Source organism: Thalassospira sp. CH_XMU1458, from assembly GCF_037027205.1.
GTDB classification, from domain to species: Bacteria; Pseudomonadota; Alphaproteobacteria; order Rhodospirillales; family Thalassospiraceae; genus Thalassospira; species Thalassospira tepidiphila.
This window is the reverse complement of sequence record NZ_JAYMDW010000002.1, coordinates 857,105-914,775: the sequence shown is the minus strand read 5'-3', so window position 1 is coordinate 914,775 and position 57,671 is coordinate 857,105. Positions and strand designations below refer to the sequence as shown.

Below are 57,671 nucleotides of genomic sequence, written 5' to 3'. Positions count from 1 at the left end.
CAGGTCGGGCGTTTCTATCGTCTTTTAAACATTCAGATGCTGCATCCAACCCGAAGGCACCCCTATGAACTGGTTTTCCGGACTTCTTGTTTACATCGTTATCTGGTGGCTGGTTCTGTTCATGGTGCTGCCGGTCGGCGTGAAGCGGGTCGAAAATGTTGAACCGGGCCATGACAGCGGTGCACCGGAAAAGCCGCATATGTGGAAAAAGATCCTCGCCACCAGTCTGATTTCGGCAATCCTGTGGGTGGTCGCATGGTTTGTCATCACCAGCGGCATGATCGAAGTCCGGCCGCCGCAATAAGGCGTTTGCCCCACGCCGCAAAACATAAAACCCCGCAACATTTTGTGCGGGGTTTTGTCGTTTGGCGCGTCGCAAGCCCTGCAGAAAAATCATGGCTTGGCGCGTCGATTGGTGCAGGGGCAAAAAAAAAGCAAGATCACAAGGATCTTGCTAAGACGCTATTTTTATAGCTGTTTTCCCGTAATCTTTTTATACTTCCTCCTAAGACCTGGGCTTATGCACAGGTTTTATTTCGACGTCGCGCCTGCTTCTTGTATGCTTATTGGCAACAAAGCCTCCCGCAATATTATGAGCGGCTGCGATACGCCTTCCGCAACGATCTTGCGCCGTTAGCGGACGACTAAAAAGCCACATGTTTCGTTTTTATGCAAGATGTTTTGACCAAACTTCACAAATGAATCGTTGCTGCACTGCACACAGATAGGACGAAACTAAATCATGCCCCAGTTTTCATTGGTCCAATCTATCTCAAAAGCCGGATTAGGTCATAAAATCAGACTATTGGCTCCTGCGACTGCGGTGATGCTGATGGTGTCTCCACTCATCACGGCCTACGCGCAGGACGAATCCCCGTTCCCCTCCGCGACAGAACAAACGGATGGCGGTGCTGCGGATGATGCTGCAGCAACAAGTGAGGCATCGGCACCAACGATCATCGTTACGCGTGCTGCCTGCAAGGAACTGGTTACCCACGTGCCGGATGATGATGTGGCGTACAAGCCGGGTGTCGATGTGCGCGGGAATGCGGTTGCCCCGGCCGATTTGAATGGGGGCAGCAACATCTTGAATTCGCTGCCCAAGGAAATCGAATTTCCGGTCACCATCGACTTCTTCAAATATTCGGGAATTACCGTGCCGGACGGGGTCAGCGGCGAACAGAATGTCGGCAAGATCACCTATCGCAACGGGCGGGTTTATTTCAACGATCAGCCACTTGGCGATGATGCCAATAACGCTGAACTGATTGATGCTTGCCGCAAGGCTGGCTTTCGCTGATTGCCGTCGTCGTTTTGCCATCTTTGGCGCTTAACCAGCCATCGATGATATAAAGCAAGTTCCGGCTTGCGTTTCGGGCTGCTCTGTCGCATTTTCCGGGCAAGGTTATTACAGACCCAAATATTCAGATCTGATCATCACGAGGCATTGATGCGTCTTTCCCAGTTCTTTCTGCCGACCCTGAAGGAAACCCCTTCGGAAGCCCAGATTGCGTCCCATCGTCTGATGCTCCGCGCCGGTATGGTGCGTCAGCTGACCGCAGGGATCTATTCCTGGCTGCCACTCGGCCACCGTGTTCTTAAAAAGATCGAACAGATCGTTCGCGAAGAACAGGACAAGATCGGCTTTAACGAGCTTCTGATGCCCACCATTCAGCCGGCCGAGCTTTGGCAGGAAAGTGGTCGTTATGATGATTACGGTCTTGAGATGCTGCGCATCACCGACCGTCATGATCGCAAGATGCTGTTTGGTCCGACCAACGAAGAAGCGATCACCGACATCTTCCGCAAGGATGTGCGCTCTTATAAACAGCTTCCGCAGCTGCTCTATCATATCCAGTGGAAATTCCGCGACGAAATCCGCCCGCGCTTTGGCGTGATGCGGGGGCGCGAATTCTACATGAAAGACGCTTACTCGTTCGATATCGATTACGAAAGCGCGCGTCACACCTATAACAAGATCTTCCTGGCTTATTGCCGCACCTTCACCCGTTTGGGCGTCAAGGCGATCCCGATGGTGGCCGATACCGGCCCGATCGGTGGTGATCTTAGCCACGAATTCATCATTCTGGCCGATACCGGCGAAAGTGAAGTGTTCTGCGACAAGAAGTGGCTCGACAAGGACCTGACCGGCAAGGGCGTTGATCTGAATGATCGTACCGGCCTTGAAAACTGGGTACAGGGCACGCTTGAAGATTACGCCGCAACCGAAGAAATGCATGATGCCAGCAACGAGGCCGTAACCGCCCTTGGTGATGATCTTGTCACCACGCGTGGCATCGAAGTCGGTCACATCTTCCACTTCGGCACCAAATATTCCGAACCGATGGGCGCAACCGTCCTTGGCCCGGATGGCACCGAAGTTCCGGTTCAGATGGGCTCGTACGGCATTGGCGTGTCGCGCCTTGTCGGTGCATTGATCGAAGCATCCCACGACGAAAACGGCATCATCTGGCCGGAATCTGTCGCGCCGTACAAGGTTGGTCTGATCAATCTGCGTACCGGTGACGATGAATGCGATGCGGCCTGCGAAGATGCCTATGCCAAGCTGACCAATGCCGGGGTCGAGGTCCTTTATGATGACCGTGACATTCGTGCCGGTGGCAAGTTTGCCGATATGGATCTGATCGGTCTGCCCTGGCAGATCGTCATTGGCCCTAAAGGCCTTAAAAACGGTGTTGTTGAACTCAAGAACCGCAAATCGGGTGAGAAAACCGAAGTCACCTTTGAAGCGGCGCTTAATCAGCTCAGCGCCTGATAAAATATGCTTTCGGACGGGGCAGCTTGTGCTGCCCCGTTGCCATTTTCGGTTTGAACGCTAAGTTCTTTGTTCATACCTTTTTCCTGACCCGCTTCCACAAGGATCGATTGCCCATGTTCAGTCCGTTCGAACGTATGGTGGCCTTTCGCTACCTGCGTCCACGTCGGCAGGAAGGCTTTGTTTCCGTCATCGCCATCTTCTCTTTGCTCGGCATCATGTTGGGTGTTGCGACACTCATCATTGTCATGTCGGTGATGAATGGTTTCAGGGCAGAACTGCTTGGCCGAATTCTCGGGCTGAACGGCCATATCTCGGTCTATGCACAGGGTAATGGCGGCCTTGGTGACTACACCAAGATCGAAGACGAGATTGCCAAAAACGGCAATGTTGTTCTGACGGTGCCCGTGGTCGAAGGGCAGGTGATGGCATCGAAAAATGGCCGCGCGTCCGGTGCCATTGTGCGCGGCATGCGCCCCGAAGATGTCAAAAAACGCAAAACAATCGCCGATAATATCGTTTTCGGCTCTCTTGATGATTTCAAGGGTGAAGACACCGTTATCATGGGCGCGCGTCTGGCCATGAAGCTTGGCGTTGGCGTTGGCGATACGGTCAACCTGATTTCGCCGAAGGGCAATGTCACCGCATTCGGTTCCGTGCCGCGTGTGCGTGGTTATACCGTGGCGGGCTTGTTTGATATCGGCATGTATGAATATGACAGCGGCTTTATCTTCATGCCGCTGGAGGCCGCGCAGGTCTATTTCCGCCTGCCGGAAAAAATCACCCATTTTGAAGTGATGCTTGAAGATATCGGCGCACTTGATGACACGATGGAGGAATTGCTGACAAGCTTGTCCGGGCAATCCTTGCGTCTGGTCAATTGGCAACAATCCAATGCCGGGTTCTTTAATGCGCTTCAGGTTGAACGCAATGTGATGTTCCTGATCCTGACCCTGATCATCCTTGTTGCCGCCTTTAACATCATTTCCGGCATGGTCATGCTGGTAAAGGACAAGGGCCGCGATATCGCCATCCTGCGCACCATGGGCGCGACCCGCCAATCGATCATGAAGGTGTTCTTCCTGGCGGGTGCCTCCATCGGTGTGCTGGGCACGATTTCCGGTCTGGTTATTGGGGTTCTGTTCTGCCTGAACATCGAAAATATCCGTCAGTTTATCCAAAGCCTGACCGGGACTGACCTTTTCAATGCCGAGATTTACTTCCTGTCGCAGCTGCCAGCGGACATGGATGTCGGCGAGGTCGTTATGGTCTGTATCATGTCGCTGACATTGTCCTTCCTTGCCACGGTCTATCCGGCATGGCGGGCATCGCGCCTCGATCCGGTGGAGGCCCTGCGTTATGAGTGATCTGTTGAAAACAACCGCCGAACAGCGTGCGCGCAAAGTTGTGCTGCGCCTCGAAAAGATTGATCGCATTTTCAATCAGGGCCCCGATCAGCTCGAAATTCTGAAATCGGTTGATCTCGAAATCCATCAGGGCGAAATCGTTGCCCTTGTCGGGCCGTCAGGCGCGGGTAAATCAACCCTGCTTCAGATTGCCGGTCTCTTGGAAAAGCCCGATGGGGGGCTTGTGTCCATCGGTGGCAAGCGCAGCACGGATCTGTCTGATCTGGCGCGCACTGAAATGCGCCGCAGCCACATCGGCTTTGTCTATCAGTACCATCATTTGCTGCCGGAATTTTCAGCCCTTGAAAATGTCGTCATGCCGCAAATGATCAAAGGCCTGAAGCGGGCCGAGGCCGAAGAGCGCGGGCTGGAATTGCTGCGTTGTCTTGGCCTTGAAAAGCGTGCCGATCATCGTCCGGCGCGTTTGTCAGGCGGTGAGCAACAGCGTGTTGCAATTGCCCGTGCGCTGGCCAACGTGCCTGATGTGTTGTTTGCCGACGAACCCACCGGTAACCTTGATCCGCAAACGGCCGAAACGGTGTTTGGCATGTTGATGACACTGGTGCGTGAAACCGGTCTTGCGTCGCTGATTGCGACCCATAACCCGGAACTTGCACGCCAGATGGATCGGGTGGTGACGCTGCGCGACGGTCATTTGATCGAACTCGATCCCGCTGATCTTCCCTAAGCGATCAAAATTCTTTAAGCTGGTTTTGCCGCGCCTGTGATGGGCGCGGCACTCCTGCATTTTTCTTATATTTCAGAGGTCTGGCTCCGATGGAAAATGGTTTCGTCCATCTTCGTGTACACACCAACTATTCGCTGGCCGAAGGTGCGATCACGACCAAGGAGCTTGCCAAACTCTGTGCTGCTGACGGCCAACCCGCCGTTGCGATGACCGATACCGACAACATGTTCGGCGCACTTGATTTCGCTGGCGCGCTGAGCGGTGCCGGCATTCAGCCGATCCTTGGCGTGCAGATGGGTGTGGAACGCTATGGCGATAAACCCACTGTTGGCAAAATCGCCCGCGAACCGATGCCAGACCGCCTTGTTCTGATTGCCCAGAACAAGGAAGGCTATTTTAACCTGCTGAAAATCGTTTCGCGCGCCCACATGACGTCTGAGGCCGGCAGCGAGCCAAAGGCCCTTTACGAACATATCCGCAAATATGCCGACCACATCATCTGCCTGACCGGTGGTCCGACCGGCCCGCTGGCGCGGTTGCTGGGCGAGGAACAGGTTGAAAAGGCTGAAAGCTGCTTATCCGAGCTCAAGGATATCTTTGGTGACCGCCTTTACATCGAATTGCAGCGCCATGGCGAACCGCTTGAAGAACAGGTCGAACCCGGCCTGATCAAGCTGGCCTATGATCATGATGTGCCGCTTGTCGCGACCAATAACTGCTATTTCCCGACGGTCGATATGTACGAAGCCCATGACGTGTTTATCTGCGTCGGGCAGGGGGCTGTTGTTGGTCAGGAAGATCGCTGGAAACTGACCCCCGATCACCGCTTCAAGTCGGCAGCCGAAATGCGAGACCTGTTTGCCGATATTCCCGAGGCCTGCGACAACACGATTTTGATCGCCAAGCGTTGCTCTTGGCACGTTGAAAAAATCGATCCGATCTTGCCGCCCTTTGATTGCGGCGAAGGCCGCACAGAGGTCGACGAACTCCGCCACATGTCCGAAGAAGGCCTGAAAGGCCGTCTCGAAAAATACGTCTTCACCGATGAAATGTCGGATGCGGAAAAAGAAGAAATCGCCAAGCCTTACTGGGAACGCCTTGATTACGAACTTGGCATCATCAATCAGATGGGCTTCCCGGGTTACTTCCTGATCGTTGCCGACTTCATCCAGTGGGCAAAGGATCATGAAATCCCGGTCGGACCGGGCCGTGGTTCGGGTGCGGGGTCGCTTGTGGCTTATGCGCTTTTGATTACCGACCTTGATCCGCTGCGGTTTTCGCTTCTGTTCGAACGCTTCCTGAACCCGGAACGTGTGTCGATGCCTGACTTTGACGTCGACTTTTGTCAGGACCGGCGCGGCGAGGTGATCGAATACGTTCAGAAAAAATATGGCCACGACCGCGTTGCTCAGATCATTACCTTTGGTAAGTTGCAGGCAAAGGCCGCAGTGCGTGACGTCGGGCGCGTTCTGTCGATCCCGTATGGCTATGTCGACAAGATCTGTAAAATGATCCCGGGCGATCCGGCGAAGCCGATCCCGCTCAAAGAAGCCATTGATATGGAACCGGACCTTCGCCGCATCGCGCGTGAAGACCCGGATATTGATCGCCTGCTGTCGATCGCCATGCAGATCGAAGGTCTTTACCGTAACTCATCGACCCACGCCGCAGGCGTCGTGATCGGTGACCGTGACCTTGATGAACTGGTCCCGATCTATCGCGATCCGCGTTCGGACATGCCAGTCACCCAGTTCAACATGAAGTATGTTGAAAATGCCGGACTGGTGAAGTTTGACTTCCTGGGTCTTAAGACCCTGACGGTGATTATCGAGGCCGTCAATTTGATGCGTCTTCGAAAAGACGTTCCGCAAGACTTTGATATCAGTGCAATTCCCCTCGATGATCGCCCGGCCTTTAAGCTTCTGTCAGCAGCCGAAACCGTCGGCGTGTTCCAGCTTGAATCCCAGGGCATGCAGGATGTCTTGCGCGGTCTGAAACCCGATACGCTCGAAGATATTATCGCTGTCGTGGCGCTGTATCGTCCGGGTCCGATGGATAACATTCCGCATTACATCGCGCGTAAGCACGGTCAGGAAGAACCTGATTACATGCACCCGATGTTGCAGCCGATCCTCGAAGAAACCTATGGCATCATGATCTATCAGGAGCAAGTCATGGAACTTGCCCAGATCATGGCGGGCTACTCACTTGGCGGCGCTGACCTGTTGCGCCGTGCAATGGGTAAGAAAATCGCCGAGGAAATGGAAAAACAGCGCAGCCTGTTTGTTGATGGCGCGGAAAAGAATGGCGTTGATCGCGGGCAGGCGTCTGACATCTTTGATCAGGTCGCCAAATTCGCGTCCTATGGCTTTAACAAATCCCACGCGGCGGCCTATGCGCTGGTGGCCTATCAGACGGCATATCTTAAGGCGAACTACCCGGTCGAATTTATGGCCGCGTTGATGACGCTTGATATGCACAACACCGAAAAGCTGGCGATTTTCAAACAGGAAGTCGAACGGCTTGAAATCGAAATCCTGCCGCCTTGCGTGAACAACTCCCAAGTCGCGTTTTCGGTTGAAAACCACGATGGCGTGCGCAAGATCCGTTATGCACTGGCCGCGGTTCGAAATGTCGGCGATGCCGCAATGGAAAGCCTGGTCGCCGAACGCGAAGCCAATGGACCGTTCAAGGACATTACCGATTTCGCATCGCGCATCGACAGCCGCGCGGTCAATAAACGCTTGCTTGAAAACCTTGTACGGGCAGGGGCGTTGGATTGCCTGGCGTCCAATCGCAAGGTCATGTTTGAAAATGTCGATAAGGTCATCGCCGTTGCTCAGCGCGAGATGCATGCCCGCAACGACGATCAGATTTCGATGTTTGGTGACAGCAGTGGCTTTGGCAAGGATCAGATCCGTCTGCCTGATGAACGCGACTGGGTCCCGATGGAAAAACTGACCGAGGAATTCTCGGCCATTGGGTTCTATTTGTCAGCCCATCCGCTTGATACATTTGGCAAAAGCATCCAGCGCATCGGCATCGCCCCGATCAAGGAATTGCCGGCCCGCATGCGTGCATCAAACAAGGGCACCATCCGTCTGGCCGGAACCCTGATCAACGCACGCGAAATGATCTCGAAAAAGAACGGCTCGAAATTCGCCTTTGTCATGTTCTCTGACCCGACCGGCAGTTTCGAGGTCGCCTTCTGGGCCGAGGCATGGGCGGCATACAAGGAAATCATCAATGCCGGTCGCCCGGTATTGCTCAACGTTTCTGCTGAAATGCGCGAAGGACAGCTGCGCATTCAGGGCCAGCGCGTCGAAGACCTTGAACAGGCAGTCGCCGGTGCAGCCGAAGGCATTCGCATTCGCCTGAACCGTCCTGATCCCGTTGCGGAAATCCGTCAGCTGCTTGAACAGGCGGGCCGGGGGCGTGGTCTTGTCAGCCTGTCAACGGTCTGCGATGACGGTCGCATGGCCGAGATCGAGCTTGAAGAAAACTACAAGGTCGGGCCATCCTTGATCGGTGCAATTGGCGCGATTCCCGGTGTGGAATTTGCCGAGGAAATCTAGGGGCCAAGGCAAACAGTTCTTCAAAGCAAAACAGCCCGCCGCCGTGTATTTGGCGCCGGGCTGTTTTTGCTTGTTTGATGCTCAGGCGAGCACGACTTTCTGGCCGGTGCGGGCCAACCCGGCTGAAAGGCCAAGCACAGCAAAGGAAAGCACCGCATATGTCGGCCCAAACGTATCCATGATCAGCCCGAAAATCGGCGCACCGGCGGTCTGACCGACCGCAATCATCAGGAAGCCGATCATCAACCCTGTGGCAGGACGGTCGGGCAGGGCATTGACACCCCAAATCAGATACACCCCGGTCAAAAGAACGTAAGCCCCGCCAAACAGTGCACCACCGATAAATGTGATGGGGGCACTGGTTCCCTCAAATCCGACGGCAAACATACCGACCGACATCAGCCCCAAAAATAACCAGTGTGTGCGACCTAGGCCAAAGCGCGCAACAAGGTTGCCCGAAAACGCCCCGGCGATGCCCGCCGATCCGATGGCAATCCACAGAATGCCAACATCACTGTTCTGCCAGCCAAGCCTGAAGGTCGCAAGTTTTCCGCCAAAAGACCAAAGCGCCGTGCTTGCAGCCCCCATCAGAAAGGCTGCAATGATCAAACGCCAGATATTCCCATCAAGTTGCGGCCATCGATGATGCTGACGCGGTTTCGTTTGTGTGGCTGGAAGGCTAAAGCCGGCGATCATTGCCATCACAACGGCAACAAAGGCAAACCCGGCAAAGGCCAAACGCCATTCCCCTGTCATCAGAAGTGCAATAGGGCCAGATAGGGCAACACCCACGCTGGTTCCGGCATTGATTGTTGCGTTTGTTTTATTCTGTTGATTTTTCTGTACTGCGGCTGCAACAGCGGCGGCCATAGGGGGGGATGCCAGACCCGTACTTGATCCGGCAATCAATACCGCCGACGCCAGCCAGATGGCATTTGGGGCTGTGGCAATTCCAATCATGCCAATGGCGGCGACCAAAGATGCGCCAACGGCGACAAGGCGCGCTCCAATCCGCTCTGTCAGAACGGCTGACGCAATAATCGCAATGCAATAGCCCAGAAAAGATCCACCTGAAATCACCCCGGAAACAGTCGCGCCTAATGATAGCTGCTGGTCAATGTCGGGCAAAAACAACCCAAACGCAAACCGTGCAAAGCCATAACAAACCGCGATCAGGCCAAACCCGGTTGCACCAATGCTGGATGCTTTTGTCATTTTATGGCCTGCGCAATCAGTGCCGATGCAGCTTTATGTGCGGATTTGAAGGCTTCTGCGCCGCGATAAATGGCGGCCGCCGTGCTGCCCTCGATCAGGATAAGGATTTGCTCTGTCAGCAGCTCAAGGTTTGGATCATTGGCACCAAGCTCGGTTTTCAGGATCCCTGCTATTTGCGCATGGAAGGCCGCCTTATGTGCCATCACGGTTTTGGCAATTTCGGGCGTCTCACCGCCGGTTTCACCATATGCACGCAGGAACAGGCAGCCGCGCGTCCCCTCGGTCTCCGCCCAGCTTTGCAGTGCCTCAAACAGATCATCAATGCTTTTAACGTCAATGATTTGCAAGAAACGCCGGTCGCGCTCCATAAGAACCGCTTGGATCAGCCCGTTTTTGTCACCGGCATGCTTATAAAGAGTCCGGCTCGACATTTCGGCGGCCTTGGTCAGCTGATCCATGCTGGTGGCCATAAAGCCATGTTGATCAAACAGCTGTTCTGCGGATGTAAGAAGTTTGGTTTTCATGTTCATGCGCACAGATGTAAAACGATCGTTTTACATCTGTCAAAGGTTTTTGTCCTTTGGTCATGTTTTGTTATGTTATCGGCTGTTGGTCCGAAGGTGCAGAGAGCAGCGCTTTTTGGGCTTGCATTCTGTTTCCGGGGGGGCTAAAAGCCGCCTCGAACATCGCACGCGGAAGAGCGGCGACTGCCGTCATATGGCAACTCGTCCATCCGGTGTTTCATACATGGTGTATGGAATTCCCTTCCGCGGAGGTATTAACCGGAAAAAGGTAGGAATTATCATGGCTTTGCCAACCTTTACCATGCGCCAGCTCATGGAAGCTGGTGTCCACTTTGGTCACCACACCCGCCGTTGGAATCCGAAGATGAAACCGTACATCTTTGGTGCCCGCAACGACATCCACATCCTGAACCTGCAGGAAACCGTTCCGATGCTGCATCGCGCGATGCAGGCTGTTCGTGACGTAACCGCTTCGGGTGGTCGTGTTCTCTTCGTCGGTACCAAGCGTCAGGCTTCACCGATCATCGCAGACGCTGCAAAGCGTTGCGGCCAGTATTATGTGAACCATCGCTGGCTCGGCGGCATGCTGACCAACTGGAACACCGTTTCCAACTCGATCAAGCGCCTCAAAGAACAGGACGAAATCCTGAACGCTGGTGCAGAAGGTCTGACCAAAAAAGAAATCCTGAACCTGACCCGTTCGCGCGACAAGCTTGAGCGCGCTCTTGGCGGTATTAAGGACATGGGTGGTCTTCCCGACATTATCGTCGTGGTCGACACCAACAAAGAATCGCTTGCTATTCAGGATGCCAAAAACCTGAACATCCCGGTTGTTGCGATCCTCGACTCCAACTCTGATCCGGCAAACGTTCAGTTCCCGGTTCCGGGCAACGACGACGCGATCCGCGCAATCCAGCTGTATTGCGATCTGTTCGTTGGTTCCGTTCTGGACGGCATCCAGGAAGAAATGACTGCTTCTGGCGCAGACCTTGGCGAAGCGGAAGAAGTTCCGGCCGAGGCAGCTGCTGCTTCCGAAGCTGCAGAAGAAGCTTCCGCATAAGTTTCATTTTGTACCTGATGAAACGGCGGCTAGCATGCCGCCGTTTTGTTAGGTGTTAACCTGATCGCGTACTTAGGGGCTTTAAAAATGGCTATTACCGCTGCTCTCGTTAAAGAGCTTCGCGAAACCACCGGCGCTGGCATGATGGATTGCAAAAAAGCGCTGTCCGAAACCGATGGTAACCTTGAAGCAGCTGTTGACTGGCTGCGCACCAAAGGTCTTGCTGCTGCTGCCAAGAAAGCTGGCCGTGTTGCTGCCGAAGGTCTGGTTGCTGTTGCAGTTGACGGCACCAAAGGTGCAGTTGTTGAGCTGAACTCCGAGACCGACTTCGTTTCGCGTAACGAAGACTTCCAGAAATTTGTTGGCGAAATCGCAAATCAGGCGGTTGCTGCTAACGGCGATATCGATGCCCTCAAAGCTGCTGCTTACCCGGGTACCTCGCGTAACGTCGAAGAGCAGGTCACCCACATGATCGCCACCATCGGCGAAAACATGTCGCTGCGTCGCTCGGCTGGTCTGGCTGTCGACAAAGGTGTTGTTGCTTCCTACGTTCACTCCGCTGTTGCCACTGATCTGGGTAAGATCGGTGTTCTGGTTGCGCTTGAATCCGAAGCAGACGCTGGCGTTCTCGAAGGCCTTGGTAAACAGATCGCGATGCACATCGCTGCAACCAACCCGGCATCGGCAACCGTCGATGATCTTGATCCGGAACTGGTAGAGCGTGAAAAAGCTGTTCTGACCGAACAGGCCAAAGAATCCGGCCGTCCGGCAGAAATCATCGAAAAGATGATCGAAGGTCGTATCCGTAAATATTACGAGCAGGTTGTTCTGGTTGAGCAGACCTTCGTGATTGACGGTGAAAACAAAGTCAAAACCGTGATTGAGAACGCTGCCAAAGAAGCTGGCAAGCCGATCACCCTTAAGGGCTTTGTTCGCTTCGAACTCGGTGAAGGCATCGAGCGCGAAGAAAAAGACTTTGCTGCCGAAGTTGCTGAGCAGCTGAACAAATAAAACATCTGTTCGGAATGGTGCGTTTGCCACCATTTCGTGTATGATCCAGACCGGCGAGGTCGGCAGCGCATATCCGCCCTGTTACTCGCCGGTCTTTTTATATCTGAATTTTGCATTTCCCGCGTTTGGGCAATGCGTTACATCGGCATTTAAGAGGCAATCCGACATGGCAGAAAACGGCCCATTGAAGTTTCGTCGCGTCCTTTTGAAGCTCTCGGGCGAGGGGCTTTTGGGTAAACAGCAATACGGTATCGATCCAGAAACTGTTGACCGGATTGCCAGCGAAATCAAAGCCGTTCATGACATGGGTGCTGAAGTCTGCATGGTGATCGGCGGCGGGAACATCTTCCGCGGTGTCAAAGGTGCCTCCCAGGGCATGGAACGCGCAACCGCCGACTATATGGGCATGCTGGCCACCATCATGAACGCCCTTGCTGTTCAGAACGCGCTGGAACGTCATGGCGTTCAGACCCGCGTACAATCCGCCATCCCGATGTCATCTGTTTGTGAGCCCTATGTGCGCCGCCGCGCGGTCCGTCACATGGAAAAGGGCCGTGTCGTGATCTTTGCTGCGGGCACCGGTAACCCGTTCTTCACCACCGATACTGCTGCTGCCTTGCGCGCGGTTGAAATGGGCTGTGATGCGTTGCTCAAGGGCACCCAGGTTGACGGTGTCTACACTGCGGATCCAAAAACTGACCCGACGGCAGAACGCTATGACTCTCTGACCTATATGGAAGTTCTGTCCAAAGATTTGCGTGTTATGGACGCATCGGCTATTTCTTTGGCACGCGAAAATGATATTCCGGTTATTGTATTTTCTTTGCATAATCCGGGTGCCTTCGCAGACGTTGTTTCTGCGAAGGGGACGTTTACGATTATTTCGAATGGAGACTGAACGTGTCTGACGTTGCTGGCCTAAAAAAGGACCTGTCCCGCCGTATGGAAGGGGCTGTGGAAGTATTGCACAAGGAGTTCACCGGTCTGCGTACCGGGCGCGCCAGTGTGAGCCTTCTGGAACCGGTCATGGTTGAAGCCTATGGCGTTCCGACCCCGCTTAATCAGGTGGCATCGGTCAGTGTTCCAGAAGCCCGTATGCTTTCGGTTCAGGTTTGGGACAAGTCGATGGTCAAGGCCGTCGAAAAAGCCATCCGTGATTCGGGCCTTGGCCTGAACCCGGCTGCTGATGGCACGCTTGTTCGCGTTCCGATCCCGGCACTTAACGAAGAACGTCGTACCGAACTTTCCAAGGTTGCCGGCAAATATGCTGAGCAGGCCAAGATTTCGGTTCGTAACGTCCGTCGCGATGGCATGGATCAGCTGAAAAAATGGGAAAAGGACGGTGACATCTCCAAGGACGAGATGCACGACGAAGAAAAAGAAGTCCAGAAGCTGACCGACAAGGTCATTGGCGAGATCGACGAAGCACTCGCCCACAAAGAACAGGAAATCATGCAAGTCTGATTATGGCTGTGCTTTCTTCGCAAACTCAACCTTCAGATGCGCTTTGTGTGCCGCGTCATGTTGCCATCATCATGGATGGCAACGGGCGCTGGGCGCGCGGGCGCGGCCGACCGCGGACGATGGGGCATCGCGCCGGTGTTGATGCCGTCCGTCGCACCATCGAAGCCGCAGGCGAACTTGGGATCGAGTATCTGACGCTTTATGGCTTCTCGACCGAGAACTGGAAGCGTCCGGAAAGCGAAGTCAGCGATCTGATGGGTTTGCTGCGCCTGTTCGTGAAGCGCGAATTATCCACTTTGCACAAAAATGGTATCAAAATTCGCATTATTGGCGATCGTTCGCGTTTTGCTGATGATATCCGTGAACTTCTGGCCAAGGCCGAAGATCAAACACGCGACAATACGCGCCTGAACTTGACCATCGCGCTGAGCTATGGTGCGCGTGCTGAAATCACGCAGGCTGTACGCGATATTGCCGCCAAGGTTGCCGCAGGCGAACTGTCCGCCGACGAGATTACCGAAGACCTGATCGAACAAAACTTGTCGACAGCCGGTATTCCGGACCCGGATCTTCTGATCCGAACCAGTGGCGAACAGCGGATCAGCAACTTCTTGCTCTGGCAGTCGGCCTATACTGAATTCGTCTTTGAAGATGTGCTTTGGCCGGACTTTGATCGCAGCCACCTTGAAAAAGCTATCGATAATTTTGCCGGGCGGGAGCGGCGTTTTGGTGCCGTCATCTGAGACACAAGATCAAAAAGATACCAATTCCGGCCTGATACCACGCGTTCTTTCCGCGATGGTTATGGCGCCTGTGGCTGTTGCGGCGGTCTGGTTCGGATCTCCCTATTTTGACATATTACTGTTTGTGTTTTCAGCGGGGATGATGTGGGAATGGTCGCGCATGTGCGCCCCGAACCACCATAACGGCATATCGGTTGTTACCGCCGTTGCGCTTGCGGTTGCGATGATAATGTATGTTGCTGGCCAGGAAGAATATATCGTCATGCCGATTGCCATCGGGGTGATTATTGCTGCGGCCCGTTCGGGCACAAACTGGTTGCTTGCCGGGTTTGGCGTTTTGTACATCTCGGTTGCTGCACTGTCAGCGCTTTGGCTGCGCACTCAGGATGGCGACGGTCTTCTGATCATTATGTGGCTGTTCTTCCTTGTCTGGGCGACCGACACAGGCGGTTATGCATTTGGCAAGACCATCGGCGGACCAAAACTCGCACCACGCTTCAGCCCGAAGAAAACGTGGGCGGGGTTGATTGGTGGAATGGTCTGTGCCGGTTTGATCGGCGGATTGGTCACCTATTTCAGTTCCGATGCGATCAATTGGGCGATTGTCGCTGTCAGTATGGTTTTGGCGATCATTGCCCAAATCGGCGATCTTGGTGAATCCGCGCTCAAACGTCGTTTCAAGGTCAAGGACAGTAGTCACTTGATCCCGGGCCATGGCGGATTGCTTGATCGTGCTGACGGGATGTTGTCGGTATTTCCTGTGGCCTTTGCTATTATCTGTTTCGCAGGGCTTTCTCTGCGTTAAGGCGGCCAATCCTCGGGCTGCTGTCTTTACAGGTGTTTGATGACTTTGAAGAAATCCGTCAGTGTCTTTGGTGTTACCGGTTCCATCGGGGCCAGCACCGTTGATGTTTTGAAGTCCCACACTGACAAATATGTTGTCGAAGCTGTAACGGCGCATCGCAATGTCGATGCATTGGCCAAGGCCGCCATCGAACTTGGCGCCAAATGCGCTGTGATCGGCGATCCTTCCTGTTTTGCGGACCTTCGTGATGCTCTGGCCGGGAAGGGCATTGAAATTGCGTCCGGCGAAGACGCGCTGATCGAGGCTGCCGAACGTCCCTCTGACATCGTCATTGCCGCAATTGTTGGGGCAGCTGGCCTGAAACCGACGCTGGCGGCCATTCGCCGTGGTGCGCGCATCGGACTTGCCAATAAGGAAACACTGGTCTGTGCCGGCGCCCTGATGACGGCGGAAATTTCCAGGCATGGTGCGACCCTGATCCCGGTTGATTCCGAACATAGCGCGATTTTCCAGGTTCTCGAGGATCGCGAAGAAACACGCATCGACCGTATCCTTTTAACCGCATCGGGCGGTCCGTTCCGGGAATGGTCGTTAAAGGACATGCAATCTGTCACCCGGGTACAGGCCCTAGCACACCCGAATTGGGAAATGGGCGCAAAGATTTCGATCGATTCTGCGACCATGATGAACAAAGGGTTGGAGCTGATAGAGGCATGGCACCTGTTCCCGGTGGCCGAGGAACAGATTGAAATTGTTGTTCATCCGCAGTCAGTTGTTCACAGCATGGTGGAATATCCTGATGGTTCCGTGCTCGCACAGCTGGGGTCTCCGGATATGCGCACGCCAATTGCTTATGCGCTTTCATGGCCGGATCGGATCAAAGTGGACGCACCGCGTCTTGATTTTGCCACGATCGGGCGTTTGAACTTCGAGGCGCCGGATACAAATCGTTTCCCGGCTCTTCGTCTGGCACGACAGGCCTTGCAGGAAGGTGGCACGCTGCCTACTGTTCTGAACGCTGCCAACGAAGTCGCCGTCGAAGCGTTCCTCAATGACAGAATCGGCTTCCTTGATATCGCCGCGACTGTCGAAAACGTCATGACAAGGCTTGGAAGCGAACCGCTGACCAGCCTTGAACAGGTATTTGAAACAGATGCAATGGTGCGCCGGGAAACCTCGGCGTGTCTTGTGTCGGCTTCTTAGATTGAAACTGCCGGTTTTACCGGCTTAGGGAATTCTTGATGGAAACCTTACTTGCTTTTCTTTTTGTGCTCTCGGTACTCGTGTTCGTTCACGAATATGGTCACTACTGGGTGGCAATCAAAAATGGCGTGAAGGTCGAAGCCTTTTCAATCGGATTTGGCCCCGAACTTTTCGGTTGGCAGGATAAAAAAGGCACGCGCTGGAAAGTCAGCCTGATCCCGCTTGGTGGGTACGTCAAAATGTTTGGCGATATGAACCCTGCCAGTGCCGGTGGTCGCGATGACCTTGACGCCGAAGAAGCAAAACACGCCTTCCATCACAAAGGTGTTGCCGCACGCGCGGCCATCGTTTTTGCCGGACCTTTGGCCAACTTCATCTTTGCCATCATCGTCTTTACATTCCTGTTTGCTGCTGTCGGGCAACAGCGTGCCTTGCCGGTTGTTGGCGAAGTTCTTGAAAACAGCCCGGCATCTGTTGCTGGCCTGATGGCTGATGACCGCATCACCGCGATCAACGGTCAGCCGGTTGAATGGTTTTCTGAGCTTTCTGACATTGTGCGAGCAAATCCCGGGCAACCGATTTCCGTCACGGTCCAACGCGACAGCGAAATCGTTGATCTTGCCGTGACGCCCGAAGCCGTCGAAGTCGACGAGGGTGGTATGACTGCGACGGTCGGACGCCTTGGCATCACCGCTGGTGACTTTGAGACGAGCCGCACCGGGGTTGTGGAATCGGTCGGTCGCGCATTTGAGACGACCTATTCATTGACCACGCAGACCTTCTCGGCACTCGGTGAAATGATCAGTGGTGATCGCGACAGTTCTGAACTGGGCGGGCCGATCCGGATCGCGCAAATGTCAGGACAGGTGGCCGAAGGGGGCATCGCACCGCTTCTGTTCTTTATGGGCTATCTTTCCATCAGCCTTGGGTTGATCAACCTGATGCCTGTTCCGGTCCTGGATGGTGGTCATCTTGTGTTCTACGCGATTGAGGCAATTCGCGGTAAGCCATTGGGGGCAAAAGCACAAGAATATGGTTTCCGTATCGGCGCGGGTTTGGTATTCAGCTTAATAATTTTCGCAACGTGGAACGATTTGACGCAATTGGGTGTCTTTAGTTTCCTCAAAGGACTTGCTGGCTAATGCATGACAGCAACAGGGGGGTTAACTTGCTGCGTAAGGTAAAAGCGGCCGTTGTCATTACGGCCCTGCTTGGCGGAACGGCGCCATTGATTGTTCCTGTGGCTGCGCATGCCCAATCGGGTCTGATTCGCGACATTGAAGTCGAAGGCAATAATCGTATCGAAACGGCGACGGTGAATGCCTACCTCACCGTTGCACCTGGCGATTCCTACGACATCCAGAAAATCAACAGTTCACTCAAGGCGCTTTTCTCGACCGGCCTGTTTGCCGACGTGTCCTTCTCCTTTAATCAGGGAATTTTGCGTGTAAATGTCGTTGAAAACCCGATCATCAACCGCATTGCGTTTGAAGGAAACCAGCGTCTTGATGATGATACCCTGAGTGCTGAATTGCAGTTGCGCCCGCGCGTTGTTTACACCCGCACCAAGGTGCAGGCCGACGTTCAGCGTATCCTCGAACTCTATCGTCGTAGCGGACGTTTCGCCGCAACGGTTGAGCCCAAGGTCATCCAGCTTGACCAGAACCGTGTCGATCTGGCGTTCGAGATTGATGAGGGGGATGCCACGGGTATCCGCAAAATCAACTTTGTTGGCAACAAGGCCTTTGACGACGGAGAACTGTCTGATGTGATCCGCACCACCGAAAGTGCGTGGTGGAAAATCCTGACGGCCGACGATAACTACGATCCCGACCGTGTGACCTTTGACCGCGAACTCCTGCGTCGCTTCTACCTGTCTGCCGGCTATGCTGATTTTCAGGTTTTGTCGTCGGTTGCCGAACTGACACCTGATCGCTCGGATTTCTTTGTCACCTACACGGTGAGCGAGGGGCAGCGCTATCAGTTTGGCGAGATCAATGTCGTCTCACAGATCGACAAGATCGATCCGGAAACCCTGGTGCCGCTGATCGAGATTGAAAGCGGCGAATGGTATAACGCCAACCTTGTGGACGATGCGGTTGATGCTTTGACCGACAGTGTCGGGGATCAAGGCTATGCCTTCATTGACATCCGCCCGAATGTTCAGCGCAACCGTGAAACCGGCACCATTGACATCACCTTCAACATCTCCGAAGGGCCGAAGGTCTATGTCGAACGTATCAACGTTGTCGGCAACGTCCGAACCCTCGATGAGGTGATCCGTCGCGAATTCCGCTTGGTCGAAGGCGATGCGTTCAGCAGCTCCAAGATGCAGCGTTCCAAACAGCGCATCGAAAACCTTAACTTCTTCAAATCTGTGGATGTCAAAACCCTGCCGGGGGCGTCGCCGGATCAGACCGTGATCGAGGTCGATGTCGAAGAAAAATCGACCGGTGAGTTTTCCATTGGTGCGGGTTACGGAACGGATAATGGTGCGTTTGGTCAGCTTGGTATTCGTGAACGCAACTTGCTTGGCAAAGGCCAGGATTTGCGCCTGAACTTCACGCTTGGTTCAACCGACCAGCAGATCGACCTGTCCTTCACCGAGCCGTATTTCCTTGATCGCGAAATCGCTGCAGGTTTTGATGTCTATCGTCGTGAAGAAGATAATCAGGACGAAAGCTCGTATGATGAAGAGCAGACCGGGGGACGTCTCCGTGCGGGATTCCGCTACAGTGAGGAACTCTCGCATTCGTTCCGCTACTCGCTCGAAAGCAATAGCTATTCAAACATCAATCGTAGCAGCGCTTCACGACTTCTGTTGGCTGAAGAGACCGAGTTTGTTGAGTCCGCTATTGGTCATACTCTGACCTATGATGAACGTGACAGCTCGATTTCGCCGACGGAGGGATATTTCGCCCGCCTGTCAAATGATTTGGCCGGTGTTGGCGGCGATGAGCAATATTTGCGGTCGCGCGTTGAGGGCGGATATTACTATCCGATCGATCGCGAGCATGAGTGGGTTCTCTCGACCCGTGGTTCTACCGGCTACATTTTCGGGTTCGACGATGATACCCGCATTTCGCAACGTTTTTCTGTTGGTGGTTCAAACCTGCGTGGTTTCGAATCTGCCGGTGTCGGCCCGCGTGATATAGCGACCGGGGATGCTTTGGGTTCCAAACTGTACTACACTGGAACGGTTCAGTTAGACTTCCCGCTCGGGCTTCCATCTGAGTTTGCTTTAACAGGTCGCGTGTTTAGTGACTTCGGCTCCGGGCAGGACGTCGATGGTGCCCGTCCCGGCGAAATTTATGATACGGGCACTCTACGAAGCTCTGTCGGTTTTGGTGTAGGTTGGGAATCGCCGTTCGGCCCGATTGGTGTTGACATCTCTCAGGCAGTCACAAAAGAAGATCACGACAAAGAGGAAATGTTCCGACTTAACTTCGGAACGAGATTCTAATGAAAATGATCAAATCTCTCCGTAATCTGCTGGTTCTCTCCGCTCTTATCGGTTTCTCTGCACATGCCAATGTTGCGCAGGCGCAAGAACCGAACCCGGATAACTTTGCCTCCGTCATGATTGTCGATTTTGCCGGCATCATGCGTGAAGCATCTGCGATGCAGGATGCCCGCAAACAAATCCGCGATCGACAGGTTGCCTATCAAAAGGAAATCGAAACCCGCGAGCAGGGGCTGCGCGAGGAAGAAAAACAACTCGCTCAGCAACGCACGCTGCTGGCTGCAGACGTTTTTCAGGAAAAACAAAAGCAGTTTCAGCAAAAAGTCGCTGATTTCCAGAAATTTGCCCAGGCCCGCAGCCGTGTTCTCGATCAAGCCCTAGCCGAGGCTCAGTCCAAATTCTCGCAAGCCCTGAACGAAATCATAGGAAGCATTGCCGAAGAACGTGGCGCAAACCTTGTCCTGCATCGTGGGCAAGCTGTTCTGTTTGCAACCACCATGGATGCGACCAAGGAAGTTTTTGATCGCGCAAATGCCGAGGTTCCAACCATCACGGTTGAATTCAAGGAAGGCTCCTGATGGCGGATGCCCGTTTCTTTAGCCGCAAGGGACCCTTCAGTGTTGCTGAAATAGCCGCACTGACGGAAACAACACTGGTCAATGCACCCGATGAAACACGGGTCTTTCACGATGTCTCGCCCCTGCAAAACGCAGATGGCGATATCCTGAGCTTCTTTGACAATCGCAAATATCTTGATGCGTTTGTCAGCAGCAAGGCAGGGGCGTGCTTTGTGCGCCCTGAGTTTGTCGAGCGTGCACCCGAAGGCATGGTGTTGTTCGTAACCAAGGACCCGTATCGCGCCTATGCCAAGGCCGCGACTGCGTTCTATCCGTTCGAAACCGGCAATGGCGTGATTTCGGATCGCGCCGTCATTGATCCGTCTGCCAAGCTTGGCGAAGGCGTGCAGGTCGATGCCGGTGCAGTCATCGGTGCCAAGTGCGAAATTGGCGATGGCACCATCATCGCATCCAATGCTGTCATTGGTGACGGGGTTGTCATCGGTGCGGGCTGCAAGGTGGGTGCGAATGCCTCCATCAGCCACAGCCTGATTGGCAATCTGTGCCTGATCTATCCCGGTGCCCGCATCGGGCAGGACGGCTTTGGCTTTGCCATGGGCCCAGAAGGGCACGCCAAGGTTCCGCAATTGGGCCGGGTCGTCATTGGCAATGACGTCGAAGTCGGTTCAAACAGCACGATTGATCGCGGGGCAGGGCCAGATACCGTCATCGGGAACGGCTGTCGTATCGACAATCTGGTGCAAATCGGCCATAACGTTGAACTTGGCATGGGCTGTGTTGTCGTCTCGCAAGTCGGGATCTCGGGCTCGACCAAGATTGGCAATTTTGTCGTGCTTGCCGGTCAGGCAGGCATTACAGGACACCTCGAAATCGGCGATGGCGCGAAAGTCGCAGCCCAGTCGGGTGTCATGAAAAATGTGGGGCCGGGGGAAACTGTGGGCGGAAGCCCAGCCGTTCCGGTCATGGAATATCATAAACAGACGGTCGCCTTGTCGCGTCTGATACGAAAAAAGAAATAAGGGCTACACACATGACCGAACTGGTAAGTGTCGATATCCAGCGCATTCTGGAAATGATTCCGCATCGCTATCCGTTCCTTCTGATCGACAAGGTCATCGACATCGAAACCGATGTCCGTGCCACCGGCATCAAGAACGTGACGATGAACGAGCCGCAATTTACCGGCCATTTCCCGCAGCAGCCAATCATGCCGGGCGTCCTGATCATCGAAAGCATGGCGCAGACCGCAGCCATCCTGGTCGTTCAGACCCTTGGCGCGGATGCCGAAGGCAAGCTGGTTTATTTCATGAGCATCGATAACGCCCGTTTCCGTAAACCGGTAACCCCGGGTGACGTCATGCACATCCACGTGACCAAAAAACAAAGCCGCGGCCCGGTCTGGAAGTTCGAAAGCCAGGTCAAGGTCGACGGCCAAGTCGTTGCCGAGGCAACCATCGCCGCGATGATCCGGGATAACTGATAATGTCAAAAGTACATCCAACCGCCGTTGTCGAAGATGGCGCGCAGATTGGTCAGGATGTCGAAATCGGACCCTATAGCGTGGTCGGTCCGAATGTTGTCTTGGGTGATGGTGTCAAACTGCACAGCCACGTCGCGGTCGCAGGTCACACCACCCTTGGCGATCAGTGCGAAGTTTATCCCTTTGCCTCTGTGGGGCATGCCCCGCAGGACTTGAAATTCAAGGGCGAAAACAGCCGTTTGATCGTTGGCAAACGCACCAAAATCCGCGAGGGCGCAACCCTTAATCCGGGCACCGAAGGTGGCGGTATGGAAACCACCATCGGTGATGACTGCCTTCTGATGACCGGGGCCCATGTCGGGCATGATTGTCATGTCGGCAACCACTGCATTCTGGTCAATAACGGCACGCTTGCGGGCCACGTGGTGGTCGAAGACTTCGCAATCGTTGGCGGTCTTTCGGCGGTTCACCAATTTGTTCGTATCGGCAAGCACGCCATGATCGGCGGCATGACCGGGGTCGAAAGCGACGTCATCCCTTATGGGTCTGTCATCGGCAACCGTGCGTATCTTTCGGGCCTGAATATCATCGGCCTGAAACGCCGCGGTTTTGACCGTGAAACCATCCATTCGCTGCGCAAGGCCTATCGCCTTCTGTTCGCACAGGAAGGCACTCTGGCCGAACGTGTCGAAGAAGTCGCCAAGGATTTTGAGGGCGTCGGCCCGGTGATGGAAATCATCAATTTCCTCAAAGCGGAAAGCATGCGTTCCGTATGCACGCCAAAATATGACAGCTCCGCAGGATAATCCGCAGCCGAAATTGGGGATTATCGCCGGGGGCGGGGCGCTTCCCGCCCGTCTGGCGTCCGCGGCTGTTTCAATGGGCCGCGATGTCTGCATCGTCAAACTTGATGGCTATGCCGATGATGCCGACCTTGATCAATATCCGAATGTAACGGCCCGCCTTGGCGCAGCATCGAAAATCCTTTATGCCATGCGCAAGGAAAACTGCCAGGACGTGGTTCTGGCAGGTAAGGTCGCACGCCCCAGCTTTTCTTCGATCCGCCCGGATTGGCGGGCAGCAAAGCTTTTGATGAAAGTTGGCACCAAGGCACTTGGCGATGACGGATTGCTCCGCCTTGTCGGCAAGGAGCTCGAACGCGAAGGCTTCCGACTTTTGGGCGCCCATGAAATTCTTGGCGATCTCGCGGTCGAGGAAGGCGTTCTTGGTGCGGTAACCCCCGATGAACAGGCAATGACCGATGCCCGCCATGGCCTGTCAGTCGCCCGAATACTGGGGCAGGCTGATGTCGGGCAGGGATGTGTCGTGCAACAGGGGCTGGTTCTGGCCCTTGAGGCGATCGAAGGCACCGATGAAATGGTGCGTCGCTCGGCCAAATACTGCCGTGATGGTGTTGGCGGGGTGCTGGTAAAGTCCGCCAAGCCGCAACAGGACAAACGCCTTGATCTGCCGGCCATCGGCATGAAAACCGTCGAAGAGGCCCATAAGGCTGGCCTGCGTGGCATCGCATTGCTTGCCGGTGGGACCATGATCATTGACCGTGCTGCTGTGATTGCCCGTGCTGATGCGCTGGGCCTGTTTGTCGTCGGTCTGGCCTTCCCCGACGAGGAACGCCAAAATGGCGGATGAAATCACGCCGCTTGGCCCGAAAATCATGCTTGTGGCTGGCGAAGCATCCGGGGATCAACTGGGGGGGCGCCTGATGGCGGCCCTTAAGGCCAAGCAGGATCATATTCGCTTTATCGGTGTCGGCGGTCCGCGCATGGAACGTGAAGGCCTCAAAAGCCTGTTTCCGATGAATGAAATGTCGGTCATGGGCCTGACAGAGGTCGTGCCGCATATTCCACACTTGCTCAAACGCATTTCCCAAACCGCGGATTTTGCCAAGTCCGAGAAACCCGATGTCGTGATTACCATCGATGCCCCGGATTTCAGCTTTCGGGTCGGCAAGAAGCTGAAAGGCAAGGGCATCCCGCTGGTGCACTATGTCGCCCCCTCGGTCTGGGCCTGGCGCGAAGGCCGGGCAAAGAAGATTGCTGGTTTCCTCGATCATCTTCTGGCACTTTTGCCGTTTGAGCCGCCTTACTTTGAAAAAGAAGGCCTGCCAACCACCTTTATCGGCCACTCAGCAGTCGAAGAACGCCATGACGGGGATGGTGAGCGGTTCCGTACCCAACATGGCCTGACTCCGGACCAAAAGCTTCTGGCCGTTTTGCCCGGAAGCCGTAATTCCGAAGTCAAACGCCTCCTGCCGGTGTTTCGCAAGGTAATAGATGATGTTGCCGCGAAATACCCCGACGCGCGCATCGTCGTGCCAACGGTCAGCAAGGTTGTCGACACCGTCACCGAAGAAATGAAATCCTGGCCGCTCGATCCGATTATTGTCGCATCCGACCGGGAGCGCCATGATGCGTTTTCGGCGGCCGACTGTGCGCTGGCGGCATCAGGAACCGTCTCGCTGGAGCTCGCAATTGCCGGTGTGCCGCATGTCATTGCCTATCAGGTCAATGCAGTGACGGGCTGGATTGCAAAACGCCTGATCAAGATCGATACCGTCACCATTGTTAATCTGGTCCTTGGCAAAAAACTAATCCCCGAATTCTTGCAGGACAAATGCAAGGCCAAAAAGATCATTCCGGTTCTTGAAACCCTGATGGCCGATAGCCCCGAACGCGCCGCACAGATCGACGGTTTTGAGGAAGCCTGCACCTTGCTGGGATTTGGTGACAGACCGCCCAGCGAAAAGGCTGCCGAGCAGATTTTGAAAATCATCGCCAAAAAATAATCTGTTACAGGTGGCATCAAATCCGCATTGCAATTAGGTTCTTCGCATTGATCAATTCATAACGGAGAGTGTTATGCGCTACCTGCACACGATGGTACGTGTCGAGAATGTCGATGAGTCGATGAAATTCTATTGCGACCTTCTTGGCATGAAAGAGACCCGCCGGATCGAGAGCGAGCAGGGCCGTTTCACCCTGATCTATCTTGCACCGCCGGCGGATGTCGAAAGTGCCAAATCCGTCAAGGCCCCGGAACTTGAACTGACCTATAACTGGGACCCGGAAAGCTATTCCGGCGGACGCAACTTCGGGCATCTGGCCTATGAAGTCGACGATATTTATGCGCTTTGCCAGAAACTGATGGATGAGGGTGTCACCATCAACCGTCCGCCGCGTGACGGGCGCATGGCGTTTGTTCGTTCCCCGGACGGCATTTCCATCGAGTTCCTGCAAAAAGGCGAAAGCCTCGCCCCGGCTGAACCGTGGGCCAGCATGGAAAACACCGGAAGCTGGTAAGCCCGGAAAATATCGTGGGGCAGGTTAAAGCTGCCTCACAAATACAAAAAGGCCCGGAAAATTCCGGGCCTTTTCTTTGATCTGTCGATGTCGACGCGGCTTAGCGCTTGTCGACCGGAACGAACGGACGTTCTGCAACACCGGTAAACAGCTGACGCGGACGACCGATTTTCTGAGACGGATCTTCGATCATCTCTTTCCACTGGGAAATCCAGCCAACGGTACGTGCAACAGCGAACAGCACGGTGAACATGCTAACCGGGATGCCCATCGCCTTGAAGATGATGCCCGAATAGAAGTCGACGTTCGGATAGAGTTTCTTCTCGATGAAGTACTCGTCTTCACGTGCGATACGTTCCAGTTCCTGGGCAACGTCAAGCAGCGGGTCGCTGATGTTGAGTTCTTTGAGAACTTCGTGGCAGGTTTCCTGCATGACTTTGGCGCGCGGATCGTAGTTTTTGTAAACGCGGTGACCAAAGCCCATCAGACGGAACGGATCGTTCTTGTCTTTTGCTTTTGCAACGTATTCCGGGATGTTTTTCACATCGCCGATTTCGTTGAGCATGACCAGAACGGCTTCGTTTGCGCCACCATGTGCCGGACCCCAAAGCGAGGCGATACCAGCAGCAATACATGCAAACGGGTTGGCACCCGAAGAACCTGCCAGACGAACGGTCGAGGTCGACGCATTCTGTTCGTGGTCGGCATGCAAGATCAGGATGCGATCCATTGCCTTGGCCAGAACCGGATTGACTTCATAGTCTTCACACGGGTTGCCAAACATCATCTGCAGGAAGTTTTCTGCATAACCGAGCTTGTTGTTCGGATAGCGGAACGGCTGACCGATGGAATATTTATACGCCATCGCCGCAATGGTCGGCATTTTCGCAATCAGGCGATAGGCCGAAATCATCCGCTGCTTCGGATCGTTGATGTCGGTGCTGTCATGATAGAACGCGGACAGTGCGCCAACAACGCCACACATGATCGCCATCGGATGCGCATCACGGCGGAAACCGTTATAGAAATTGCGCATCTGTTCGTGGACCATGGTGTGCATGGTAATATCATTCTCGAACTTGGCTTTGTCGGTGGCATTCGGCAGCTCACCATAAAGCAGCAGATGGCAGACTTCGAGGAAGTCGGCATTTTCTGCAAGTTCATCAATTGCATAACCGCGGTGACGCAGAATACCAACGTCGCCATCAATATAGGTCAGTTCCGACTGGCAAGAGCCGGTCGAAGTGAAGCCCGGATCATAGGTGAAATATCCGGTTTCAGCATACAGCTTGCGGATGTCAATCACAGACGGGCCTACACTGCCCTCAATCACCGGCATATCGAACGACTTGCCAGTGGCATTGTCGGTCATTGTCACGGTGTGGGAAGTCTTGGGATTAGATGCCATGACTATTTTTCCTTCCCTGTTTGAACGAACACGGTTTCAAGTTGTGTGCAGCATAATGCTGCGGCGCACAAAGCGCAAACGGGTTATTAGTTTTTCTTAATTCGCTGTTGTTAAGCATCAAAATGGCGAATGCGTTTCAGCGTTTGGGTTTTACCAAGCACAATCATTACTTCGAAAATGCCTGGTGAAGAGTTGGAGCCTGTAAGCACCGCCCGCAAGGGCTGCGCAACTTTGCCAAGCTTTAACTCAAACTTATCGGCAATGGCACGAACACTTGCGTCAACGTCCTCTTCGGTCCAGCTATCAAGCGCTTCAAGACTGTTGGCCAGTTCCTTGAGCAGACCTTCAGGTGCACCATCAATCAGGGACTGGGCTTTCTCGTTAACGGATGTAATGCCATCGGTAACGTAGAAAGCCGAAGAGTCGGCGAGCTCGATAAGAGTCTTGGCCCTTTCTTTAAGGCCTGCCATGCCGTTGATCAAGATTTCTTTTTGCGACGCATCAAGCGCATCCACGCCAATTTGCTTGGCAATCAGCGGCGAAATCTCGTCTGCAAGGCGTTTGTCATCGGCCTGACGCAGGTAGATGCCATTAAGGTTGGTCAGCTTTGCAAAATCAAAGCGCGCAGCCCCTTTGCCGACATCGGTGATGTCAAACCACTCAATTGCCTGCTCGGTCGAAATGACTTCATCATCGCCATGGCCCCAGCCAAGACGCAGAAGATAGTTGTTCAATGCCTCGGGCAAGAAGCCCATTTCATCGCGATAGGCATCAACACCCAGCGCACCATGGCGTTTCGACAGCTTGGCTCCATCCGGGCCATGGATCAACGGGATGTGCGCAAAGGTCGGGACATCCCAACCCATGGCATCATAAATGACTTTCTGACGGAATGCGTTGGTCAGGTGGTCGTCACCACGAATAACGTTGGTAACACCCATGTCATGGTCATCAACCACGACCGAAAGCATGTAAGTCGGCGTTCCGTCGCCGCGCAGGATGACATAATCGTCAAGCTGCTCGTTTCCGACGCGAACTTCGCCCTGCACCTGATCATTGATCACGGCATCGCCTTCCTGCGGCGCCTTGACGCGGACCACCGGTTTGACACCTTCCGGTGCCTCGGACGGATCGCGATCACGCCAGGTACCGTCATATTTCATCGGACGGCCTTCTGCGCGGCCTTTCTCGCGCATGGCGGTCAGCTCCTCGGGGGAGCAATAGCAATAATACGCTTTCCCGGCATCAAGAAGCTGTTGGGCGACTTCTGCATGGCGGTCGCGACGGGCAAACTGGAAAGTCGGCTCTTCGTCTGCGGTCAGGCCAAGCCAGTTCAAGCCGTCAAAAATGGCGTCTACGGCCTCGGGCGTTGAACGTTCACGGTCGGTATCCTCGATCCGGAGCAAGAACTTGCCACCGGTATGTTTGGCATACAGCCAGTTATAAAGTGCGGTGCGTGCGCCGCCGATATGCAGAAACCCGGTCGGAGACGGGGCAAAACGGGTAACAACCGTCATTCAATCTATCCGTTATTTGGATGTTGTCGCTTGTCCTGAGGACTTTTGGCGTGCAGGCTATAGCACAAATGACACGCTGTTGCACCACAGCGGATGTTAGATAGAAACTATGCGGCAGGCGGGCTATTGGACATTCGTCGTACGGCGACAGGTAAAGTTAAATTAAAACAATTGTTTGTGGGTGTTTTCTCACAAATTAATTTTGTTGTAACAAGCCAAAGAAATAAATGGTTTCTGTCCTCGGTTATCTTCTTTGGGTTGGGCTGTGCCGGGTATTTCTTGCTCCCTGCGCGTATCGGGCTTGGTCAAATTGCTCTGGCGGTGATTCTGCTGTGCTGCGGTTTCTGGATGTCGCGGCGACTTGCCACTCTGGCCTTCGCGTTTCAACTGCTTGCCAGTCTGGCTTTCGGGGCTTTGACAAGTGCCATCCATACCGAACTTGGCCCGGATAATATCACGACAAAAACGTTCTATACGACCGAGGTTACCGGCACCATCATCGCGCTGGAGCCAAGGAACGGACGTATCCGCGCCACCGTGCAGCCGTCCGAGATTGTCGGCATTGCCCAAGACCAACTGGACTGGAATGTAAGGCTCAGTTTCTTGGGCGATAGTGCGCTTTCAATTGGCGATCAGATCCGCGCGAACGCACGTCTCTTTCCCTTGCGCGCACCTGCGGTTCCCGGCGACCCGGATTTTTCACGTAATCTCTATTTCAGCAATATTGCCGCATCCGGCTTTGTCTTTGGACGACAGTTCGAAGTTCTGGAAAATCAAAAAGACATAAACAACAATATTTTACTGGTCGGTATTGAAAGGGCGCGTCAATATATCTCAGCCGTCATCAGCGATGAAATGACTGGCCCTGAAACCGGCATTGCCAAGGCGCTGATCATTGGCGAACGCGGTGAAGTCTCCCCGGATATTGCCGATAACCTTCGCAAATCCGGGCTTGCGCATTTGTTGGCGATTTCCGGTCTGCATATGGGATTGCTGTGCGGGACGGTGTTTTTCCTGATCCGGTTCGGGTTGGCCGCCATTCCATCAATTGCCTTGCGCTATCCGATCAAGAAATGGGCAGCGATGGCGGCCATGCTGGCGGGGCTTGTCTATCTTGGATTATCCGGGGCGACCATCCCGACCCAGCGCGCCTTTGTCATGTTGCTTGTGGTTTGGCTGGCACTCCTGCTGGATCGCCGTGCCATATCGCTGCGCCTTGTGGGCGTGGCCGCGATCATTGTTTTGATCCTTCGGCCTGATGCGGCGCTTGGCGCCAGTTTCCAGCTCTCCTTTGCCGCCGTTGGCGCACTTGTTGCGTTTTATGACGGGCCGGGGCGGCGCTGGCTGGATCGGCAGGGGATGCTGTCCTGGTATGAGCGTGCCGGTCTTTATCTTGCCGGTTTGCTGCTGACCAGTTTGATCGTGACGGCGGTGACTGCGCCCATTATCGGCTATCATTTCGGCCGTATTTCAATGCTCGGCGTACTCGCCAATCTGGTCGCCATTCCGGTCATGGCATTCTGGGTCATGCCCTGGATTGTCGTGACGCTGGCGCTGATCCCGATTGGGTTATCAGGGTTTTCTTTGGCCGCGATGAAGCCCGGATTGACGGTATTGTTGGAAACCGCCGAACTGGTTGCCGCACAGGACTGGGGGCTTTGGTATGTCTCGGGCCTTGATATGCTGGCGGTTGCCTTGGGGCTGTTTGCCTTGGCCTGGATCGTTATCTGGCGCGACAAGGTGATGATCGTGCCGGTCCTTCCGGTGATTTTTGCCGCCATTATCTTTCAGGCACTGCACAAAGAACCCGAAATCCTGATTTCGGGCGACCGCGAAAGCTGGGCTGTTTATGATCCCGATGCCGCTATCCTGCATACCTCATCGCGGCTGAATGACTTTCAAAAAGGCATCTGGATGAGCCGCTTTGGTATTCGCCCCGAACAGGAACCAAGCCGCGTACAGGCCTGCCAGAACGACCCGTGCTCCCTTGGTGTTAGCGCTAACATCGTTCCGTCACGGATCATCGTCGCAAGCCGTATTGCCAATCCGTTTTATGCCTGCCGTAATGCAGATATCATTGTCAGCCTGAAAACCGATCTACCAACCACCTGTCAGGCCTCTGGCGCGCGCGTGATCATCGATGATGACGTTCTGTGGTGGCAGGGCGGTGTTGCGATCAAACTGCCGTCTGAGCCTGGCGAAAAGCCAGAAATCAACACCGTCCGTGCGGAAACTGGCAATTGGCCCTGGATCATCATCGGCGGCAGAGCAGGGCGCTAACAACCTGATCGTACTCAAAACAAAAACGCCCGGGCACAAGCATCGGGCGTTTTTGTTTGTAACTTCGCGCAAGCAATCAGTACTGACGCAGCAGCCCGACCAGACGGCCCTGAATGCGCACGCGATCTGGCGACAGGGCGCGGGTTTCATAGCGTGCGTTGGCCGGTTCCAGCAGAACTTCACCACGTCCGCGTTTCAGGCGCTTAAGCGTGGCTTCGCTGTCATCGACGAGTGCCACCACAATCGTTCCGTCATGGGCCTGTTCACAGCGCTGGATCAGGACGGTATCGCCATCAAGAATGCCGGCATCAATCATCGAATCCCCCGATACTTCAAGGGCATAGTGATCACCGGCACCAAGCAGGGCGGCCGGGACCTGCACCATGGTCGTTTGATCGCGAAGGGCCTCGATCGGTGTACCGGCAGCAATCCGGCCATAGAGCGGCAAACCAACGGATTCCCCGGCTTCCGAGAAGGCGGTTGGCACCGTGGTTGGTCGATGCGCGGCCTTTCGCACACTGGCAAGCGAGGTCACATTGTTTGGCGTTTCCGGGGCGTCATCATCGCTGTTTTCCGGAAGTCTGACGACCTCAAGCGCGCGTGCACGGTGCGCAAGGCGGCGGATAAAGCCGCGTTCCTCGAGGCCTGTGATCAGGCGGTGAATGCCGGATTTGGATTTAAGGTTCAGGGCCTCTTTCATTTCATCGAAAGAGGGCGAAATCCCGTGATCGCGAAGGTAATTGTCTATATAGACCAGCAACTCATATTGCTTGCGCGTCAGCATGTTATTTCCCGAACCTGTAAAAAGAACAAAAAGGATACACAGATGTTCTACTTTAGTTCTTTTCGCGGGTCAAGCGGCTCTGTGCGATTTGACGGAAAAACCGAATAATCGCCGTGATCCTTCAAAAAATATGAATAGTAGGCGGTCCGCAGTGACAGGAAGCTAGTCCGCGACGAAGGTACCCGATTTGCCACCTTCTTTTCGGGTGACCCGCAAATCGGTAATCCTCATACTTTTATCAACCGCCTTGCACATGTCAAAAACCGTGAGTGCTGCGACCGAGGCAGCGGTGAGGGCTTCCATCTCGACACCGGTCTTGCCGGTTGTCTTGCAGGTGGCGGTGATATCGACGGCATCGGCATCGTTGGCCAGTTCGAGATCCACGGTGACAGAAGTCAGGGGCAGGGGATGACAAAGCGGGATCAGGTCAGGGGTCTTTTTCGCCCCCATGATCCCGGCAAGCTGGGCGATGCCAAGAACATCCCCCTTTTTATGGCCGCGCGCCGCAATCAGCTTTGCCGTTTCGGAAGACATCAGAACCCGGGCCTTGGCAATCGCAATGCGTGCGGTTTCTGCCTTGGCCGAAATATCGACCATCACCGCGTTGCCACCGGCATCAATATGGGAAAGCTTGTCTGCCATTGGTTCTGTCCAGTATTGATCAGGCCGCAAGGCCAAGCAGTTTGCGGGTGGCGGTTGCGACGTCGTCCTGGCGCATCAGGCTTTCGCCGATCAGGAAACACTCAGCGCCGACCTTTGCCATGCGTGCAAGGTCATCAGGGGTAAACAGGCCGCTTTCAGCCACCAGCAACCGGTCATCGCCGACCATGCTTGCCAGTTCCTCGGTCGTGGTGAGCGAGATTTCCATGGTTTTGAGGTTGCGGTTATTAATGCCCACAAGGCGCGATTTGAGTTTCAGCGCGCGTTCGAGTTCCGGGGCGTTGTGCACCTCGATCAAAACATCCATGCCAAGGCTGTGCGCGGCATCTTCAAGCTCAGAAGCCAAGCTATCTTCAAGGGCTGCCATGATCAGAAGGATGCAATCGGCACCAAGCGCACGTGCCTCGGTTATCTGGTAGGGATCAACCATGAAATCCTTGCGAAGGGCCGGAAGATCGACCGCCGCACGGGCCGCGACCAGATAGCTGTCATCGCCCTGGAAATAGGGGATGTCGGTCAGAACCGACAGGCAGCTTGCCCCGCCAGCCTTATAGGCCTTGGCGAGTTCCGGCGGATTGAAGTCCGGGCGGATCAGCCCCTTGGACGGGGATGCCTTTTTGATTTCGGCAATCAGGCCATAACGGCCATCGGCAACACTGGTTTCAAGGGCCTTGATAAAACCACGCGGGGCTGATTGTGCCTTTGCCTCGGCCTCGAGGGTGGCAAGCGTCTTGCGCGCCTTGCAGGCCGCAACGTGATCGCGTTTGTCGTTGCAGATTTTGGCTAGTACGTCGCTCACGCCGGGGTTCCTTCATTGGTAATCTTCACAAGCCCTTGCAGGGTTTCAGCAGCCTTGCCGCTATCAATGGCGTCTGCGGCCTTTTTGATGCCATCAGACAGATCGCTGGCAATGCCGGTGACCACAAGTGCCGCGCCAGCATTCATCAGAACGATGTCGCGGTACGGGCTTTTCTTGGCGGCCAGAAGGTCGGTAATCGCCCTGGCATTGACATCGGCATCACCACCCTTGAGGTCGTCAAGCGTTACGGTTTCAAGGCCGAAATCACTTGGGCTGATTTCAAATGTGGTGACCTTGCCGTTCTTGACCTCGGCAACGTAAGTCGGGCCGGTGGTCGAGATTTCATCAAGGCCGCTGTGACCATGAACAACCCATGCATGCACCGATCCCAGACGGTTCAATACATTGGCAATCGGTTCGACCCACTGTTTGGCAAAGACACCCAGAACCTGACGTTTGGTCTTGGCCGGGTTGGCCAGCGGTCCCAGCAGGTTGAAGATGGTGCGCGTGCCCATTTCAACGCGGGTCGGCATGACATGGCGCATCGCCGAATGGTGGCGCGTTGCCATCATGAAGCAAAGATTGATTTCGCGAAGCGCCTTTTCCAGAAGCTTCATGTCGGCATCAAGATTGACACCAAGCGCCATCAAAACATCGGCCGAACCGGATTTGGATGATGCGGCGCGGTTGCCGTGCTTGGCAACGGTGGCACCCGCGGCGGCCGCCACAATCGCAGCCCCGGTCGAGATATTATAGGTGCCACTGCCATCACCACCGGTGCCGCAGGTATCGACCGCATTTTCCGGGGCAATGATGCCGGTTGCCTTTTCACGCATGACACGGGCGGCACCGGTGATTTCATCAACGGTTTCGCCACGAATGCGCAAGCCCATCAGGAAAGCCCCCATCTGCGATGGTGTCGCCTGACCGGACATCAGCACATTAAAGGCCGCCTCGGCCGCGCTTTCGGTCAGTTTTTCGCCATCTGCGACTTTGGCCAGAATTGGCTTCAGATCATGATCAGTCGACATCGGGTCTTCCTTGGTTTGCGGTCCGGTGCGGGTTCGGCATGGGCCTAAGCACCGGTATAGTCGATAAAATTCTTAAGCAAGGCGTGGCCATGTTCCGAAGCGATGCTTTCGGGGTGGAACTGGACACCATGAATTTGATGGGTTTTGTGACGCACGCCCATAATAAGACCATCTCCGCTTTCGGCCGTTATTTCAAGGCTGTCGGGCAAAGTTTCGCGTTCAATCACCAGCGAGTGATAGCGTGTGGCCTCAAACGGGCTGGGCAGGCCTTTAAAAACGCTGGTGCCGGAATGCTTCATTGCGTCAGTCTTGCCATGCATGCATTCGGGCGCACGGATCACCTTGCCGCCAAAGGCCTGACCGATCGATTGATGACCCAGACAGACGCCAAGCAATTTGACCTTGCCCGCGGCAGCCTTGATCAGATCAAGGCAGATACCGGCACGTTCCGGATCGCAAGGACCGGGCGAAATCACAATGCCTTCGGGATTGAGCGCCATGGCCGCATCCACAGTAATCTCATCATTGCGGCGCACTTCGACCTCGGGGCCGAGTTCGCGCAGATAGTGCCACAGATTGAATGTGAAACTGTCGTAATTGTCGATGAGGAGATACATCGTCGGATGGGCCTGTGTACATTAAGGTCGGCAGAGAATAAACGCCCTTGTCGCTACGTCAAGCAGAAGCAGAGCAAGGGTTTTTCGCGATCTAAATGCACGTTGGTGCTCGGTCGTTAATGTTCTTTAACCGGGTGCTAACCAGAACTGTTTTAAAAACGTGAAAACACAAACCGACTTGTTCGGTATATAATCACCATATGGGAAGGGGCCGAACCGTGTGTTTGGCCGCTACGAGCATCCCAGCCAACGAATACTGGAGACCACAGCGTGGCACGCCGGGCAACCCGGGCACCGACCGCCAAACGTAAGAAGGCGGCACCCAAGAAATCCACTCGTAAAATGACCGCCCCGAAAAAGAAATCGGGTGGCATTGGTCGCCTGATGCTGGGCGGGGCCTTTGTCGCGGGTACGCTGTCGGCCATTATTGCCGTTGGCAGCATGCTTGAACTTGATCGCGCGTCCGATGAATTTGGCCGCGCAGCGGATCAAAGCGCACCGAATTATGCCCTGGCCGAGCCGGAGCCGACCCCGAAGCTTCGCAAGGATTACAAGCTCTCGGAAAATGCCAATGTTTCCGAGCGTGGACGCACCGGATATCTTGTCGGAGAAAATAGTGAAACCACCCGATCCACCGGACAAGGCGGGCAGGGACTGACGGACTTTGTGCCAGCACCGGCCGCACGCAAACCGGCCCAGGGTGGGGAGATCCTTCCTGGCGATAGTGGCAATGATGTGCCGGTTGCAACCGTTGGCCCGACAAATCAGCCGTGGCAGAAATATGCCGCGCTGACACAGGACACCGGCGACAAGCCGGTGATTGCGATTGTGATTGATGATGCCGGCCTTGATCAGCCGCGTACCGCCAAGACGGTCGATCTTCCGGGGCCGATCACGATTTCATATCTGCCCTATGCCCGTGATTTGCAGGCGCAGGTCAATGCCGCGCGCAAGGCTGGCCATGAAGTGATGCTGCATATGCCGATGGAACCGTCATCCGCATCGGTTGATCCGGGGCCGCATGCGTTGCTGTCAAGCTATGACCGCCAGACCATCCTGAACGAGATGTCCTGGATGCTGGATCGTTTTGATGGCTATGTCGGTGTGAACAATCACATGGGCAGCAAATTTACCGCCGATCCCGAACGCATGCGTGTTGTCATGGAAGTCATGAAGTCACGCGGCCTGATGTTCCTTGATAGCCGGACCAGCGCAGACTCGGTCGGCTATTCCACGGCAAGCAGCTTTGGCGTCCCGGCAATCACACGTGATATTTTTATTGATGATGCCGATGATGCGGCCAAGATTGCCGATATGTTGGCCCGCACCGAAAATGTCGCCCGCAAGCAGGGCTTTGCCATCGCAATCGGTCATCCACGTGACCTGACGCTTGGTGCGCTTAACAAATGGATCCCTGAAATACAGGCCAAGGGTTTTGTGCTTGTGCCGATTACCGATGTGCTGCGCCGGTCGATGCGAAGTGTGACGGGCTAACTCAATAAGATCGTCATTCCCACGAAGGTGGGAATCCAAGACTATTGCAACGTTGTATGGATTCCGGGTCTACGCTTTGCTTCGCCCGGAATGACGATTTTCACATTTGGTATGGTTTGTTGCCGTCAGGCGAAGCGATGCGCTTCGCGGGCGGCGGCCATAAGGGCGCCGGCCTTGTTCTGGCATTCTTTGTGTTCAAGTTCCGGTTTGCTGTCGACGACGACACCGGCACCGGCCTGAATGTGGATTTTTTCGTCCTTGATGATGGCGGTGCGGAGCGCAATGCAGGTATCCATCGAACCATCGGCCGAGATGTAGCCGATGCACCCGGCATAGATGCCACGCCGAACCGATTCCAGTTCATCAATGATTTCCATGGCGCGAACTTTTGGGGCACCTGATACGGTTCCGGCCGGGAAGCCGGCCTTGAGCGCGTCCATGGCGTCGTATTTGGTTTCGTCAATCTGACCGACCACGTTCGAGACGATATGCATGACGTGGGAATAGTATTCGATCTGTTCGCGGTCGGTGACGCGCACTGTGCCCGGTTTGGAGACACGCCCGACATCATTGCGGCCGAGATCGAGCAACATCAGATGTTCGGAGCGTTCCTTGGGATCATCGAGCAGGTCTTGCGCCATGACTTTGTCGTCATCAGGCGTTTTGCCGCGACGACGGGTTCCGGCAATCGGGCGAATGGTGACTTCGCCGTCGCGGAGCCGCACCAGAATTTCCGGGCTGGCACCGACGACCTGAAAACCGCCGATATCGAGATAGAACATGAAGGGTGACGGGTTAATGCGACGCAAAGCCCGGTAAAAGGCAAAGGGCGGGAGCTGATAGGGCAGCGTATAGCGTTGCGACAGCACGACCTGAAAGATGTCGCCGGCGCGGATATAGTCCTTGGCCTTTTCGACCATCTCGTGGAAACCGGCCTCGGTAACGCTGACCGCAGGCTCAGGCAGGGTATCGGGTACGGATTTGGAGCGGCGGTCGATAAACAGATTGCGCTGGAACTGCTGGACCACGTCATTAAGCCGCGCGCAGGCCAGATCATAGGCCGCATCAGCCGAAATGCCTTTTTCCGGGCGCACGGGCGTCACCACGGTTACCGTGTCTTCGATGGTATCAAAACTTGCCGTCACGGTCGGGCGGATGAAGATGCCATCGGGTACATCAAGTTCGTCCTTGTTGCTGTCGGGCAGCTTTTCCATCAGACGCACAGTGTCATAGCCCATATAGCCGACCAGACCGGCACTCATGGGTGGCAGGTTGTCAGGCAGTTCGATATGGCTTTCGGCGATCAGTTTCTTGAGACTGTCAAGCGGGGCGTCAGGCTCGGCCACAAAGGCATCGGCATCGGCCATCACACGGCGATTGAGTTCGGCCTTGTTGCCGAAACAGCGCCAGATCAGGTCGGGTTTGAGCCCGAGGAAGGAATAACGCCCGCGGACCGATCCGCCTTCAACAGATTCAAGCAAATAGGTGTTTGGCATGCCTTCGGCGATCTTGAGAAAGGCCGAGACCGGCGTATCAAGATCGGCGGTCAGCGAGGTCCAGAGAACCTGCGAAATGCCGTTGTCGTAGTTTTGCTTGAAACTGGTGAAATCCGGTTTGATTTCCATGATCTGTCCGATGGTTGGGCTTGGTCGGTTTGGCGATGGCGTCTTTGAGATAGAAAAAGGGCGACCGGATTTTCCGGTCGCCCCTGGATGCGTATCAGTTTGCAGCGGTCGGCTGATAAAGCTCGTTGATAACGCTGTTATTGACGCTGACCGAGATTTCCTCGTTCAGGTAGTTGAGATACTGCGCAAGGATATCCTCGTTAAGGGCTTCCTTGAGCTCGTCATTTACCGGTGCGGCATCGGCGGTGTTGATGTCGGCGGCCTGAATTTCGTCAAGCTTGACGATCATGACGTCTTCGCCGGTCTGGACGGCTTTGGCCTTGCCGTCTTCAAGGGTGAAGAGGGCCGCGGCAACCGCCGGGTTGACGTCATCTGCAAGACCACGGCCGGTACGGCGGGTCAGGCCGGTTTCACGAACATCTGCCCCGTCTTCGGAGGCGAGAGTTGCAAGATCAGCACCGGACGTATTGATGTTGCCAGCCAGTTCTTCGGCCTTTTCCATCATCAGGCGTTGGCGTTCTTCGGCGGTCCATGCGGCAACAACTTCGTCGCGGACTTCGTCAAACGGACGCAGGGCCGACGGGGTTACGTTTTCAACACGGACGACATAACGCGTGCCCGAAGCGGTTTCTTCAAGGAAGCTTTCCTCGCCGTTTTCGAGCTCGAAGATTTTGGCGTTGATTTCGTCTGCGCCGTCAACGTTCTGACCTGCAAGGCCTTCGCCGCGGACGATGCCGTCAAGCTTGTAGGTCTTTGCACCAACATCGCGTGCGGCGTCTTCGATCGGGGTGCCGGCACCGAGTTCTTCGTCAAAGGTGGCCGCCAGATCATAGATGGCGTCTTCGGCTTTGAACTGTTTGAGGCCGTCAACAATGATGTCGCGGACTTCATCAAGGCTCTGCGTGCTGCCCGGGGTGATCGACGGAACACGGATGATGTGCCAGCCAAGGGCGGTTTCAATCGGCTCGGAGATGCCGCCTTCGTCAAGCGAGAAGGTCGCATCGCGGAGATCGGGCAGGATGTCATTTGCGGTGAACTGGCCAAGTTTGACCATGGCTTCGTCCATGTTCGCGTCTTCTTTGGCAACCGTCATGAAGTCGGCACCTTCCGTCAGGCGTTTATAGGCTTCACGGGCGGTCTGTTCTTCGTTCGGCGAAAACAGGATTTGTTCGACGGTGCGTTTTTCCGGGGTCTGGAATTCCGGTTCACGCTGTGCATAGGACTCAGCGATTTCTTCGTCGGTTACGGTGACGGTCGAAATCAGGTCAGCGGCACTCAGCGTTGCAAGGGTGACTTTGCGGCTTTCCGGTGCGGTGAACTGGGCCGCGTTTTCTTCGTGATAGGCACGAAGGGTCGCGTCATCAGCCGGTTCGATGTCGGAAAACGCATCCTTGTTAAGTGTAAAGAACGAACCGCTGCGCTGTTCGTTGCGGTAAGCGACGATCTGGCGCGCCATGATGTCTGGCACCGTTGCCGGGGTGGTCAGGCTGCTGACGACCTGCTGGCTCATCATGTCGCCACGGACACCGTTGATGAATTCGTTTTCGGTGTAGCCAGCCTGATACAGGGCTTGCAGGAAGCGATCACGGCTGAACTGGCCGGTGGTCGGGTCCTTGAAGCTGTCAGACGAGAAGATCTGATCACGGACGGCTTCGTCGCTGATGCCGATACCGATGTTTTTGGCATCTTCACGCAGGATCTTCTGGGATACGAGCGACTGCACCGTATTGTTCAGAAGGCCCATCTGAATGGCCTGCTGCTGGTTGAAGTTCGGTCCGAACATGTTTTGCATATTCTGCACGCTACGCTGGAAGGCGCGATCCAGTTCGACCGGGGTGATCCGTTGGCTGCCGATTTCGGCAACTTCACGCGAGGTGCCCAGATTGAGCATCGATGCGTTCAGGCCCCAGATCACGAAGCTCAGTGCAATCACGCCAAAGATAATCTTGGCGAAGATTGATTTCGAAAATGTGCGAATGCCAGCAAGCATATGATAAGCCTAACAATCCGTGGTTTGACGCCAAAATCAGACTTTGACGTCGTTTCATTATGGTCGCCCGGACGACGCGATAGACGAAAAGGCCCGAGCAAATTTGCCGCGCATCTTAATGGCGAGTGTTATCAGCGGCAACAGGCGATTGTATAGAAGATGACTGCAATCACATCCTAAATACGTGATCGGGCGTTTTCGGGTACTTGGCCCCGCTGGCATGGCATGCTAAAACCCGCGTCGAAACAGGTCCTGTAACAAATCGTATCAACCGCAAACCGGTTGTTATGGTCTTGAAACTAAGGACACTACAAAGACGAAATGTGAACCTGATCAGCACGAGGTAGCTCCCATGACCCAACGCCGTCCCCTGATTGCCGGAAACTGGAAAATGAACTGTTTGCGTGCAGACGGTCTTGCGCTGGCATCAAGCCTGGCGGCAAAGGCGTCTGAAAAAGGGGCGCTTGGTTGCGATATTCTTGTCTGTCCGCCGGCAACGCTTTTGTCCGAGGCGGTTGGTGTGACCAAGGGAAGTGCGGTTGCCGTCGGTGGGCAGGATTGCCATGCGGCGATTTCAGGCGCGCATACCGGTGATCTGGCGGCCCCGATGCTGGCCGATATTGGCGCACAATATGTTCTGGTCGGTCATTCCGAACGCCGTGCTGATCACGGGGAAAGTTCGACCGACATTCGCAAAAAGGCGATTGCGGCCCATGATGCCGGTCTGATCGCGGTGGTATGCGTTGGCGAGACCGAGGAAGAGCGCGATCTTGGTGCGACGTTGCCAGTGGTGAACGGGCAGGTGGCGGTATCGCTTCCCGATGGGGCGACGGCGAAAAACACGGTTGTTGCCTATGAGCCGGTCTGGGCGATTGGCACGGGCCGGACTGCCAGTGTCGAAGAAGTGGCCGAAGTGCATGCTGCGATCCGTGCAGGTCTGATGGCACGGTTTGAGGATGGTGATCAGTTCCGAATTCTGTATGGTGGTTCGGTCAAGCCGTCGAATGCCAAGGAATTGATGGCTGTCGAAGATGTCGATGGTGCACTTGTCGGCGGGGCCAGCCTTAAGGTTGAAGATTTCTGGCAGATTATTGAATCTTGTGCCTGACCGACTGCGGAGCAGATTTTGTTTAATATGGTCTAGCCAACAGCCATAAAACGCGTTAAATACGCATCAAATTTATGCCCGATCCGGGCCGAATTGCGTTTGGATCGGTTGATTAGGACAAGAGTTTCGACACCATGCAAACAGTCATTCTGGTAATCCACCTTCTTCTTGCGCTCGGCTTGATCGCTGTGATTCTCGTGCAGCGCAGCGAGGGCGGTGGGCTTGGTATCGGCGGTAACAGCGGCGGCGGAGGCGGCGGCGGTGGTTTCGGCGTGATGAGCTCACGCGGCGCTGCGAACCTGCTGACCCGTACTACTGCTATTCTGGCAGGCGCATTCATGATCACCAGCATCATTCTTGCCCTTCAGTCGAATACCCACACCCAGCCGGCTTCGATCCTTGATCAGGCGCCGGAACCGGCCCCCGCGGTCACCGAGCCCGCCGAGGACACCGGTCCCGCGGCCCCGACCCGATAAACAAATTAACCGACGACCTGAGGCGGCAAACTTGCCGCCTCAATTTTTGATTGTTGAATTCCCCGGTTCGTGATGCACTGAATGGCATCGAACCGAGGCTTTGTGCTTTGAGATGAGGCCAAGATAATGACTCGTTTTATCTTTATTACCGGTGGCGTGGTTTCCTCGCTGGGCAAAGGTCTGGCTTCCGCTGCTTTGGGGGCATCCCTGCAGGCACGCGGCTTTACAGTTCGTCTGCGTAAACTTGATCCGTATATCAACGTCGATCCGGGCACCATGAGCCCGTACCAGCATGGCGAATGCTATGTGACCGAAGACGGTGCGGAGACCGACCTTGATCTTGGCCACTATGAACGTTTCACCGGCGTATCATCGCGCCGGTCTGACAACGTTACCACCGGTCGTATCTATTCCAACGTGATCGCGCGTGAACGTCGCGGCGATTACCTTGGCGGGACTGTGCAGGTCATTCCGCACATCACCGATGCGATCAAGGAATTCGTCATGTCGGATGCGACCGAGGATTTTGTCCTGGTCGAAATCGGTGGCACGGTGGGCGATATCGAAAGTCTTCCGTTCCTTGAAGCCATCCGTCAGATGGGCAACGACCTTGGCGATGGTCGGGCGCTGTTCATGCACCTGACGCTTGTTCCTTATATTTCGTCTGCCGGGGAGCTTAAAACCAAGCCGACCCAGCACTCGGTCAAGGAACTGCAGAGTGTTGGTATTCAGCCAGATATTCTTCTGTGCCGTTGCGATCGTGAAATTCCGATCAATGAACGCCGCAAGATTGCGCGTTTCTGTAACGTCCGTGAAGCGGCGGTTATTCCGGCCTATGACGTTGACAACATCTATCAGGTGCCGATCAGCTATCACCAGTATGGTCTGGATAACGAAGTGCTGTATCACTTCGGCCTGCAGGCGCAGGAACCGGATCTGCAGCCATGGGAAGATATTTGTAACACCATCCGCAATCCGGAAGGTGAGGTCACCATCGGCATCGTTGGCAAATACATCCAGCTTCCCGATGCCTATAAGTCGCTGACCGAAGCCCTGACCCATGGCGGCATCGCCAACAAGGTGCGCGTCAAACTGGAATGGATTGCGTCTGACGAGCTGGAAAAAGAAGGCAACGTCAACGAAATCCTGTCCAAGCTTGATGCGATCATGGTGCCGGGCGGCTTTGGCGAACGTGGCACCGAAGGCAAGATTGCTGCGGCCCGCTATGCACGTGAAAACAAGGTTCCGTATTTCGGGATTTGCTTTGGCATGCAGATGGCGGTTCTGGAAGCGGCGCGTAACCTTGCCGGGCTCAAGGATGCGTCCTCGTCCGAATTTGGCCCAACCAAGACGCCGCTTGTCGGTCTGATGACCGAATGGGCGAAAGATGGGGGCTCGGTCGAGCGTCGTTCTGATGACGATGACCTTGGCGGCACCATGCGTCTGGGCAACTACGAGTGCAAGCTTGTTGATGGCACCCGTGCGCGCGAGATTTATGGCAGCGAAACCGTTCTTGAACGTCACCGCCATCGTTATGAGGTGAACGTCAACTTCATGGGCCAGCTTGAAGAGAAGGGGCTTAAGTTCTCGGGGCTGTCGCCGGATGGTCGTTTGCCGGAAATCGTCGAATATCCGGATCATCCGTGGTTCATCGGCGTTCAGTTCCACCCGGAACTGCGGTCGCGTCCGCTGGATCCGCATCCGCTGTTTGTTTCCTTTATCAAGGCCGCCAAAGAGCGCAGCCGTCTGGTGTAATCGCGCCTGTCGGACTATTTGACAGCAACAGACACGTGATCGACAGAAAGTCAGTGCAATGACCGAAATTAAAACCGTCAAAGTCGGCAATATCGAAATCGCCAACGACAAGCCGTTTGCCGTTCTGGCAGGCCCGTGCGCGATCGAAAGCCGTCAGCACGCGCTCGAGATGGCCACAGCCCTTAAGGAACTGTCCGAACGGCTTGGCATCGGGCTTGTTTATAAAAGCTCGTTTGACAAGGCCAACCGGACCAGCACCACGTCCAAACGCGGTGTCGGCCTTAAGGAAGGTCTCGATATCCTGGCCGAGGTCAAGGAAGTCACCGGGCTTCCGATTGTGACCGACGTGCATTTGCCTGATCAGTGTGCGGCGGTGGCCGAGGTTGCCGATATCCTGCAGATCCCGGCATTCCTGTGCCGTCAGGCCGATCTGTTGCAGGCGGCTGGCAAAACGGGCCGTGCGGTCAATGTCAAAAAGGGTCAGTTCCTGGCCCCTTGGGACATGGTCAATGTGGCCAATAACCTGGCTGCGACCGGCAATGAAAACATCATGCTCTGTGACCGTGGGACCAGCTTTGGCTATAACACGCTTGTCACGGACTTCCGCGGACTTCCCACCATGGCCCGTCAGGGCTATCCGGTTGTCTTCGATGCCACCCATTCGGTTCAGCAGCCGGGCGGACAGGGCACCTCGTCAGGTGGCCAGCGCGAATTCGCGCCAGTTCTGGCCCGTGCGGCCGTTTCGGTTGGTATCGCAGCACTGTTTATCGAAACCCACGATAACCCGGCGACGGCCATTTCCGATGGCCCGAACCAAATCCCGTTGAACAAGCTTCCCGAAGTTCTTTCGGTTCTGATGGAACTGGACAAGGTGGCAAAAGCCAATCCGGTTCGTCTGGATATGTTTGACGCGTAAATAACAAATGCCGCCAGCACGTGATTGGCGGCATTCTTTTTTGCTGTAACCTGCATGCCTGATGGTCAGGTATGGTTCCTACCAGTGAGGAGAACGTTTCTGTCATGACCGCTATTATCGATATTCGCGGCCGCGAAATCCTTGACAGCCGTGGTAACCCGACGGTCGAAGTTGATGTCACCCTGGAAAATGGCGCCTTTGGTCGTGCTGCCGTTCCTTCGGGCGCATCCACCGGTGCACACGAAGCCGTCGAACTGCGCGACAAGGAAGACCGTTACCTTGGCAAAGGTGTTACCAAGGCGGTTGCATCCGTAAATGGTGAAATCTTTGAAGCGCTGGCTGGCATGGATGCCGAAGACCAGCTTGCCGTCGACAATGTCATGATCGACCTTGATGGCACCGAAAACAAAGGCCGTCTGGGCGCAAACGCCATTCTGGGCGTGTCGCTGGCAACGGCCAAGGCCGCTGCCGAAGATGCCGGTCTTCCGCTTTATCGTTATGTCGGTGGGTCGTTTGCCCGCACTTTGCCGGTGCCGATGATGAACATCATCAATGGCGGCGAGCATGCCGACAACCCGATTGACGTTCAGGAATTCATGATCATGCCGGTTTCGGCCGAGACCTGCTCGGACGCGATCCGCATGGGTGCGGAAATCTTCCACAACCTGAAAAAGGCATTGTCGGCAGATGGTCTGAACACCAACGTTGGTGACGAGGGCGGCTTTGCGCCGAACATCGCATCGACCGAGGCTGCCATCAGCTATGTCATGAAGTCGATCGAGGCTGCTGGCTATCGTCCGGAAGAAGACGTTGTGCTGGCGCTTGATGCGGCATCGACCGAGTTCTTCAAGGACGGCAAATACGTTCTGGCCGGCGAGGGCAAGTCGCTTGATCCGAGCCAGATGGTCAAATACTGGGCCGACCTTGTGGGCAAATACCCGATCTTCTCCATCGAAGACGGCATGGCCGAAGACGATTGGGATGGTTGGGCAGAACTGACGGCCGCCATCGGTGCCAAGACCCAGCTTGTTGGTGATGACCTGTTTGTCACCAACCCGAAACGTCTGGCAGATGGCATCAAAAAGGGCGTTGCCAACTCGATCCTGGTCAAGGTCAACCAGATCGGCACACTTTCGGAAACCCTGGAAGCCGTCGAGATGGCACACCGTGCCGGTTACACCGCTGTGATGTCGCACCGTTCGGGCGAGACCGAAGATGCAACCATTGCCGATCTTGCGGTTGCCACCAACTGTGGTCAGATCAAAACCGGTTCGCTGTCGCGTTCTGACCGTATGGCAAAATACAATCAGCTGATCCGCATCGAGGAACTTCTTGATGCCGGTGCACACTTCCCGGGTCGTTCGATCCTGAAGTAAGGGCTGCTGATATTTCGACTGCGTAACAGGCCGCTTCCCGATCCGGAGGCGGCCTGTTTTGTATGGGCGCCAAGTGATAAATTCGAATATCAGGATTAGTGAATTGAGCGTAATCGCGCAGCTTTGCGCAGATTGCTTAACTCTATTTTTACCCAGATATGCGTATGGTAATGGGTAATCTTGCCGGTTTTCCCGACTTGTCCGATGGTAAATCATTGTCAGACAAGCGAAATAACGTATGTGGTTTTTACGTTATGCGGCCGGAACGAGATATTTGGTCATCACGTCGCACAGATGTGCAAGGGGCATAAGGTAAATGTCGTCCAGTTCACCGGTCATTCTTCGCCTGAAACAGGCTGTCGCACCGGTAATCGCATTTACCGTGATGGCGTATTTCATCTTTCATAGTGTCGAAGGCGAACGCGGGCTTTTGAATTACTGGTCGATGCAAGACCGCGTCAGCCAGATCACCCAGGTTCTTGAAGAAACGACCGAGCGTCGCAAGTTGCTTGAACAGCATGTGCTTTCGCTGCGTGCCAGCCACCTTGATCCGGATCTGCTTGATGAGCGGGCGCGTGCGATGCTGAATGCTGCCCATCCCGACGATGTGATCATCTTCCACCATGATGGCTATAGCGATGTCATCACGGCTGCGGCTGCCGACGCCAACTGAGCCTGTGCCTGATGCCTGCTTTGAGTGGGCGAGGTATCTGGTGCGAGAGAATCCGCTGGCGGCACAATCGTATTTCCCTGCGTAAAATGGCTCTGTACTGTTGACCAGATCACAGTTTGACAGAAATTTTGGGTTGTGAATTGTGTTCAGCAATAATCGCAAACGGGTAAGTCGTTGTTTAAACTGACTTCTGGTTTAGGGCGCTATTTTGCCAAACCAAGTAGAGGTCATTGATATACAATGCATTCTTCCGGTTGTTTTCCGTTTTGCGCTGCTATGCGGTATTATCCCCGCGAAAGCATAGCATTTGTGACGCAGGGGAATTAACGAGTTTTAAAGCAGGCGTCCAAGGTGCTGAAAATCCTGCAACTCTGTAAAAACGCGTAAACTCAAAGATTAACTGAAATCAGGTTTATTTGTGATTGTGCGTTGCAAAACAACAGTTTAATCGAGGTTAGATTGCTTGCCCTTGTGGTCTGTTTTCGGTAGTCATTTCGGTGGTCCAGTACCGAATTAAGCACTCATACATGATGCTTAAGCGATAGCCATCCACCGGGAGGAAACATGGCGACCACACCAAAACGCAAACGCGGCACGACGCGCGCCGACAATCAGGCGAGCAGTGACGATCTCCTCAAATATTACCGTGAAATGCTTCTGATCCGTCGCTTTGAAGAAAAAGCCGGTCAGCTGTATGGCATGGGTCTCATTGGCGGTTTCTGCCACCTTTATATCGGGCAAGAAGCCGTTGTTGTCGGCATGCAGGCCGCCGCATCGAACGAAGATGGTGTTATCACCAGTTATCGCGATCACGGACATATGCTTGCAACCGGCATGGATGCCGCCGGTGTGATGGCCGAACTGACGGGCCGCGAAGGCGGGTATTCCCGCGGTAAAGGCGGCTCGATGCACATGTTCTCCAAGGAAAAGAATTTCTATGGTGGTCATGGTATCGTGGGTGCGCAGGTTCCGCTCGGAACCGGTATTGCCTTTAGCTACAAATACCGTGGCGAAAACAAGGTTTGCATGACCTATCTCGGTGACGGTGCCGTCAACCAGGGCCAGGTCTATGAAGCATTCAACATGGCAGCCCTTTGGCAGCTTCCGGTGATTTACTGCATCGAGAACAACCAGTATGCGATGGGCACCTCGACCCAGCGTCACTCGTCGAGCCCTGACCTGTATGAACGCGGCAAGGCCTATGGCATTCCCGGTGAACAGGTTGATGGCATGGACGTTCTGGCGGTCAAGGCTGCTGGTGAGCGTGCTGTGGAACATTGCCGTTCAGGCAAGGGGCCTTATATCCTTGAGCTGAAAACCTATCGCTATCGCGGGCATTCCATGTCCGACCCGGCGAAATACCGTACCAAGGACGAGCTCGACAAAATGCGTAAAGAGCACGATCCGATTGATATGGTCAAAAAACTCCTGATCGACGGCGACATCATTGATGAATCCGGTCTGAAAGACATCGACAAGGAAGTTAAAGCCGAAGTCGCAAAAGCGGCCGAGTTCGCGCAGAACAGCCCGGAACCGGATGTTTCCGAACTGTTTACCGACATTCTGATCGACGCGTGATCGCAAGCTCTGCGAACCGCTTTTGAACGATATTTCCCGGGAGAGAGGGAACAATGCCGATTGAAGTTTTGATGCCGGCCCTGTCGCCGACCATGACCGAAGGCACACTTGCCAAATGGAACGTCAAGGAAGGCGACACTGTCGCATCCGGTGACGTGATCGCAGAAATCGAAACCGACAAAGCCACGATGGAAGTCGAGGCCGTAGACGAGGGAACCATTGGTAAGCTCGTTATCGAAGCCGGTACCGAGAATGTCGCGGTCAATCAGGTGATTGCCTATATCCTTGAAGAAGACGAAGACGCGTCCGCACTTGATAACGTGTCTGCGTCCTCTGAACCCAAGAAAGACGCTGCACCGGCAAAAGAAGAAGAATCTTCCAAGGAAGAATCATCTGACAAAGCCCCGGCATCGGCATCTTCGAATGCTGCACCGGTTTCTGCCAGTGGTGCGATTGAACGTTCTGATGCTGAGCCGCGCGCAATGAGCGTGATGAACGCGACCCAGGACGAAAAGACCTATACCAGCTTTAAAACCCAGACCGTTCGTGAAGCCTTGCGCGATGCAATGGCCGAAGAAATGCGTTCTGACGAAAACGTCTTCGTCATGGGTGAAGAAGTTGCGCAGTATCAGGGTGCCTACAAGGTTACCCAGGGTCTTTTGGATGAATTCGGTGACAAGCGCGTGATCGATACCCCGATCACCGAGCATGGTTTCACCGGCCTTGCAACCGGTTCGGCCTTTATGGGTCTTAAGCCGGTTCTGGAATTCATGACCTTTAACTTCGCAATGCAGGCGATTGACCAGATCATCAACTCTGCTGCGAAGACGCTGTACATGTCTGGTGGCCAGCTTGGTTGCCCGATCGTATTCCGTGGCCCGAACGGTGCCGCATCGCGCGTCGGTGCCCAGCACTCGCAGTGCTATGCATCCTGGTATGCACATTGCCCGGGTCTCAAGGTTGTTGCACCGTGGTCGGCCGCAGATGCCAAAGGCCTTCTGAAGGCGGCTATTCGTGACCCGAACCCGATTGTCTTCCTTGAAAACGAAATCATGTACGGTCAGAGCTTTGAAGTGCCTGACGACGAAGATTTCGTCCTGCCGATTGGTCAGGCCAAGATCGAACGCGAAGGAACCGATGTCACCATCGTTGCCTTCTCGATCATGGTGGGCAAGGCGCTTAAGGCGGCCGAGCAACTGGCAGAGCAGGGCATCTCGGCAGAGGTCATCAACCTGCGCACCATCCGTCCGCTGGATGTGAACACCATCGTGCGTTCGGTCATGAAGACCAACCGTCTGGTGACTGTTGAGGAAGGCTGGCACTTCTCGGGTATTGGTGCGGAAATCGCGTCTGTTGCGATGGAACATGCATTTGATTACCTCGATGCACCGGTTGCCCGTGTAACCGGCGAAGACGTTCCGATGCCGTATGCTGCCAACCTGGAGGCGCTTGCGCTTCCGCAGGACAGCCACATCGTCGCCGCGGCCAAGGCCGTTTGCTATCGCTAAGTAAGACGGACAGGGGCTGGTCGCGGGTTACACCGCGCCGCCCCGTTACCGGGAGAATGCGTTCATGCCTGTAAAAGTATTGATGCCGGCCTTGTCGCCGACCATGACCGAAGGCACCTTGGCGAAATGGCACGTCAAGGAAGGCGACACCGTTGAATCGGGTGACGTCATCGCCGAAATCGAAACCGACAAAGCCACGATGGAAGTCGAAGCCGTCGACGAAGGCAAGATCGGTAAAATCCTTGTTTCTGAAGGCAGCGAAAACGTTGCGGTAAACGAAGTTATCGCGTTGCTGCTTGAGGAAGACGAAGACGAAAGCGCGCTTGAAGGTGCGGACACGTCTGCTGCCAGCACGTCTGGCGGCGGTGAAAGTGCGCCGGCCAAGGACGACGCCAAAGAGGAAAAAGCACCTGCAGCAGCCGAAAAATCGGCTTCTGGTGATGACAAACCGGCACCGGCTGCCCCGGTTTCCGGTGGCAAGCGCATCAAGGCAAGCCCGCTTGCGCGTCGTATTGCCGCCAACGAAGGTGTCGAGCTTTCCGATGTTTCCGGTTCGGGCCCGCGTGGCCGTATCGTGAAACGCGACATCGAAGCGGCTCTGTCGTCGAAACCGGCCGAAAAATCCGCCGCATCCGAAGACAAGAAATCGGCAGATGCACCGGCAGCAGCAAGTGCACCGGCCGCATCTGGCTGGAACCCGGATCTTACCGGTCTTCCGGAATACGAAGAAATTCCGAACAGCGGCATGCGCAAAACCATCGCGCGTCGCCTGACCGAATCCAAGCAGCAGGTTCCGCACTTCTACCTGACGGTGGATTGCGAACTCGACAATCTGTTGGCCACCCGCAAGCAGCTGAATGAAAAGGCGGGAGAGGGTGTCAAGATTTCGGTCAATGATTTCGTCATCCGTGCGGTTTCGCTGGCGCTGAAAAAGGTTCCGGCTGCGAACTCCATCTGGACCGACAAGGCGACCCTGCAGTGCAAGAAACAGGATATCTCGGTGGCGGTTGCCATTGAAGGTGGCCTGATCACGCCGGTTGTTCGTGATGCCGGTTCGAAAGGCCTTGCTGAAATCTCAGGCGAGATGAAGGCACTGGCTGGGAAGGCACGTGACGGCAAACTGAAGCCGGAAGATTATCAGGGCGGGACTTTCTCGGTCTCCAACCTGGGCATGTTCGGCATCAAGGACTTCTCGGCGATTATCAATCCGCCGCAGGGCTGCATCCTTGCAGTTGGTGCGGGTGAACAGCGCCCGGTCGTCAAGGACGGTGCACTGGCAATCGCCACTGTCATGACCTGCACCCTTTCTGTTGACCATCGCGCGGTCGATGGCGCAGTCGGTGCGGAATTCATGGCCGAATTCAAAAAGCTTATTGAAGATCCGCTGAGCATGTTGCTCTAGGGTCCAAAGTTGAGCGGGGGCTTTAGCGAGTCCCCGCAAGCATTTGAATTTAAAAGACCTGTAACTATTAGTGGGCAGGCGAAGGAGATCCTACGATGGCGGATAACAATTTCGACGTAATCGTGATTGGCGCAGGCCCGGGTGGTTATGTAACCGCAATCCGTGCGGCCCAGCTTGGCCTGAAAACGGCAGTTGTCGAACGTGAACATGTTGGCGGTATTTGCCTGAACTGGGGCTGCATCCCGACCAAGGCGCTGCTGCGTTCGGCCGAAGTTTATCGCAACATGCACCACGCAAAGGATTATGGTCTTTCATGTGAAAAGCCGTCCTTTGATCTGGATACGGTGATCCAGCGTTCGCGCGGTGTGTCCAAGCAGCTTGCCGGTGGTGTTGGTCATTTGCTGAAAAAGAACAAGGTGACCGTGATCAACGGTGAAGCCAAGTTTGACGGCCCGAAAAAGATCGTGGTCGAAGGCAAGGACAAGGGTACCTATACCGCGAAGAATTATATCATCGCGACCGGGGCGCGTGCCCGTTCACTGCCGGGTCTTGAGGCCGACGGCAAGGTTGTCTGGGACTACAAAAAGGCGATGACGCCTGACAAGATGCCTAAAAGCCTTGTTGTGGTGGGGTCCGGTGCCATCGGGATCGAGTTTGCCAGCTTCTATCACACCATGGGTGCGGATGTGACCGTGGTGGAAATCATGCCGCAGATCATGCCGGTTGAAGACAAGGAAGTCGCAGGCCTGGCGCAGAAGATGATGACCAAGGACGGGATGAAGATCCTGACCGAAGCCAAGGTCGCGAACCTTAAGCGCAATTCCGATAACGTTGTTGTCACGGTGGAAACCAAGGACGGCAAGAAACAGGAATTGACCGTTGATCGCGTGATTTCGGCTGTTGGTGTGATCGGCAATACCGAAGGTCTTGGTCTTGAAACCACCAAGGTCAAGGTTGATCGCAACGTGATTGACACCGACGAGTATTCGGCAACTGCGGAACCGGGCATCTATGCCATTGGTGACGTTGCTGGTCCGCCGATGCTCGCACATAAGGCCGAGCACGAAGGTGTCATCTGCATTGAAAAGATTGCCGGCGTCAAAGGCGTTCATCCGCTTGATCCGCGCAAGATCCCGGGTTGCACCTATTGCCATCCGCAGGTCGCAAGTGTCGGTCTGACCGAAGCCAAGGCCAAAGATGCCGGTTATGAAGTCAAGGTCGGCAAGTTCCCGTTCATTGGCAATGGCAAGGCGGTTGCCCTTGGCGAGGCCGAAGGTCTGGTCAAGACCGTGTTTGATGCCAAGACCGGTGAATTGCTTGGCGCGCACATGGTTGGTGCCGAAGTGACCGAACTGATCCAGGGCTTTGTGGTTGCGATGGGTCTTGAAACGACCGAGGAAGATCTGATGCATACGGTCTTCCCGCATCCGACGCTTTCAGAAATGATGCATGAGTCGGTCCTTGACGCCTATGGCCGTGCGATCCACTTCTAGAGCTTGAGATATTGTGTCGTGCCGGGCGGACATGCCCGGTATGATCACCTTTTACGAATGTCGGTTTGACAAATGCGCGGCGTGGCGGCAAATTGCCGCCCGTCCAATCCTTCGGAGGTAACTCTATGTCGACGGCGCCCAGCGAACAGAAACCCGTTCGTCACCCGGAAAAACAGAAACGGCCAGATCGCCCATCGGGGCGCAAACCGTCCTGGATCAGGGTCAAGGCTCCGACCTCCAAGGGGTATCAGGAAACCCGCGACCTTGCGCGTGGTCTGAACCTTCATACCGTGTGCGAAGAAGCCGCATGCCCGAATATCGGCGAATGCTGGCAGAAGAAACACGCATCCTTCATGATCATGGGCGATACCTGCACGCGTGCATGTTCGTTCTGTAACGTCAAAACCGGTATGCCGAACGCGCTTGACCCGTTCGAGCCGGAGAATTTGGCGATGGCGGTTGCCGACATGCAGCTTAAGCATGTTGTGATCACGTCTGTTGACCGTGATGATCTGGCCGATGGCGGGGCAGCGCATTTTGCCCGCGTGATTGAGGCGATCCGTCACAAGTCGCCGGAAACCACGATTGAAATCCTGACCCCGGACTTCCGTGACAAGCCGGGTGCGGTTGAAATCGTTGCCAAGGCCCGTCCGGACGTGTTCAACCACAACCTTGAAACCGTGCCGCGGCTTTATACCAATATCCGTCCGGGTGCGCGCTATTACCAGTCGCTGCGTATTCTTGATCGTGTCAAACAGATTGACCCGACGATCTTTACCAAATCCGGCCTGATGGTTGGTCTGGGTGAGGAACGCAAGGAACTTGCACAGGTGATGGATGACCTGCGTGTGGCCGATGTCGACTTCCTGACGATTGGCCAGTATCTGCAGCCGACCCTTAAGCACGAGCCGGTCCACAAGTTTGTGACACCCGATGAATTCAACGAATATGCATCGATGGCACGTGGCAAGGGCTTCTTGATGGTGTCGGCAACGCCGCTAACACGGTCGAGCTATCACGCGGACCGCGATTTCGAGCAGCTCCGTGAAGCGCGCGAGAAGAAGCTGGCGGCTGCGGATGCGGCCAAAGCCAAGGCGGAACAGACCGTAACGGCGGCACAGTAATCCTTTCACCCGTTTAGCCACAGACCACGACGATCAAGGGAGATATCGCGTGCCGACGCATGCAGAGCGCAGGAAACTGCCCTATACGCCGGAACAACTCTTTGATCTTGTCGCGGATATCGATTCCTATTCGGAGTTCCTTCCGTGGTGTGTCGCATCGCGGGTGCGCAAGCGTGAAGGCAATGTGCTTAAGGCGGATCTTGTGATCGGCTTTAAGATGTTTCGCGAAAAATACACATCGAAAGTCACCCTGCAGCGCCCGGATCGGGTCGATGTGGAATATCTGCAGGGGCCCTTCAAGTACCTGAATAACCATTGGGTGTTTGAAGAGGACGAGGACGGCGGTACGTCGCTTGATTTCTTTGTTGATTTCGAGTTTCGATCAGCACTTCTGCAGAAAATGATCGGTGTTGTGTTTAACGAGGCCGTCAAGATGATGGTGGGGGCGTTTGAAACCCGCGCACGCGAAGTGTATGGCGAGCCGAACTTGCCGACATCGGAAAATCAGGCCTGATTCCTAGTCCTTGCGATCCAGCATTTCTTCGATCAGGGCAAAGGCCTTAAGGACTGTTGCCTTGCGCACGGTATGGCGATCGCCCGGAAAGACCGTGTGGGTCGTGATGGTTTCACGGCCCTTGGCCGCACAGCCAAAATGAACAAGCCCGACCGGTTTGGTGTCGGAGCCGCCGCCCGGACCGGCAATGCCGGTAACCGAAACGGCGATGGTGGCATTTGGCGCACGATCAAGTGCACCTTCGCACATGGCGCGCGCAACCTGTTCCGATACCGCACCATGTTCGGCGAGCAAGTCATTGCCAACGCCGATCAGGCTGTGTTTGGCCTCGTTCGAATAGGTGACAAAGCCGCAATCGACCACCGATGAGCTGCCATCAACGCCGGTCAGGGTGCCGGTGATCAGACCGCCGGTGCAGGATTCGGCCGTGGCGATCATTTCGCCCTTGGCCTTGCAGCGCGCGATCAGGGCACTTGCCGCATTTAGAAGATCAGGGTCATTCATCATCACGATCATCCGTCCATCAGGTACTGGTCAGGAGCCAGTCAGGTCGCCAGTCAGGTAAACAACGCCGACAAGCGCAATCATGGCAAAAACGCCGGCCAGGACATCATCAAACATGATGCCAAACCCGCCGCCCACGCGCCGGTCAACCCAGCGTATCGGCCAAGGCTTGATGACGTCAAATATGCGGAATGCCAAAAAGGCAATTAACAGCCACACGGCATCCATCCAGACCGCACCAAGTGGCACGACAAGCAGACACATCCATTGGCCGACCACTTCGTCAATGACGATTTCGCCGGCGTCATGGATGCCAAGCATGTTGCTGTAAAGATGGGCGACCCAGATGCCGACGGCAAAAACGGCGATGCTGGCGATGATCAGTGCTGTGTTTCCGCCATAGGCCCAGATCAGCCAGCCAAAGGGCAGGGCGGCGAACGAACCGGCCGTGCCGGGTGCCTTCGGGCTTTTGCCGCTATAAAACCAGGTTGCGGCAAAGGTGATCATAAATCGGGAAAACGCCATTCTCAGCAAACGCATATGATGTGGAAGATGGCCATAGGTAACACAGCATATGAGCAGAAGGTGAAAATTTTGCGATTAAGGATGTGTTAACGGGCTTGCTTGCAGGCCGAGTTACAGGTAGCGTAAAGATAAAGGCGAAAATGTCTCAGGCGGGGTCAAAGAAACTCTGCATAACCGGGGTAACCGGACGTGCATACGGGCAACTAGGGGTTAGACACTGAATATGTCGGCGTTTGAACGCATTCGTCGGTTGGTGGATAAATGGTTTCCGGATCGGCAGTTGCTTATCCGTTCCAATGATTCCGTTTACCAGCTTCGGCTTGGAAAATACGCGCAGGTCGCACTGGCCTCATTCGGGGCAGCAGCCATAACCTGGACGGTCGGCGTTACAGGTTATAGCTGGTACCTAGATCAGCGCCTTACAATGCGTGAAGAGCAGCTTTTCAGAAGCGAGCTGTCGTACAACCGTCTGATCGCCCGGGTTACCGAAAGTCAGCGCCGTTTTGGCGAGATTACATCCCAGATGGAAGATACCCATCGTAATCTGTTGTCGATGGCGGAAAAGAACCTGCAGCTTCAGGCGCGGGTACAGGATTATACCTCCAAGCTTGCTGATAGCGAGAAGGAGAAAGTCCGGATTTCATCGCTTCGCACGTCGATGGATAACCAGATGAACGCGTTGCAGGGGCAGATTGACGGGATCACCAACCGCAACCTTGCACTGCGCGATGAGTTGGAAACGGTTGAGACCGTCATGTCGCGTGTGATGCGCGAACGTGATCAGGCTTTGCAGCGGTCCAAAAAGCTTCAGGGTGAACTGAGCGAAGCGCGTCAGCGTATTGCTGATTTGCACTCGATCCAGCAACAAGCCATGCAGCGGGTGGCACAGACGGCAGATACCACCATTCTCGAACTTGAGAATGTGCTTGAGATGACCGGCCTGCAGCCGGAAACATTTGTTCTGCCGCCGATGAAGCCGCAGCAGCCCGGCGTTGGTGGTCCGTTCGTGGCGTTTGAGCCCGAACACCCGCAGGACGAGGAATTTGTCAATACGGCGTTGGCGTTGAATGATCGTATGGATCACCTTGCCAACCTGCATGACAGGATCAAGAAGACGCCAATCGGGGAACCGGCGGCGAAATACTATCTATCGAGCGCGTTCGGTAAACGAAAAGACCCGATCAATGGTCGCTGGGCTTTTCATTCCGGTGTTGATCTTGCCGGACCGATCAAGACACCAATTCTTGCAACCGCACCGGGCAAAGTGGTGCATGCGGGATGGAGTGGCAAATACGGGAAGATGGTCGAAGTTGATCACGGAAACGGTATTCGAACCCGTTATGGCCACCTATACAAGGTCCTCGTAAAGAAGGGCGACGAAGTGCAGTACCAGGACCATATCGCCTTGATGGGAAGCACGGGCCGCAGTACCGGTAGCCATGTGCATTATGAAGTTCTGGTCAATAATAAGCCGGTCAATCCTGTAAAATTTATTGAGGCGGGACGTTATGTTTTCAAAAGCGAGCAAGACGACACAAACAACGAATAAAAGTGGTTCACACGGCGCCGAGAAAAAAGGTGGCCTGTCGGTCATCAATGCCGATCTTCGTGTGACGGGTGATCTGATTTCGGAATCCGATGTTCAGGTTGATGGTTCGGTCAATGGCGATATTCGCACACGAACCCTGACCATCGGTCAAAGCGGCGAAGTCCGCGGCGAAATCGTTGCCGACAAAATCCGCATTTGCGGCACTGTTATCGGTCAGGTCCGGGCAAAGGACGTTTCCCTTTCCGATACCGCCCGCATGATCGGTGATATTCTTCACGAAAGCCTTTCCATCGAGCCGGGTGCCCATATTGAAGGCCATTGCCGCCGCATCGAAAGTGCTGCCGACGAAGGCGGCCTGACGGTGATCCAGGCGGGGCAGGTGGTTGCTGCCAACGTGAAGAAAGAAAACAAATAATCACTTAAGTGATTTCTGTTGCGGTTTTTAGGTGGCGGGTCCGGCCATGCGCAAAGCCGACAGCAAAGCAAAAAAAGGCAGGCACCGGTTTCGGGCCTGCCTTTTTCATGTCTGGAAGTGATTGATGCTATCGGGCGTTATGCCTTTTGCGGTTCGCCAACCAGTGGCAACAACTCATCAAGGCCGTTCAGCACCACATCGGCGGTATGCGACAGGCGTTCGGCCGGGCTGTGCGCGCGATTGATCCAGGCGGTGCGGAAACCGAAATGCCCGGCCCCGGCAATATCCCAGCCGTTCGACGACTGGAACGAAATTTCGGCCGGTTCGACTTCAAGCTTGTCGACGGCAAGCTGATAAACATCCGGATGCGGCTTGTATGTTTTAAGATCATCGACACAGATGATCTGATCAAACAGCGACAGAATGCCCGACGATTTGGCCGCCGAGATCAGCATATGCTTGGCACCATTGGACAGGATCGCAAGCTTGTGACCCTGACTTTTAAGTGTTTTCAGCGTTTCGACGACTTCCGGGAAGGTATCAAGCGACAGATAGGTTTCCATCAGCTTGGCACGCAAAACCGGATCCTTTTTGCCAATCTGATCAAGCGCATAATCGAGCGCATCACCGGTCACGGTCCAGAAATCGGCAAAGTCCCCCATCAGACTGCGCAGCCAGGTGTATTCAAGTTGCTTTTGTCGCCAGAGGGATGAAAGGCGGTCTGCTTCATCGCCGACGCTGTCGCGCAATTTGGCAACGGCAGAGCCGACATCAAACAGGGTGCCATAGGCATCGAAAACAAAAGCACGGCAGGAAGACAGTGCGTTATCGGACATATTGCTGACCTCTTCTGACAAGCAGTATTGATCAAATATGGGGTGCAGGTGGACAAGCGCAAATCAGGACCGTGGGCAAGTCGCCCGCAAACCCTTATTCTGCGTTGCTCACCGCGTCGCTTTGACCCATTGCGATCTCGTCCCGGGCAAAACGCCGGCGATAGACATAAGTTCCTTCCATCACACGCTGAACGTAGTTTCGGGTTTCGCTATAGGGGATCATTTCGATCCAGTCGACCAGATCGACATCCGGGTCGCGCGGATCGCCATATTCGTTGATCCATTGGCGCACACGGGTCGGCCCGGCATTGTAACTGGCGATCGTCAGGACTTCCTGACCATCCCAACGATCAAGAAGGCGGCTGAGATATGCACGGCCAACTGCGATGTTGAAGGACGGATC

General features: G+C 54.9%; 53 protein-coding genes (1 of these 53 cut by a window edge). 38 read left to right on the top strand and 15 right to left on the bottom strand.

Going from position 1 to position 57,671, the window contains the following annotated elements; genetic code table 11:
* Positions 1–64: 64 nt before the first annotated feature.
* The 6 genes from WBY09_RS11685 (at position 65) to dnaE (ending at position 8,445) form a co-directional block, all read left to right on the top strand.
* Positions 65–304 carry a DUF1467 family protein gene (locus WBY09_RS11685; protein ID WP_008891214.1) on the top strand — a complete coding sequence of 80 codons (240 nt, stop codon included), beginning with the start codon at positions 65–67 and terminating at the stop codon, positions 302–304.
* A gap of 528 nt (positions 305–832) precedes the next feature.
* Entirely contained in the window at positions 833–1,300 is a 468-nt protein-coding gene (locus WBY09_RS11680) for a hypothetical protein (RefSeq protein WP_252724113.1), read from the top strand.
* Positions 1,301–1,450: 150 nt separating this feature from the next.
* Positions 1,451–2,776, top strand: a complete 1,326-nt coding sequence (gene proS / locus WBY09_RS11675) for a proline--tRNA ligase (RefSeq protein WP_197147395.1) — start codon at positions 1,451–1,453, stop codon at positions 2,774–2,776.
* 116 nt (positions 2,777–2,892) lie between these two features.
* The gene (locus tag WBY09_RS11670) at positions 2,893–4,143 is read left to right on the top strand and encodes a lipoprotein-releasing ABC transporter permease subunit (protein ID WP_063089389.1); all 1,251 of its coding nucleotides are present in this window, start codon (positions 2,893–2,895) and stop codon (positions 4,141–4,143) included.
* A complete protein-coding gene (locus tag WBY09_RS11665) occupies positions 4,136–4,870 on the top strand; it encodes an ABC transporter ATP-binding protein (RefSeq protein ID WP_008891210.1) in 735 nt (244 codons plus the stop codon). The genes WBY09_RS11670 and WBY09_RS11665 overlap by 8 nt, the downstream gene beginning before the upstream one ends.
* Before the next feature lie 89 nt (positions 4,871–4,959).
* The gene (gene dnaE / locus WBY09_RS11660) at positions 4,960–8,445 is read left to right on the top strand and encodes a DNA polymerase III subunit alpha (protein ID WP_336232771.1); all 3,486 of its coding nucleotides are present in this window, start codon (positions 4,960–4,962) and stop codon (positions 8,443–8,445) included.
* A gap of 81 nt (positions 8,446–8,526) precedes the next feature.
* Here the strand turns inward: dnaE and WBY09_RS11655 are convergent, their stop codons facing one another.
* Positions 8,527–9,660 (bottom strand): MFS transporter, encoded by a 1,134-nt coding sequence (locus WBY09_RS11655; protein ID WP_336232770.1) that lies wholly within the window; start codon positions 9,658–9,660, stop codon positions 8,527–8,529.
* Positions 9,657–10,184, bottom strand: coding sequence for a TetR/AcrR family transcriptional regulator (locus tag WBY09_RS11650; RefSeq protein WP_238538709.1), 528 nt, complete (start codon positions 10,182–10,184; stop codon positions 9,657–9,659). The genes WBY09_RS11655 and WBY09_RS11650 overlap by 4 nt, the downstream gene beginning before the upstream one ends.
* A gap of 280 nt (positions 10,185–10,464) precedes the next feature.
* On the opposite strand from WBY09_RS11650, the gene rpsB reads away from it, so the two are divergent.
* The 16 genes from rpsB (at position 10,465) to WBY09_RS11570 (ending at position 25,311) form a co-directional block, all read left to right on the top strand.
* Positions 10,465–11,244: a 30S ribosomal protein S2 gene (rpsB, locus tag WBY09_RS11645; RefSeq protein ID WP_008891206.1), complete on the top strand. Its 780-nt coding sequence runs from the start codon at positions 10,465–10,467 to the stop codon at positions 11,242–11,244.
* 87 nt (positions 11,245–11,331) lie between these two features.
* On the top strand, positions 11,332–12,255 hold the full coding sequence (gene tsf, locus WBY09_RS11640; protein WP_008891205.1) for a translation elongation factor Ts: 924 nt from the start codon (positions 11,332–11,334) through the stop codon (positions 12,253–12,255).
* Between the two features lie 166 nt (positions 12,256–12,421).
* Entirely contained in the window at positions 12,422–13,153 is a 732-nt protein-coding gene (pyrH, locus tag WBY09_RS11635) for a UMP kinase (protein WP_040824079.1), read from the top strand.
* A 2-nt stretch (positions 13,154–13,155) separates the two neighbouring features.
* Positions 13,156–13,719: a ribosome recycling factor gene (gene frr, locus WBY09_RS11630; RefSeq protein WP_443082659.1), complete on the top strand. Its 564-nt coding sequence runs from the start codon at positions 13,156–13,158 to the stop codon at positions 13,717–13,719.
* Between the two features lie 2 nt (positions 13,720–13,721).
* Complete coding sequence (locus tag WBY09_RS11625; RefSeq protein WP_008891202.1) at positions 13,722–14,462, top strand: isoprenyl transferase; 741 nt, start codon at positions 13,722–13,724, stop codon at positions 14,460–14,462.
* The gene (locus tag WBY09_RS11620) at positions 14,371–15,267 is read left to right on the top strand and encodes a phosphatidate cytidylyltransferase (protein WP_255356221.1); all 897 of its coding nucleotides are present in this window, start codon (positions 14,371–14,373) and stop codon (positions 15,265–15,267) included. The genes WBY09_RS11625 and WBY09_RS11620 overlap by 92 nt, the downstream gene beginning before the upstream one ends.
* A gap of 39 nt (positions 15,268–15,306) precedes the next feature.
* Entirely contained in the window at positions 15,307–16,470 is a 1,164-nt protein-coding gene (locus WBY09_RS11615; RefSeq protein WP_336232769.1) for a 1-deoxy-D-xylulose-5-phosphate reductoisomerase, read from the top strand.
* Between the two features lie 38 nt (positions 16,471–16,508).
* Positions 16,509–17,612: an RIP metalloprotease RseP gene (rseP, locus tag WBY09_RS11610; RefSeq protein ID WP_197147399.1), complete on the top strand. Its 1,104-nt coding sequence runs from the start codon at positions 16,509–16,511 to the stop codon at positions 17,610–17,612.
* Positions 17,613–17,638: 26 nt separating this feature from the next.
* Positions 17,639–19,933, top strand: coding sequence for an outer membrane protein assembly factor BamA (gene bamA, locus WBY09_RS11605; protein ID WP_336232768.1), 2,295 nt, complete (start codon positions 17,639–17,641; stop codon positions 19,931–19,933).
* A gap of 5 nt (positions 19,934–19,938) precedes the next feature.
* Positions 19,939–20,511 (top strand): OmpH family outer membrane protein, encoded by a 573-nt coding sequence (locus WBY09_RS11600; protein ID WP_245227865.1) that lies wholly within the window; start codon positions 19,939–19,941, stop codon positions 20,509–20,511.
* Complete coding sequence (lpxD, locus tag WBY09_RS11595; protein ID WP_336232767.1) at positions 20,511–21,530, top strand: UDP-3-O-(3-hydroxymyristoyl)glucosamine N-acyltransferase; 1,020 nt, start codon at positions 20,511–20,513, stop codon at positions 21,528–21,530. Before WBY09_RS11600 ends, lpxD begins: the two co-directional genes overlap by 1 nt.
* Positions 21,531–21,541: 11 nt before the next feature.
* Positions 21,542–21,991: a 3-hydroxyacyl-ACP dehydratase FabZ gene (gene fabZ, locus WBY09_RS11590; RefSeq protein ID WP_008891195.1), complete on the top strand. Its 450-nt coding sequence runs from the start codon at positions 21,542–21,544 to the stop codon at positions 21,989–21,991.
* A 2-nt stretch (positions 21,992–21,993) separates the two neighbouring features.
* Entirely contained in the window at positions 21,994–22,797 is an 804-nt protein-coding gene (gene lpxA, locus WBY09_RS11585) for an acyl-ACP--UDP-N-acetylglucosamine O-acyltransferase (protein ID WP_008891194.1), read from the top strand.
* Entirely contained in the window at positions 22,778–23,641 is an 864-nt protein-coding gene (locus WBY09_RS11580) for an LpxI family protein (RefSeq protein ID WP_286790879.1), read from the top strand. Before lpxA ends, WBY09_RS11580 begins: the two co-directional genes overlap by 20 nt.
* Positions 23,631–24,797, top strand: a complete 1,167-nt coding sequence (gene lpxB, locus WBY09_RS11575) for a lipid-A-disaccharide synthase (RefSeq protein ID WP_286790878.1) — start codon at positions 23,631–23,633, stop codon at positions 24,795–24,797. The genes WBY09_RS11580 and lpxB overlap by 11 nt, the downstream gene beginning before the upstream one ends.
* Before the next feature lie 73 nt (positions 24,798–24,870).
* Positions 24,871–25,311 (top strand): VOC family protein, encoded by a 441-nt coding sequence (locus WBY09_RS11570; RefSeq protein WP_286790877.1) that lies wholly within the window; start codon positions 24,871–24,873, stop codon positions 25,309–25,311.
* 100 nt (positions 25,312–25,411) lie between these two features.
* On the opposite strand, the gene WBY09_RS11565 is transcribed toward WBY09_RS11570, so the two are convergent.
* On the bottom strand, positions 25,412–26,719 hold the full coding sequence (locus tag WBY09_RS11565) for a citrate synthase (RefSeq protein WP_040823987.1): 1,308 nt from the start codon (positions 26,717–26,719) through the stop codon (positions 25,412–25,414).
* 110 nt (positions 26,720–26,829) lie between these two features.
* Complete coding sequence (gene gltX / locus WBY09_RS11560) at positions 26,830–28,236, bottom strand: glutamate--tRNA ligase (RefSeq protein ID WP_336232766.1); 1,407 nt, start codon at positions 28,234–28,236, stop codon at positions 26,830–26,832.
* A 177-nt stretch (positions 28,237–28,413) separates the two neighbouring features.
* On the opposite strand from gltX, the gene WBY09_RS11555 reads away from it, so the two are divergent.
* On the top strand, positions 28,414–30,516 hold the full coding sequence (locus WBY09_RS11555) for a ComEC/Rec2 family competence protein (protein WP_336232765.1): 2,103 nt from the start codon (positions 28,414–28,416) through the stop codon (positions 30,514–30,516).
* A 76-nt stretch (positions 30,517–30,592) separates the two neighbouring features.
* Here WBY09_RS11555 and lexA read toward each other — a convergent pair whose 3' ends face one another.
* The 5 genes from lexA to WBY09_RS11530 form a co-directional block, all read right to left on the bottom strand.
* A complete protein-coding gene (lexA, locus tag WBY09_RS11550) occupies positions 30,593–31,300 on the bottom strand; it encodes a transcriptional repressor LexA (RefSeq protein WP_008891187.1) in 708 nt (235 codons plus the stop codon).
* A gap of 162 nt (positions 31,301–31,462) precedes the next feature.
* Positions 31,463–31,942: a cyclic pyranopterin monophosphate synthase MoaC gene (gene moaC / locus WBY09_RS11545; protein ID WP_286790874.1), complete on the bottom strand. Its 480-nt coding sequence runs from the start codon at positions 31,940–31,942 to the stop codon at positions 31,463–31,465.
* Between the two features lie 19 nt (positions 31,943–31,961).
* A complete protein-coding gene (gene trpC, locus WBY09_RS11540; protein WP_336232764.1) occupies positions 31,962–32,759 on the bottom strand; it encodes an indole-3-glycerol phosphate synthase TrpC in 798 nt (265 codons plus the stop codon).
* On the bottom strand, positions 32,756–33,790 hold the full coding sequence (gene trpD / locus WBY09_RS11535) for an anthranilate phosphoribosyltransferase (protein ID WP_336232763.1): 1,035 nt from the start codon (positions 33,788–33,790) through the stop codon (positions 32,756–32,758). The genes trpC and trpD overlap by 4 nt, the downstream gene beginning before the upstream one ends.
* A gap of 44 nt (positions 33,791–33,834) precedes the next feature.
* On the bottom strand, positions 33,835–34,407 hold the full coding sequence (locus tag WBY09_RS11530) for an anthranilate synthase component II (RefSeq protein ID WP_008891183.1): 573 nt from the start codon (positions 34,405–34,407) through the stop codon (positions 33,835–33,837).
* Positions 34,408–34,677: 270 nt separating this feature from the next.
* On the opposite strand from WBY09_RS11530, the gene WBY09_RS11525 reads away from it, so the two are divergent.
* Positions 34,678–35,901, top strand: coding sequence for a divergent polysaccharide deacetylase family protein (locus WBY09_RS11525; RefSeq protein ID WP_336232762.1), 1,224 nt, complete (start codon positions 34,678–34,680; stop codon positions 35,899–35,901).
* Between the two features lie 125 nt (positions 35,902–36,026).
* Here the strand turns inward: WBY09_RS11525 and trpE are convergent, their stop codons facing one another.
* Entirely contained in the window at positions 36,027–37,526 is a 1,500-nt protein-coding gene (gene trpE / locus WBY09_RS11520; RefSeq protein ID WP_336232761.1) for an anthranilate synthase component I, read from the bottom strand.
* 94 nt (positions 37,527–37,620) lie between these two features.
* Positions 37,621–39,516 carry a peptidyl-prolyl cis-trans isomerase gene (locus WBY09_RS11515; protein WP_336232760.1) on the bottom strand — a complete coding sequence of 632 codons (1,896 nt, stop codon included), beginning with the start codon at positions 39,514–39,516 and terminating at the stop codon, positions 37,621–37,623.
* Positions 39,517–39,868: 352 nt separating this feature from the next.
* On the opposite strand from WBY09_RS11515, the gene tpiA reads away from it, so the two are divergent.
* The 12 genes from tpiA (at position 39,869) to WBY09_RS11455 (ending at position 53,439) form a co-directional block, all read left to right on the top strand.
* Positions 39,869–40,624: a triose-phosphate isomerase gene (gene tpiA, locus WBY09_RS11510; protein WP_064781475.1), complete on the top strand. Its 756-nt coding sequence runs from the start codon at positions 39,869–39,871 to the stop codon at positions 40,622–40,624.
* Positions 40,625–40,758: 134 nt separating this feature from the next.
* Positions 40,759–41,100, top strand: a complete 342-nt coding sequence (gene secG / locus WBY09_RS11505; RefSeq protein WP_008891176.1) for a preprotein translocase subunit SecG — start codon at positions 40,759–40,761, stop codon at positions 41,098–41,100.
* Between the two features lie 126 nt (positions 41,101–41,226).
* A complete protein-coding gene (locus tag WBY09_RS11500) occupies positions 41,227–42,855 on the top strand; it encodes a CTP synthase (RefSeq protein ID WP_336232758.1) in 1,629 nt (542 codons plus the stop codon).
* A 58-nt stretch (positions 42,856–42,913) separates the two neighbouring features.
* On the top strand, positions 42,914–43,771 hold the full coding sequence (gene kdsA, locus WBY09_RS11495; protein ID WP_336232757.1) for a 3-deoxy-8-phosphooctulonate synthase: 858 nt from the start codon (positions 42,914–42,916) through the stop codon (positions 43,769–43,771).
* Between the two features lie 104 nt (positions 43,772–43,875).
* On the top strand, positions 43,876–45,147 hold the full coding sequence (gene eno, locus WBY09_RS11490; RefSeq protein WP_008891173.1) for a phosphopyruvate hydratase: 1,272 nt from the start codon (positions 43,876–43,878) through the stop codon (positions 45,145–45,147).
* A 316-nt stretch (positions 45,148–45,463) separates the two neighbouring features.
* Positions 45,464–45,820: an FtsB family cell division protein gene (locus WBY09_RS11485; protein WP_120226001.1), complete on the top strand. Its 357-nt coding sequence runs from the start codon at positions 45,464–45,466 to the stop codon at positions 45,818–45,820.
* Positions 45,821–46,384: 564 nt separating this feature from the next.
* Complete coding sequence (pdhA, locus tag WBY09_RS11480; RefSeq protein ID WP_064781473.1) at positions 46,385–47,398, top strand: pyruvate dehydrogenase (acetyl-transferring) E1 component subunit alpha; 1,014 nt, start codon at positions 46,385–46,387, stop codon at positions 47,396–47,398.
* 53 nt (positions 47,399–47,451) lie between these two features.
* Positions 47,452–48,906, top strand: a complete 1,455-nt coding sequence (locus WBY09_RS11475; RefSeq protein ID WP_008891170.1) for a pyruvate dehydrogenase complex E1 component subunit beta — start codon at positions 47,452–47,454, stop codon at positions 48,904–48,906.
* A gap of 64 nt (positions 48,907–48,970) precedes the next feature.
* Entirely contained in the window at positions 48,971–50,308 is a 1,338-nt protein-coding gene (locus WBY09_RS11470) for a pyruvate dehydrogenase complex dihydrolipoamide acetyltransferase (RefSeq protein WP_120226003.1), read from the top strand.
* Positions 50,309–50,403: 95 nt separating this feature from the next.
* A complete protein-coding gene (gene lpdA / locus WBY09_RS11465; RefSeq protein WP_336232756.1) occupies positions 50,404–51,801 on the top strand; it encodes a dihydrolipoyl dehydrogenase in 1,398 nt (465 codons plus the stop codon).
* Positions 51,802–51,926: 125 nt separating this feature from the next.
* Positions 51,927–52,925 carry a lipoyl synthase gene (gene lipA, locus WBY09_RS11460; RefSeq protein WP_008891167.1) on the top strand — a complete coding sequence of 333 codons (999 nt, stop codon included), beginning with the start codon at positions 51,927–51,929 and terminating at the stop codon, positions 52,923–52,925.
* A 49-nt stretch (positions 52,926–52,974) separates the two neighbouring features.
* Positions 52,975–53,439 carry a type II toxin-antitoxin system RatA family toxin gene (locus tag WBY09_RS11455; RefSeq protein ID WP_008891166.1) on the top strand — a complete coding sequence of 155 codons (465 nt, stop codon included), beginning with the start codon at positions 52,975–52,977 and terminating at the stop codon, positions 53,437–53,439.
* 3 nt (positions 53,440–53,442) lie between these two features.
* On the opposite strand, the gene WBY09_RS11450 is transcribed toward WBY09_RS11455, so the two are convergent.
* Both WBY09_RS11450 and WBY09_RS11445 read right to left on the bottom strand, forming a co-directional pair.
* Positions 53,443–53,946, bottom strand: coding sequence for a CinA family protein (locus tag WBY09_RS11450; RefSeq protein ID WP_414716625.1), 504 nt, complete (start codon positions 53,944–53,946; stop codon positions 53,443–53,445).
* A 27-nt stretch (positions 53,947–53,973) separates the two neighbouring features.
* Entirely contained in the window at positions 53,974–54,468 is a 495-nt protein-coding gene (locus WBY09_RS11445) for a phosphatidylglycerophosphatase A family protein (protein WP_252724116.1), read from the bottom strand.
* A 223-nt stretch (positions 54,469–54,691) separates the two neighbouring features.
* Between WBY09_RS11445 and WBY09_RS11440 the strand changes: the two genes are divergently transcribed.
* Positions 54,692–56,017 (top strand): peptidoglycan DD-metalloendopeptidase family protein, encoded by a 1,326-nt coding sequence (locus WBY09_RS11440; RefSeq protein WP_336232755.1) that lies wholly within the window; start codon positions 54,692–54,694, stop codon positions 56,015–56,017.
* Positions 55,977–56,432 carry a bactofilin family protein gene (locus WBY09_RS11435; protein WP_008891162.1) on the top strand — a complete coding sequence of 152 codons (456 nt, stop codon included), beginning with the start codon at positions 55,977–55,979 and terminating at the stop codon, positions 56,430–56,432. Before WBY09_RS11440 ends, WBY09_RS11435 begins: the two co-directional genes overlap by 41 nt.
* A 137-nt stretch (positions 56,433–56,569) precedes the next feature.
* On the opposite strand, the gene WBY09_RS11430 is transcribed toward WBY09_RS11435, so the two are convergent.
* Both WBY09_RS11430 and WBY09_RS11425 read right to left on the bottom strand, forming a co-directional pair.
* Positions 56,570–57,268 (bottom strand): haloacid dehalogenase type II, encoded by a 699-nt coding sequence (locus WBY09_RS11430; RefSeq protein ID WP_063089417.1) that lies wholly within the window; start codon positions 57,266–57,268, stop codon positions 56,570–56,572.
* Between the two features lie 94 nt (positions 57,269–57,362).
* Positions 57,363–57,671 carry the 3' end of a lytic transglycosylase domain-containing protein gene (locus WBY09_RS11425; protein ID WP_197147416.1) on the bottom strand. 1,728 nt of this gene lie beyond the right edge of the window, so the window shows 309 of its 2,037 coding nt (coding positions 1,729–2,037); its start codon lies off the right edge, out of view; the stop codon is at positions 57,363–57,365.

What these genes read in the sequence shown, in the direction of transcription:
- WBY09_RS11685 (WP_008891214.1), top strand. Translation starts at nt 65, where the DNA reads ATGAACTGGTTTTCCGGACTTCTTGTTTACATCGTTATCTGGTGGCTG.
- WBY09_RS11680 (WP_252724113.1), top strand. Translation starts at nt 833, where the DNA reads ATGGTGTCTCCACTCATCACGGCCTACGCGCAGGACGAATCCCCGTTC.
- proS (WP_197147395.1), top strand. Translation starts at nt 1,451, where the DNA reads ATGCGTCTTTCCCAGTTCTTTCTGCCGACCCTGAAGGAAACCCCTTCG.
- WBY09_RS11670 (WP_063089389.1), top strand. Translation starts at nt 2,893, where the DNA reads ATGTTCAGTCCGTTCGAACGTATGGTGGCCTTTCGCTACCTGCGTCCA.
- WBY09_RS11665 (WP_008891210.1), top strand. Translation starts at nt 4,136, where the DNA reads ATGAGTGATCTGTTGAAAACAACCGCCGAACAGCGTGCGCGCAAAGTT.
- dnaE (WP_336232771.1), top strand. Translation starts at nt 4,960, where the DNA reads ATGGAAAATGGTTTCGTCCATCTTCGTGTACACACCAACTATTCGCTG.
- WBY09_RS11655 (WP_336232770.1), bottom strand. Translation starts at nt 9,660, where the DNA reads ATGACAAAAGCATCCAGCATTGGTGCAACCGGGTTTGGCCTGATCGCG.
- WBY09_RS11650 (WP_238538709.1), bottom strand. Translation starts at nt 10,184, where the DNA reads ATGAAAACCAAACTTCTTACATCCGCAGAACAGCTGTTTGATCAACAT.
- rpsB (WP_008891206.1), top strand. Translation starts at nt 10,465, where the DNA reads ATGGCTTTGCCAACCTTTACCATGCGCCAGCTCATGGAAGCTGGTGTC.
- tsf (WP_008891205.1), top strand. Translation starts at nt 11,332, where the DNA reads ATGGCTATTACCGCTGCTCTCGTTAAAGAGCTTCGCGAAACCACCGGC.
- pyrH (WP_040824079.1), top strand. Translation starts at nt 12,422, where the DNA reads ATGGCAGAAAACGGCCCATTGAAGTTTCGTCGCGTCCTTTTGAAGCTC.
- WBY09_RS11625 (WP_008891202.1), top strand. Translation starts at nt 13,722, where the DNA reads ATGGCTGTGCTTTCTTCGCAAACTCAACCTTCAGATGCGCTTTGTGTG.
- WBY09_RS11620 (WP_255356221.1), top strand. Translation starts at nt 14,371, where the DNA reads ATGTGCTTTGGCCGGACTTTGATCGCAGCCACCTTGAAAAAGCTATCG.
- WBY09_RS11615 (WP_336232769.1), top strand. Translation starts at nt 15,307, where the DNA reads ATGACTTTGAAGAAATCCGTCAGTGTCTTTGGTGTTACCGGTTCCATC.
- rseP (WP_197147399.1), top strand. Translation starts at nt 16,509, where the DNA reads ATGGAAACCTTACTTGCTTTTCTTTTTGTGCTCTCGGTACTCGTGTTC.
- WBY09_RS11600 (WP_245227865.1), top strand. Translation starts at nt 19,939, where the DNA reads ATGATCAAATCTCTCCGTAATCTGCTGGTTCTCTCCGCTCTTATCGGT.
- lpxD (WP_336232767.1), top strand. Translation starts at nt 20,511, where the DNA reads ATGGCGGATGCCCGTTTCTTTAGCCGCAAGGGACCCTTCAGTGTTGCT.
- fabZ (WP_008891195.1), top strand. Translation starts at nt 21,542, where the DNA reads ATGACCGAACTGGTAAGTGTCGATATCCAGCGCATTCTGGAAATGATT.
- lpxA (WP_008891194.1), top strand. Translation starts at nt 21,994, where the DNA reads ATGTCAAAAGTACATCCAACCGCCGTTGTCGAAGATGGCGCGCAGATT.
- WBY09_RS11580 (WP_286790879.1), top strand. Translation starts at nt 22,778, where the DNA reads ATGACAGCTCCGCAGGATAATCCGCAGCCGAAATTGGGGATTATCGCC.
- lpxB (WP_286790878.1), top strand. Translation starts at nt 23,631, where the DNA reads ATGGCGGATGAAATCACGCCGCTTGGCCCGAAAATCATGCTTGTGGCT.
- WBY09_RS11570 (WP_286790877.1), top strand. Translation starts at nt 24,871, where the DNA reads ATGCGCTACCTGCACACGATGGTACGTGTCGAGAATGTCGATGAGTCG.
- WBY09_RS11565 (WP_040823987.1), bottom strand. Translation starts at nt 26,719, where the DNA reads ATGGCATCTAATCCCAAGACTTCCCACACCGTGACAATGACCGACAAT.
- gltX (WP_336232766.1), bottom strand. Translation starts at nt 28,236, where the DNA reads ATGACGGTTGTTACCCGTTTTGCCCCGTCTCCGACCGGGTTTCTGCAT.
- lexA (WP_008891187.1), bottom strand. Translation starts at nt 31,300, where the DNA reads ATGCTGACGCGCAAGCAATATGAGTTGCTGGTCTATATAGACAATTAC.
- moaC (WP_286790874.1), bottom strand. Translation starts at nt 31,942, where the DNA reads ATGGCAGACAAGCTTTCCCATATTGATGCCGGTGGCAACGCGGTGATG.
- trpD (WP_336232763.1), bottom strand. Translation starts at nt 33,790, where the DNA reads ATGTCGACTGATCATGATCTGAAGCCAATTCTGGCCAAAGTCGCAGAT.
- WBY09_RS11530 (WP_008891183.1), bottom strand. Translation starts at nt 34,407, where the DNA reads ATGTATCTCCTCATCGACAATTACGACAGTTTCACATTCAATCTGTGG.
- trpE (WP_336232761.1), bottom strand. Translation starts at nt 37,526, where the DNA reads ATGGAAATCAAACCGGATTTCACCAGTTTCAAGCAAAACTACGACAAC.
- WBY09_RS11515 (WP_336232760.1), bottom strand. Translation starts at nt 39,516, where the DNA reads ATGCTTGCTGGCATTCGCACATTTTCGAAATCAATCTTCGCCAAGATT.
- tpiA (WP_064781475.1), top strand. Translation starts at nt 39,869, where the DNA reads ATGACCCAACGCCGTCCCCTGATTGCCGGAAACTGGAAAATGAACTGT.
- secG (WP_008891176.1), top strand. Translation starts at nt 40,759, where the DNA reads ATGCAAACAGTCATTCTGGTAATCCACCTTCTTCTTGCGCTCGGCTTG.
- WBY09_RS11500 (WP_336232758.1), top strand. Translation starts at nt 41,227, where the DNA reads ATGACTCGTTTTATCTTTATTACCGGTGGCGTGGTTTCCTCGCTGGGC.
- kdsA (WP_336232757.1), top strand. Translation starts at nt 42,914, where the DNA reads ATGACCGAAATTAAAACCGTCAAAGTCGGCAATATCGAAATCGCCAAC.
- eno (WP_008891173.1), top strand. Translation starts at nt 43,876, where the DNA reads ATGACCGCTATTATCGATATTCGCGGCCGCGAAATCCTTGACAGCCGT.
- WBY09_RS11485 (WP_120226001.1), top strand. Translation starts at nt 45,464, where the DNA reads ATGTCGTCCAGTTCACCGGTCATTCTTCGCCTGAAACAGGCTGTCGCA.
- pdhA (WP_064781473.1), top strand. Translation starts at nt 46,385, where the DNA reads ATGGCGACCACACCAAAACGCAAACGCGGCACGACGCGCGCCGACAAT.
- WBY09_RS11475 (WP_008891170.1), top strand. Translation starts at nt 47,452, where the DNA reads ATGCCGATTGAAGTTTTGATGCCGGCCCTGTCGCCGACCATGACCGAA.
- WBY09_RS11470 (WP_120226003.1), top strand. Translation starts at nt 48,971, where the DNA reads ATGCCTGTAAAAGTATTGATGCCGGCCTTGTCGCCGACCATGACCGAA.
- lpdA (WP_336232756.1), top strand. Translation starts at nt 50,404, where the DNA reads ATGGCGGATAACAATTTCGACGTAATCGTGATTGGCGCAGGCCCGGGT.
- lipA (WP_008891167.1), top strand. Translation starts at nt 51,927, where the DNA reads ATGTCGACGGCGCCCAGCGAACAGAAACCCGTTCGTCACCCGGAAAAA.
- WBY09_RS11450 (WP_414716625.1), bottom strand. Translation starts at nt 53,946, where the DNA reads ATGATGAATGACCCTGATCTTCTAAATGCGGCAAGTGCCCTGATCGCG.
- WBY09_RS11445 (WP_252724116.1), bottom strand. Translation starts at nt 54,468, where the DNA reads ATGGCGTTTTCCCGATTTATGATCACCTTTGCCGCAACCTGGTTTTAT.
- WBY09_RS11440 (WP_336232755.1), top strand. Translation starts at nt 54,692, where the DNA reads ATGTCGGCGTTTGAACGCATTCGTCGGTTGGTGGATAAATGGTTTCCG.
- WBY09_RS11435 (WP_008891162.1), top strand. Translation starts at nt 55,977, where the DNA reads ATGTTTTCAAAAGCGAGCAAGACGACACAAACAACGAATAAAAGTGGT.
- WBY09_RS11430 (WP_063089417.1), bottom strand. Translation starts at nt 57,268, where the DNA reads ATGTCCGATAACGCACTGTCTTCCTGCCGTGCTTTTGTTTTCGATGCC.